Below are 47,684 nucleotides of genomic sequence, written 5' to 3'. Positions count from 1 at the left end.
CGTCCGGGCTCCGCGGCGTTCACGCCGGCGCCCGCACGACCGCACGCCGACGACGGCAGGAGGACGTGGAAGACCGGCCACCGTGTCGGGAAGCCGGCCCCGGGCGCTCACGACTGTCGGCGCCCAGCACGTCCTGGCCGCCACCCGCTGTTCAGCGGCCCTTCGAGGCTCGGCCGTGACGGACGGCGAAGCCGCCCAGGAGCGTGACCTTCAGCACGACGGCGGCCAGAAGGCCGCCGACGGCCCAGCCGGTCCACCGCCAGTTGGACAGGAGGACACCGCCGAGTCCCACGTGGACGGCGAGGACGAGGACGACGACGGCCACGAGGCCCGTCACCTTGAGGTGCCCTCGGCTCGCCACGGCGCCTCGTTCCGGCGCCGTGGCGCGACCGAGGGCAGCTGCGGCTCGGGGAGCTTCGGCGGGAGGTTCGGCCTGTTGCCAGTTCACCCGCAGTCCGTCGCGCCGGCCGAACCGCTCGACGTGCCCGGCGACCAGATCCTGCNCGCGCCGCCCCCGGGCGGGTCGGCCCGGGCCGGGCCCGCGACCGAGGGCAGCTGCGGCTCGGGGAGCTTCGGCGGGAGGTTCGGCCTGTTGCCAGTTCACCCGCAGTCCGTCGCGCCGGCCGAACCGCTCGACGTGCCCGGCGACCAGATCCTGCAGCCGCCGCAGGTCGTCCTCCTGGTCGGCCTCGACGCGCAGCATCAGCGCACCCGGGCCGGTCCGCAGGGCGATCTGCCCCCAGGGCAGGTCGACTTGACCCTCGGTGTCGGACCACTCGACCCGTGCCTGCTCGGCCACCGCCCGCATGTCACGGAGCGCCTGCCCGTCACCCCCCGAGTGGGAGTGGAGCCGGTGGCCGAGGTGCCGGCCCTTGGTGGAGAAGTGCTTGCAGAGCTGGATGAGGTACCGGCTGGGTCGTCCGGTCTCGACGCGGGCTTCGGCGGTTGGCATGGCGTTCCTTTTCGTTCGGCCCGGCGGGGCGGGTGTCGCCCGGTGCGTGCGCTGTCCAAGAGGGCCTGACGGCCTCAGCTTTATCGAGACACAGTGTCTCTGTCAATGCACAGTGTCGCCATGCCGCCGGACCGTATGCTGAGGCGGTGCCCAAGCTGTGGAACGAGACGATCGACGCGCACCGCGCCGCCGTGCGCACCGCGGTCCTGGAAACCACCGCGGCACTGGTCGCCGAGCACGGACTGACGGCGGTGACGATGTCCCGGATCGCCAAGGACTCCGGCATCGGCCGCGCGACGCTGTACAAGTACTTTCCGGACGTCGAGTCGATCCTGCTCGCCTGGCACGAGCGGCAGATCGGCCATCACCTCGACCACTTGGCCGAGGTCCGCGACCGAGCCGAGGGGCCCGGAGAGCGCCTGGAAGCCGTGCTGAGGGCGTTCGCCGTCATCTCCCGGGCGGCCCGCGGACACCACGACGGCGACCTGGCGGCGTTCCTGCACCGCGACCGGCAGATCACCCAGGCGCAGCAGCGGCTCCACGGCATGGTGGAAGGCCTGCTGGCCGACGCGGCGAAGACCGGCGACGTCCGCGACGACATCGCGCCCGGCGAACTCGCGAGCTACTGCCTGCACGCCCTCACCGCGGCCGGCGACCTGCCCTCCGAGGCCGCGGTGCACCGCCTCGTCACCGTCACGCTGACCGGTGTGCGGCCCAGTGCCGCCGGCCCATCGGGAGGCCCCCGACAGCCCGCCGGCGCGGCACAGCCGCCGCACCACCGTGGCCACCGCCCCGCTCACGGCCCGCACACGCCCCGGCCGTAAGCGGCGCCGGCACGCGCCGATGTGGCATCCGACGCACCTGCACGGCCACACCTTTCACCTCGGCACCACGGGCACGCGGAAGGACCACGGCGAGGCCGGGATGATGGCGCCCATGACCGACGAGGCCTGTGCCGCGGCCCCCTGTCCCCTGTCCCACGAGGCCTGAGCCGCGGTCCCCTGCCCCCTGTTCCCCTGCCCCCGGGCCCTGCTCCCGGTTCCAAGCAGGCCTCGACGCTCCCGCAGTCGTTGTTGAGGACGAGGCAGCTGCCCCTTCCCGTGCTCCGTGGCGACCGGCCTCGGCGCCCTCCGCCTCCCGTCCGGTCGGCCGGACCGGCAACCGTGCCGTCGCCGTGGCGGCACGGCGAGCACCGCCGTCGGCTCCGTACCGCGGACTCGACCGTGCGCGACGGCGGCGTGTACGCGGGACTGCCGCGCCCCGCCCCGGGACCGGTCAACACCTTCGCACTGAGGCAGCGACCGAGGCGTCACTCCCTTGAGGGAATACCCCCTGGGGGTATATGGTTGGTGACCGTAAGCCCAGAAGACGGGCCACACCGGACCGGAAATGGGGAAGAAGGTCATGGACCACACCGCTCACGAGACCGGCACCGCGCACCACCACGCCGCCCACGAGAGCCACCGCGGTCACGCCGGCCACGGTCACGCCGACCACGGCTCGCCGGGCGGAGCGTCCTGGGCAATGGCCGCAAAGGCGACCCTGCACTGCCTTACCGGCTGCGCCATCGGCGAGATCCTCGGCATGGTCATCGGCACCGCCCTGATGTGGGGCAACGTGCCCACCATGGTTCTGGCGATCGCGCTCGCGTTCCTCTTCGGCTACTCCTTCACGCTGTTCGCCGTCCGCCGGGCCGGCCTGGACCTCAGGACGGCGATCAAGGTCGCGCTCGCCGCCGACACCGTCTCCATCGCCGTGATGGAGTTGGTCGACAACGGCATCATCGCCCTCACCCCCGGCGCGATGGACGCCCACCTTTCCGACGGACTGTTCTGGTCGGCCCTGCTGGGCGGCTTCGCGGTCGCCTTCCTGATCACCACGCCGGTCAACAAGTGGATGATCGGCCGCGGCAAGGGTCACGCGGTCGTCCACGCCTACCACTGAACGCTCGTGGATCGCGCTCGGGACGCCCCTGCACCGCGGGGCGCCCCGAAAGCGCGGCCTGACGGAGTCCACTGGCTCCCGAAATGTGACCCACGCCACAACAGAAACGCCGCCGTTTCGATAGAGGTCAGGACTAGCCTTTCCATGTGAACGAAACCGTTTCGTTCAGACGTGAGAGGGGCACACCCGGCATGACTTCCGTACTCGTGGTCAACGATCAGGCGCTGCAGCGCCTCGGCTTCCGGATGCTCCTGGCGGCCCAGCCCGACCTGACGGTCGTCGGTGAGGCGTCCGGTGGTTTCGAGGCGGTCCGCATGAGCGCCGAACTGCGCCCCGACGTCGTCCTGATGGACGCCCGCGTCCCCGAGAGCGGCGGCATCGAGGCCATCCGCCGCATCACCCGGCCCCCCACCCTGGCCGGCCCGTCCGATGCCGTCGCAGCCGTGCGGAACCCGCCGCAGGTTCTGGCCCTGACCAGCGCGGGCCTCGACAGGCAGGCCCAGGCGGCCCTACGCGCGGGAGCCCGCGGGTTCCTCCTCGAGGACGCCACCCCGGACGAACTGACCGCGGCCGTCCGCATCGTCGCCACCGGGTACGCCGTCATCACCCCGGGCCTGACCCGCGCGCTCATCGACGCCGTACGTCAACAACGCCCCTCCCGTCCCACCGAGCGGGAGGCCGGACTCGACCGGCTCACCGGACGCGAACGCGACGTGCTGATCGCCGTCGCCTCCGGCTGGTCCAACACGGAGATCGCCGCGCGGCTGTCGATCGCCCCGACCACGGTGAAGTCCCACGTCAGCAACATCCTCGGCAAGATCGGCGCCCGCGCCCGGGTCCAGGCCGTGGTGTTCGCCTACGAGTCCGGCCTGGTGCGGCCGGCCTGACACCGATCCGCTTCCGGCCCAGAGCGTCCAACGGTCTCTCCCCACGGGGACGTTCGGCCTGTCGGACATTGTTCGAAACCTCTTGACGCTGCCCCACACCCCGATTGACACTCTCGCAACACGACGTCACACAGCCGAAACAGCGGGGCGCCCCTGGCCGAGGCCCCTTCGTCAACCGTGTCTCAGCAGGGGAACTCCACATGACGCACATCGCACGACTGCGCGCCCGCGCGAGACGTTGGGCGGGCCCTCTCGCCGGGCTCACCGCCGCGTCACTGCTGCTGGGACTCGCGGGTCCCGCCGGCCCCGCTCAGGCGGCACCGACCGCCGGCGCCGCCGAGATCACCGACGGCCTCGCCCTCTGGTACCCGCTCGACGCCGCCTCGGGCTCCACCGCCACCGACGCCTCCGGCCACGGCCGGACGGGCACGGTCAACGGCTCCGCCGGCTGGTCGCCCTCCGGTCAGGGACTCGCCTTCAACGGGTCCGACACCTACATCAAGGTGCCGGACGACGTCATGAAGGGCATGAACGCGATCACCGTCTCGATGGACGTGCGGATCGACTCCGCCCAGAGCACCCCGTACTTCCTCTACGGCTTCGGCAACACCAGCGGCGGCAACGGCAACGGCTACCTGTTCACCACCGGCAACTCCTTCCGCACCTCCATCGCCACCGGCAACTGGTCGACGGAGCAGACCACCAGGCCCGCCGACTCCCACAACCTGACCCGCGCCGTGTGGAAGCACGTCACCTACACGCAGACCGGCAGCACCGGCGTCCTCTACGAGGACGGCGTCGAGGTGGCCCGCAACACCTCGGTCACCATCACCCCCGGCGCCATCGGGTCCGGCAGCACCACCGCCAACTACATCGGCAAGTCCGTGTACTCCGGCGACAAACTGTTCAAGGGCCGGATCCGCGACTTCCGGATGTACGACCGGGCGCTCGCCGGTACCGAGGTCGAGCAACTCGCCCTCCCGGTGGCCACCCAGGGCGTCACCGACGACAAGGCCGCCCTCACCCTCGGCGACACCACCGCGGTCACCGCCGACCTCGACCTGCCGAAGACCGGCCCCGCCGGCGGCTCCTCGGTCAGCTGGGCGAGCGACAACACTGCAGTCGTGTCCGAGACCGGCAAGGTGACCCGCCCCGCCGCCGGCCAGCCGGACGGCCACGCCACGCTCACGGCGACCCTCAAGAAGGGCACCGTCACCGACACCAGGTCCTTCGACGTCACGGTCCTCGCCTCCTTCGACGACGAGACCGCCACCCGGCAGGCCGCCGAGGCACTGACCGTCCACAACCTCGACGACGTGCGTGGCAACCTCACCCTCCCCGCGGACGGCACCTACGGCACCCACGTCACCTGGACCTCCGCGCGGCCGGACGTGGTCGCCGCCGACGGCACGGTCCACCGCCCCGCGCACGGCGACGGCGCCACCACCGTCGACCTGACCGCGACCGTCACCAAGGGCGAGGCGAAGACCACCCGCACCCTCACCGCCAAGGTCCCCGAACTCCCCGCGAAGCAGGCCCTCAAGGGCTACATGTTCAGCTACTTCACCGGCGAAGGCACCTCCGACGGCGAGCAGCTCTACGCCGCCCTCAGCAAGGGCAACGACCCCCTGAAGTGGCGGGAGTTGAACGACGGCAAGCCGGTCCTGACCTCCACGCTCGGCGAGAAGGGCCTGCGCGACCCGTTCATCATCCGCTCCCCCGAGGGCGACAAGTTCTACCAGATCGCCACCGACCTCAGGATCTACGGCAACGGCGACTGGGACGCCTCCCAGCGCACCGGCAGCAAGTCGATCATGGTGTGGGAGTCCACCGACCTCGTGCACTGGACCGACCAGCGCCTGGTGAAGGTCTCCCCCGACAGCGCGGGCAACACCTGGGCGCCCGAGGCGTTCTACGACGCGCAGCGCGGCGAGTACGTCGTCTTCTGGGCCTCGAAGCTGTACGACAACGAGGCGCACTCCGGCGACACGTACAACCGCATGATGTACGCGACGACCCGCGACTTCCACACCTTCAGCGAGCCCAAGGTGTGGATCGACCGCGGCTACTCGGTCATCGACTCCACGGTGATCCAGCACGACGGCACGTACTTCCGTCTGTCGAAGGACGAGCGGAACAACACCTCCTCGACGCCCAACAGCAAGTTCATCTTCGAGGAGAAGAGCGACTCGCTCCTGAACACGTCCTGGACCGCGGTAGCCGAGGGCATCGGCAAGGGCGCGATGAACGCCGCCGAAGGTCCGTTGGTGTTCAAGTCCAACACCGAGGAGAAGTGGTACGCGTTCCTCGACGAGTTCGGTGGCCGCGGCTATCTGCCCTTCGAGACGACGGACCTCGCCTCCGGCGCCTGGACCCCCTCCACCGGCTACGACCTGCCCGCCAAGCCGCGCCACGGCACCGTGCTCCCGGTCACCCAGGCCGAGTACGACCGCCTGCTGCGCGCCTACCAGCCCGACCAGCTCGTCGAGAGCGTCGAGGACACCGCGGTGAAGACGCGGATCGGTGAAGCGCCGGTCCTGCCGGCCACCGTGATCGCGAAGTACGCCGACGGCGTCGAGCGTCCCGTCTCCGTGGACTGGGCGGCCGTACCGGAATCCGCGTACGCACAGGCCGGCACCTTCACGGTGACGGGCACCCTGCCCGAGGGAATCACCCTGAACGCCGAGGTCACGGTCTCCGCCGAAGGCCCCGACGTACCCGCCGACCTGCTCCTGGACTACGGCTTCGACGAGACCGGCGGGAACATCGCCCGCGACTCCAGCGGCCACGGTTACCACGGCACGTACGTGCGCACGCCCGACTTCGGGACCGGCGTGGACGGCGGCTCGTTCAAGATGTCCGGCGGTACGAGCAGCTCCACCACCTCGCCGTACGTCAGGATTCCCAACGGCGTCCTGAAGAACGCCGACAGCGTGACCGTCTCCACCCACGTCAAGTGGAAGGGCGGGGACAACTTCCAGTGGCTCTTCGGCCTGGGCCCGGACAACAACAAGTACCTCTTCGCCTCCCCCTCCAACGGCGGCGGCAAGCTCTTCTCGGCGATCACGAAGGCCACCTGGTCGGGCGAGAAGCAGATGACGGCGGGCTCACCGCTCACCGCCGGCAAGTGGCAGCACGTGACCGTCACCGTGAACAGCGCGACCGAGACGGCGGTCCTCTACGTGGACGGCATCGAGGCGGCCCGGGCCACCGGGGTCACCATCAAGCCGTCCGAGCTCTACGACTCCTCCAAGGGCTACTCCGGCTACATCGGCAAGTCCCTGTACTCCCCCGACCCCTACTTCGGCGGCGAGGTCGACGACTTCCGGATCTACAACCGGGCCCTGTCGCCGACCGAGGTCCTGGAGCTGAGCGGCAACACCACGGGCATCGCCGCGGCGACCCACCCCGCGCTGAAGACCGACGCGATCGTCGACGACGCGGACAGCAGGATCACCCTCCCGCTGGCCGAGGGCAGCGATCTCACGGCCCTGGCACCGGAGTTCGCCCTCGCCCACGGCGCGTCCATCAGCCCGGCCTCCGGCACGCTGCACGACTTCACCGAGCCGGTGACGTACGAGGTGACCGGCTCGGACGGCGCCAAGCGCACCTGGACGGTCACGGCACTGGTGATGAAGAGCCCGGTCCTGCCGGGGCTCAACGCCGACCCGAACATCGTCAGGTTCGGCGACACCTTCTACCTGTACCCGACCACCGACGGCTTCCCGGGCTGGAGCGGCACGCAGTTCAAGGCGTACTCCTCCACCGACCTGGTCCACTGGAAGGACCACGGCGTCATCCTCGACCTGGGACCTGACGTCAGCTGGGCGGACAGCCGGGCCTGGGCGCCGACGATGGCCGAGAAGAACGGGAAGTACTACTTCTACTTCAGCGCCGACGCCAACATCGGCGTCGCGGTCTCCGACTCGCCCACCGGCCCGTTCAAGGATCCGCTCGGCCGGCCGCTGCTCAAGGCGGGCCAGCTGACCGGCCAGATGATCGACCCGGCGGTCTTCACCGACGACGACGGCACGTCGTACCTCTACTTCGGCAACGGCCGCGCCTACGTGGTCCCGCTGAACGACGACATGACGTCCCTCGACGCCACGAAGATCAAGAACATCACCCCGAGCGGCTACAACGAGGGCTCCTTCGTCGTCAAGCGCAAGGGCACCTACTACTTCATGTGGTCGGAGAACGACACCCGCGACGAGAACTACCGCGTCGCCTACGCCACCGGCCCCTCCCCCACCGGCCCCTGGACCAAGCGCGGCATCATCCTGGAGAAGGACCTCTCGCTCGGCATCAAGGGCCCCGGCCATCACTCGGTGGTCCACGTCCCCGGCACCGACGACTGGTACATCGCCTACCACCGCTTCGCCATCCCCGGCGGTGACGGCACCCACCGCGAAACCACCATCGACAAGCTGGAGTTCGACGCGGACGGCCTGATCAAGAAGGTCGTCCCGACCCTGACGAGCATCGACCCGGTGACCGTCGTCCACGCGGGCCCCGACGCCGACGGCACCGAGGGCGACGCGATCCGGATCGACGGCACCGTCTCGGGTGCGGGCGGCCCGAAGTGGACGGTCCAGCAGGGCGCGCCCTGCACGTTCGCGGACGCCGGGGCGGCCCGTACCACGATCACCTGCACGGACAACGGCACCTACGAGGTCGCCCTCACCGGCGGCCGCAGCAGCGACACGGCCACCGTCACCGTCGCCAACGCGGCACCGGCGATCACCTCCGCCCAGGGCCCGAAGTCACCCGTCGCGGCGGGCAGTCGCACGGTCGTCACCACCACGTTCGGTGACCCCGGTACGGGTGACACCCACACCTGCGCGGTCGACTGGAAGGACGGCACCGAGCCGACGGCAGGCACCGTCACCGCCTCCGGTTGCACGGCCGCCCACACCTACGCCTCGGCGGGCATCCGCCGGCCCGAGGTCACGGTGACCGACGACGACGGCGGGTCGGACCGTACGACCCTGCCCGAGCTGGTCGTCTACGACCGCGGCGCCGGCCCCGCGTCCGGAGTCGGTGTCATGACCTCGCCGGCGGGCGCCTACCCGGCCGGGCCCGCGCTGACCGGCCTTGCCGCCTTCTCCTTCGCCGCCGACTACAAGAAGGGCGCCACCGTCCCGTCCGGGACGGCGACCTTCGACTTCGGCGCCGCCCGGCTGAAGTTCCGCTCCACCGGCTCCGACTGGCTGGTGGTCACCGGAACCCGAGCCGTTTACCAGGGATCCGGGACGGTGGGCGGTACGGCTGGCTACGGTTTCCGTATCACCGCCACCGACGGCCCGGACACCTTCCGGATCGAGATCTGGAAGAAGTCCACCGGTGCCGTGGTGTACGACAACACCACGGCGGCGAAGGCCATCGGCGTCGTCACCGTCGCAGGCCGCCGACTGTAAGCCGACCAGGGGAGGCCGCTCCATGACCGGACCGCAGCAGACCGGGACCGGGACCGCGCCCGGTCCCGGGGAGCGGGTGCCGGGCCCCTGCTGCGGGGCCCGGCGAGAAGGGCTGGGGAACGTACGCGTCCTCACCGCCACGGCCGCCGCGTGACCGGCCCGCACCCCCTCGGCCCCGAGAGTGCCGAGTCGGTCAACGCCGAGGCGTGGCACGCGTACGGATCCCATCACCTGCGGCGGGGCACCGTGTTGCCGGAGGTGGAGCGGATCGACTGGGGCTTTCGGGGTGCCGGTCCGGGGGACGAGATCCTCGGGGAGCTGTCGGGCCGCCGCGTCCTCGACCTCGGCTGCGGCCCCGCCCGGCACGCCGCGCATCTCGTCCGCGCCCATGGCGCCCGCGTGGACGCGGTCGACTCCTCGCCGAGTCAGTGCGAACGGGCCCGCGCCCGCTACGGTTCGCTGTCCGGCCTGCGACTCGTCGAGGCCGACGCCGTCGAGCACCTGCGTGCGGCCGAGCCGTACGACGTCATCTACTCCGTCAACGCCGTGCCATACATCGATCCCCGTCGGTTGCTGCCCGCCCTGGCCGGCGCGCTCAGGCCCGGCGGGACGCTGTGTTTCACCGTGCTGCACACCAACTCGCACGGCGACGGTCCCTCGTCCGTCGTCACGTCCCGGCCCGAGATCCTGCCGCTCGCCGGCGGCGGCGAGACGACCGTACGGATGTGGGTCCTCACCCCGGAGCTCTGGTCCGGCCTGCTCGCCGAGCACGGTCTGCGGGTCGAGCGGGTCGACGTCCTCGACTCGCCGGACGAGGGCAACCACGCCTCCTACCGGGTCTTCCGGGCGACCCGCCCCGTCCGCGTCTCCTCCCGCCCCCGCACTTCCCGCCCGCCGGTCCCCCACGCGGCGATCGGTGTCGGCGCCATCCTGTACGGCCCTCGCGGGCTGCTGCTGGGCCGGCACCGCAGGGGCACCTGGGAGCTGCCCGGCGGCACGGTGGAACCCGGCGAGTCGTTCCCGGAGACGGTCGTGCGGGAGCTTCGTGAGGAGACCGGGATCGACGCCCGCCCGGCCGACGTACGGCTCCTCGGCACGCTCCTGGACCACGTCGACGGTGTCGTACGGCTCACCGTGGCCACCCGGGTGACGGCCTGGCACGGAGAGGCGGGCGACCAGCCCGGTGAACGCGTCGGCGACTGGCGTTGGTTCCCCCTGGACCGGCTGCCGGAGAACCTGTTCGTGTGCAGCGCCCAGGGCCTCACCGCCTGGCGCCCGGACCTGCCGATCGACCACACGCCGGCGCACTTCACGCCGTACGGCGGCTGACCCGCAACCCCCTCGCAACCTTCCCCGTGCTGCACTCGGTGACCATGCCCGAAGAATCCGCACCTCCCGTCCACGACGAGGCCCCCCGCGTCCAGCTCACCCCCGCCGCGGCCGACCTGCTGCGCCGGCTGCGCGAGACGCACGGTCCGCTGATGTTCCATCAGTCCGGCGGCTGCTGCGACGGCAGCGCCCCCATGTGCTACCCGGCCGGCGAGTTCCGCACCGGCGGCTCGGACATACTGCTCGCGGAGCTGGACGTGGCCGGGGTCGAGGAGCCGGTGACGTTCTGGATGTCGCGGAGCCAGTACGAGGTGTGGAGCCACACCCGGCTGATCGTGGACGTCGTCGAGGGCCGGGGCAGCGGGTTCTCGCTGGAGGCCCCCGAGGGGGTGCGTTTCCTCACCCGTTCGCGGGTCGTCGGCGCCTAGCCACCCCGACGGCCCTCGCCGTCTGGTGCACTTCCCCTGAGTTCTGGAACAGTTGACGAGACCTCAGGGGGAACTGTGACGCATCGTCAAGGGCGGTTCGGCGCGGGCAGATCGGCACTGACGTTACTCACGGCACTCGGCACGCTGGCCGGTGCGGCCCTGGTGGGGGCGGCACCGGCCGACGCCGGGCAGACGCGCACCCGGATCGCGGCGGGCGTCGGGTACGAGCAGTTCGACATCCCGGCGGCCAAGGGGCCCGCGCACGCCCATGTGCTGACCGTCGACCTGCGCAACCCGCGCGTCCGCGTGGACCTGCTGTACCCGGGGGCGGTGGCCGGGCGGCCCCCGTCTCCGGACTGGCCGACGCGACGGGCGCGGTGGCGGGCGTCAACGGCGACTTCTTCAACATCACCGAGACCCAGCACCCGGGCGTCGAGGCCACCGGCGCGAGCGTGGGACCGGCGATCGCCAGGGGCCACACCCTCAAGGCGGCGGTGCCGGACGGCCAGCGGTTCGGTCCGGCGCTGCCGCCCGGAACGAGCACCGAGGACGTGATCGGCGTCGGCATCGACCGTCGGGCCCGGATCGGCGCGCTGGCCCTCGACGGCTCGGTCGGCACGCCGGAGGGACGGCTGCCGCTCGGCGGGCTGAACCAGTACGCGCTGCCGGTCGGGTCCGTCGGGGCGTTCACCGCGGACTGGGGCAGCGCCTCCCGGCTCCGGGCGACCTGCGGCACGGACACGGACCGTGCCGCCCCGTGCAGCACGGACACCTACGAGGTGACGGTCCGCGGCGGCCGGGTCGTGTCGACCGCGGGCCGCCCCGGCAGCGGGCCCGTCGCCGTGGGCAGCACGGTGCTCGTCGGACGCGAGGCGGGCGCGCAGCACCTGCGGAAGCTGTCCGTGGGCGAGGCGGTGACGGTACGGCACCGGCTGGTGGCGTCCTCGTCGCGGATTCCGTTCCGCTTCGCGCTCGGCGGCTACCCACTCCTCCGGTACGGCCGGCCGCTGCCGGGCCTCGACGACACCACCTCGGCGGTCCGCACGGCCGTGGGTGTCGCGGACGGCGGGCGGCGCCTGCTGCTGCTCGCGCTGGACGGGGCGCCCGAGTACCGGTCCGGACTGACGATCTCCGAAGTGGCGTACGTCCTGCGGGAGTTGGGTGCGGTACACGGCTTCAGCCTGGACGGCGGCGGCTCGACGACCCTGGTCACCCGCAAGCCGGGCGCCACCGCCGTCGCCGTACGGAACAACCCCTCCGGCGGTCAGGAACGCCCCGTCCCGAACGGCATCGGGATCTTCTCCAAACCCTAGGCCAGAGGCTGAAGGCCTCAAGGTCTCAAGGTCTCAGGCTGCTGACGATGCCCGCCGTCGCCGTGAGGCCGCTGCTGATCGTGGGGGCGATGCTCGTACTGGCCAGAGAGAAGCCGAGCAGCAGGCACACCAGCGCGTGCGAGACCTTCAGTCCGCCGTTGCGCAGGAAGATCACCGCCAGGATCAGCAGCAGCATCACCACAGAGATGGAAATCGCCATCGTCAACCTCCTCCACCACGCCCGGTTAGCGGCTTTCGGCCGCAAGTGTGGCGTAGTGGAGGCTTCGTCGGGGCAGCTGACCTGTCCGCCGAACGTGTGATGTCCGTGTCTACCGGCGGGCGTCCAGGAAGGCTTCCAGTCCGGCGAGGTCGTCGGTGTTGAGGCAGTCGACGTCGGCGGCGAGCAGTTCGGCCCACAGGGCGTCCCGGGCGGGGCCGGCCACGTCCGGGGTGGCCCAGAACCGGACCTTCTGCCCGCGTGCGTGCGCCGTGCGCACGATGGTCCGCAGCTTGTGCCGTTCGGCGTCCGGGAAGGCGCCCACTCCCAGCCAGGTGAAGTGGAGCGTCCAGTTGTCGCTGATCAGCGGGACGAAGGAGGCGGGCGCCGTGGTGCCGAGGTCGGCGAGCCGGCCGTCGTAGAAGGCGCGCCGGACGGTCTGCGCCTCCATGGGCGTCCGGGCGGCGCGGTCCCCGGAGATCACGGCGGTGACCGGGCCGGGCAGGACGCGGCCGTGGACGTACGTCGTGAACAGGTGCCGGTAGCGCCTGAGATGCCGGTCGAGTTCGAGGTACGTCGAGGAACCCTCGGTCTTGATGTCGATGAGCAGTCGCAGCGGCTTGCGGTAACCCCGGTACACGGATCCGTGGTTGGCCCTGACGCGGGCGGCGAGGGGGTCGAGGTAGAGGGATTCGAGGGTGCGGGCCGGGTCGAGGTCGACCGGGTCGTGGGCGACGAGGAGTTGGTCGCCGACGAGGTGGATGTCGGCCTCGACGCTGCCGAAGCGGTGGTCGAGGGCGTCGAGGAGGGGGCGCGGGTGCTCGTAGTCGTTGTGGGCGTGGGCGCGCCACAACGGCCGGGGGCGGTGCCTCTGTTCGCCGGCCAGCGCACTGGCGGCGGGCAGGGCGACCGTGCCCGCGAGGGCGGCGCCGAGGGTGGTGAGGGCTCTGCGGCGGGTGGTGAGGGCCATGCTCTGCCTCCCTGGTAGGCCTTACGGGACCGCAGAGAGTATGCGTTCCGGAAGGGCCCAAGGAGCAGAGCCTGGAGAGGAGTTGGCCGGACTGCCGCTGTCCGTTCACTTCGGCCGGGCGGGGCACACGGAAAAGCCCGCCCCAGGTGGGGCGGGCTTCTCGTCGGCTTCGGCCGGTGGACGTCAGGGAGCCTGGAGGCCGACGAGTTCGGCCACCGCCTCCCGGTGCGCGCCGGCCGTCCCGTACGCGATCGAGTCGGCCTTCGACCGCTTCAGGTACAGGTGGGCCGGGTGTTCCCAGGTCATGCCGATGCCGCCGTGGAGCTGGACGGCTTCCTCGGCCGCGTGCACGGCGACGGAGCCCGCGTACGCCTGGGCGACGGCGACCGCCACGTCGGTGTCCTCGCCGGTCGCGAGGGCGTCCGCCGCGTTGCGGGCGGCGGCACGCAGGTTGACGACTTCCAGCCACAGCTGGGCGAGCCGGTGCTTGAGCGCCTGGAACCCGCCGACCGGCCGGTTGAACTGCTTGCGCTCCTTGAGATACCGGACCGTCTCCGTCAACGACCAGTCGGCGAGCCCGAGTTGCTCGGAGGCGAGCAGCCCGGCTCCGGCCCGCAGCGCCCGCCGTACGGCCGGCTCGGCGTCCCCGATCCGACGGGCGGAGGCCCCGTCGAGGGTGATGGTCGCGAGCGGCCGGGTCAGGTCCAGCGAGACCTGCGGGGTGATCGTCACGGCGTCCGCGTCGACCGCGTACAGCCCGCCGTCCTCGGCGGGCACCAGCAGCACGTCGGCCGCGGCCGCGTCCGCGATGCCGGTGAGCCTGCCGTGCAGGGTTGCGTCTTCCAGCCGTACGGCCTTGTAGGCGGCGCCCGGAGCGACGTTCAGGGCGACGGCGAGGGCGCCGATCCGCCGGCCGGACGCCAGGTCGGCGAGCAGGTCACCCGCTGCACAGGCCAGCAGCGCCTCGGTGGCGACGACGGCACTGGTCAGGTAGGGCACGGGGGCGACGGCCCGCCCCAACTCCTCCAGCACGACGGCGACTTCGCGATGGCTCGCGCCCTGTCCGCCCTGCGCCTCGGGCACCAGGAGCCCGGCGAGGCCCATGCCGTCGGCGAGCGCCTTCCACAGCGAGCGGTCGTGCGGCGTGTCCGTCTCGGTGCGGGCGATCACGCCCGCCGCGTCGCAGTGGTCGGTGAGCAGGTCGCGGACGGCGGAGCGGAGTGCCTCTTCCTCCTCCGAGTACAGCAGATCGGGCTGTGCGCTCATCGGGCCAGGTCCTTCCAGGCGACGTCCTTGTCGCTGCGCGGCTCACTGGGCAGGCCCAGGACACGCTCGGCGACGATGTTCAGCAGGACCTCGTCGGTCCCGCCCTCGATGCTGTTGCCTTTGGAGCGGAGGTAGCGGTAGCCGGCGTCGCGGCCGGTGAAGTCCACGAGCTCCGGTCGCCGCATGGTCCAGTCCTCGTACAACAGGCCCTCCTCGCCGAGGAGTTCGACCTCCAGGCCGCTGATCTCCTGGTTGAGGCGGGCGAACGCGAGTTTCATGCCGGAGCCCTCGGGACCGGGCTGGCCGACGACCATCTGCTGGCGCAGCCGCTCTCCGGTGAGGCGGGCCACCTCGGCGTCGACCCACAGCTTGAGCAGCCGCTGGTGGAGGTCGTGGGTGCGCAGTTCGGGGCGCTCGCGCCAGGTCTTGGCGACCGGGCCGATCATGCCGCCCTCGCGGGGCAGCCGCATGCCGCCGATGGACACGCGCTCGTTCATCAGCGTGGTCTGCGCGACCCGCCAGCCGTCGCCGACCTCGCCGAGACGGCGGGAGTCGGGGATGCGGACGTCGGTGAGGAACACCTCGTTGAACTCGGCCTCGCCGGTGATCTGGCGCAGCGGCCGTACCTCGACACCCGGGTCGGTCATGTCGCAGATGAAGTACGTGATGCCCCGGTGCTTGGGCACGTCCGGGTCGGTGCGGGCGATGAGGATGGCCCACCGGGCGAGGTGGGCGCTGGACGTCCACACCTTCTGCCCGTTGACCACCCAGTCGTCGCCTTCCCGCACGGCCCGGGTCCCGAGCGCCGCGAGGTCGGATCCGGCGCCGGGCTCACTGAACAGCTGGCACCAGACCTCCTCCCCCACCCACAGGGGCCGCAGGTACCGCTGCTTCTGCTCCTCGGTGCCAAAGCCGAGGATGGTCGGCGCGGCCATCCCGAGGCCGATGCCGATGCGCCGCGGATCGTTGTCGGGGGCGCCCGCGGCCTCCAGTTCGGTGTCCACGACGGCCTGGAGGGAACGGGCGGCGCCGAGTCCGCCGAGGCCCTGCGGGTAGTGCACCCACGCCAGCCCCGCGTCGAAGCGGGCCTTCAGGAAGTCGGTCCGGCCGGTGGTCGCGGGCGGGTACGCGTCCAGCAACTGTGCGGTACGGCGCCTGAGTTCGGCTGCGTCGGTCATGCCGCGCCTCCTTCGGTGAGGCCGGGGACGACGACGACCCGGCCGGTGGTGACGCCGTCGGCGACCCGCTGGACCGCGGCCGCGGCCCCGCCCAGCGGCACGCGCTCGCTCACCAGCGGCTTGATCGCGCCCCGGGCGGCCAACTCGGTGAGCTGTTCGTGGCAGTGCTGGACCAGCTTGGGGTTCTTGGTGTTGTACAGGCCCCAGTGCAGGCCGAGGACCGAGTAGTTCTTCACCAGCGCGTGGTTGAGCGAGGGGCTGGGGATCGTCCCGCTCGCGAAGCCGACGACGACGATCCGGCCCTCGAAGGCGACGACCTTGGTCGACTGGGTGTAGGCCTCACCGCCGACGGGGTCGTAGATCACGTCGGCCCCCCGGCCGCCGGTCGCCTCCTTCACGGCGGCGATGACGTCCTCGCCGCGCCGGTCGATCACCACGTCCGCGCCCAGCTCCCGGGCGACGGCGGCCTTTTCGGCGCCTCCCACGACACCGATCACGGTCGCGCCGGCCGCCTTCCCGAGCTGCACGGCCGCGCTGCCGACCCCTCCGGCGGCAGCGTGGACGAGCAGCGTCTCGCCGGCTTCCAGCCGGGCCCGCCGGTGCAGACCGAACCAGCCCGTCTGGTAGCCGATGTGCAGGGCCGCGGCCTCGGCGTCGTCCAGCGAGTCGGGGGCGGCCAGCAGAGCGGCGGCGTCCGCGACGGCGTACTCGGCGAAACCGCCGTACGGCAGCGCGGGGTTGGCGATGACCCGCCGCCCGTCCTCGGTCTCGCCGCAGATCTCCACACCCGGGGAGAACGGCAGCGGCGGCCTGACCTGGTAGTGGCCCCGGACCATGAGCGCGTCCGGGAAGTTGATGTTCGCGGCGCGCACCTTCAGCAGGACCTGGCCGTCACCGGGCGTGGGTCGCGCCACGTCCGAAAGGCGCATCACCTCGCCCGGCTCGCCGTTCTCGTGCACTTGCCATGCCTGCATGCGGGGCCTCCACGGGACTCACGGGACTGTGTCTGTTTTGTTCGCCTCGGGAGCGCCTCAGCCGGTGTCGGGAGACCGACCGTGCTCAGCCCCTCGGGCCTCCGCGCGCTCGGTCTCCCGACCCCGGCGCGCCCCTTCGGCTCACGTGTCGTCTGACCGGGGTCCCCCGCATACTAAGCGGTCGCTTGCCGATCAGGGAACAGTCAGATGCGTCACGAAGGCGCGTCACGACCGCTTGGGCCGCGCCCGCACGTGCATCCGCTCGCCCTGCGGCCCGAACAGGCTGAGGAACTCGACCGGCCCCTCCCCCGTCGACCCGAACCAGTGCGGCACGCGGGTGTCGAACTCGACGGCCTCCCCCGTGGTCAGCACGATGTCGTGATCGCCCAGCACCATCCGCAGCCGCCCCGACATCACGTACAGCCACTCGTAGCCCTCATGGGTCCGCGGCTCGGGCTCGTTCTCCTGCTGCGGTACCAGCACCTTGAAGGCCTGCAGGCCGCCGGGCTGGCGGGTCAGCGGCCAGTACGTGCGTCCGTGCCGCCTGATCGGCTCGGCCCGCACCCGGGGATCGCGCACCGCGGGTGCTCCCACCAGCTCGTCCAGGGCCACCTCGTGCGCCCGCGCGATCGGCAGCAGCAGCTCCAGGCTGGGCTTGCGCAGCCCCGACTCCAGCCGGGAGAGCGTGCTCACCGAGATGCCGGTCGCCTCGGACAGCCCGGCCAGCGTGGCACCCCGTTCCTTGCGGATCCGCCGCAGCCGGGGCCCGACCTCCGCGAGAACCTCGTCCATGTCGTCGTCACTCATGAGGCCATTGCAGTTTCGGCAAACACGTTTGTCAATGCGGCAGCGTTCGCGCGACTGTCTCAGTGGAGGTGGTCACCGTGACCGAGAACATGACCGAGAACAACATCGACACGTACGAGGTGGTCGTCGTCGGCGGCGGCGCGGCCGGGCTGTCCGCCGCGCTGGTCCTGGGCCGGGCCCGGCGCCACACGCTGGTCGTCGACGCGGACGAGCCGCGCAACGCTCCCGCCGCGCACATGCAGGGCTATCTGTCCCGGGACGGGATGTCCCCGGCGGACTTCCTGGCGGTCGGCCGGGAGGAGATCGCGCGGTACGGCGTCGAGCTCGTCCGGGACCGGGTGGTGGACGTCAGGAAGGGCTTCGCCGTGGACCTGGCCGGCGGGCGCACGGTGCGCGCCCGGCGCCTCGTGATCGCGACCGGCCTGAGGGACGAGCTGCCCGAGGTCGCGGGCCTCGCAGGGCGCTTCGGACGGGACGTGCTGCACTGCCCGTACTGCCACGGCTGGGAGGTTCGCGACCAGGCGTTCGGCGTGCTCGCCACCAACCCGATGAGCGTGCACCAGGCGTTGATCGTGTCGCAGTGGTCGAAGGACGTGACCTTCTTCCTGCACAAGGTCGCCGAGGAGGAACTGTCGGACGACGACCTGCGCAGACTCGCCGCGGCCGGGGTCAAGGTGGTCCCCGGCGAGGTCTCCGCGCTGGTCACGGAGGACGACCGGCTCACCGGCATCCGCCTCACTGACGGCACGACCCACGACCGCCAGGTGCTGTTCGTGGCGCCCCGGGCCGTCCCGCAGACCGATCTGCTCCGACGCCTCGGCGCCGAGCTCCGCGAGACCCCCTTCGGTGCGTACCCCGTGGTCGACGAGACGGGTCTGACGACCGTGCCCGGTGTGTGGGCCGCGGGCAACGCGATGGGCTTCGCGGAGCAGGTCGTGAACGCGGCGGCCGGCGGCTACCGGGCGGGCGCCACGATCAACGGCGAGCTGCTGATGACAGACCTGGACGCGGCCGTCGCGGCCGTCGCGGCCGTCCGGGTGTAGAGCGCCCGTCGGCGGTGCACCATGGCTGCATGCTGCTGACCCGGCTGGCCCAGGTGTCCCAGGAGGTCGCCGCGACCTCGGCGCGCTCCCGGAAGATCGCGCTTCTCGCCGAGCTCTTCCGGGACGCCGAGGCGGCGGACGTGCCCATCGTCATCCCGTATCTGGCGGGCCGCCTGCCGCAGGGCCGGCTCGGCGTCGGCTGGAAGGTGCTGAGCCGCCCGGTCGCCCCGGCCGCCGAGCCGGCCCTGACCGTGCGCGAGGTGGACGCGCTGCTCAGCGCGCTCGGCAAGGTCTCGGGCGCCGGCTCGCAGGCCGAGCGGGCCCGGCTGGTCGGCGAACTGATGGGCGCGGCCACGGCGGACGAGCAGCGGTTCCTGCTCGGGCTGATCAGCGGAGAGGTGCGGCAGGGCGCGCTGGACGCGGTCGCGATCGAGGGCCTCGCCCAGGCGACCGGGGCACCGTCGGCGGACGTCCGGCGGGCCGTGATGCTGGCGGGCTCGCTCCAGACGGTGGCCGAAGCCCTGCTCGCGGACGGTCCCGCCGCCCTGGACCGCTTCCGGCTGACCGTCGGCCGCCCGGTCCTGCCGATGCTGGCGCACAGCGCCTCCTCGGTCGCCGAGGCGGTCGAGAAGCTGGGTTCCTGCGCGGTCGAGGAGAAGCTCGACGGCATCCGCGTCCAGATCCACCGCGACGGCGACGCCGTACGGCTGTACACCCGCACCCTGGACGACATCACCGGCCGGCTGCCCGAACTGACCGCGGCCGCCCTGGAGTTGCGGGGTGAGCGCTTCATCCTGGACGGCGAGGTCATCGCCTTCGACGCGGACGGCCGCCCCCGCTCCTTCCAGGAGACCGCCGGCCGGGTCGGCTCCCGCGTGGACGTGACGACGGCGGCCCGGTCCGTCCCCGTCTCGCCCGTCTTCTTCGACGCCCTGTCCGTCGACGACCGCGACCTGCTGGACCTGCCGTTCGCCGAACGGCACACGGAACTGGCCCGGCTGGTGCCCGAGCCGATGCGGGTGCGCCGGACGCTGGTGTCCGGGCCGCAGGACGTGCGGGCGGCCGAGGGGTTCCTCGCCGAGACCCTGGCGCGCGGTCACGAGGGCGTTGTCGTGAAGTCCCTCGACGCGCCCTACAGCGCGGGCCGGCGCGGCGCGTCCTGGCTGAAGGTCAAGCCCGTCCACACCCTGGACCTGGTCGTCCTGGCCGCCGAGTGGGGCCATGGCCGCCGCACCGGCAAGCTCTCCAACCTCCACCTCGGCGCCCGCACCGCGGACGGCTCCTTCGCGATGCTCGGCAAGACCTTCAAGGGCATGACCGACGCGATGCTGACCTGGCAGACCGAGCGGCTCCAGGAGCTGGCCGTCGACACCGACGGTTACGTGGTGACCGTACGCCCCGAACTGGTCGTCGAGATCGCCTACGACGGCCTGCAGAAGTCCACCCGCTACCCGGCCGGCGTCACCCTCCGCTTCGCCCGCGTGATCCGCTACCGCGAGGACAAGCGCCCGGCGGAGGCGGACACCGTGGACATGCTGCTGGCGGCCCACCCGGAGGTCGCACCGTGACCGGGAAGCGCAGCGCGGGCCTGCTGCTGTTCCGCCACACCGACCACGGCCCTCAGGTGTTGCTCGGCCACATGGGCGGCCCCTTCTTCGCGCGGCGCGACGCGGGAGCCTGGACCGTGCCGAAGGGCGAGTACGACGCCGACGAGCCCTCCTGGGAAGCGGCCCGCCGCGAGTTCCAGGAGGAGCTGGGGCTGCCGCCGCCGGACGGCGAGGCCGTACCGCTCGGCGAGGTCCGGCAGAGCGGCGGCAAGGTCGTCACGGTGTGGGCGATCGAGGCGGACCTCGATCCGGCGGCCGTCACCCCCGGCACCTTCCGGATGGAGTGGCCCCCGAGGTCCGGGCAGACCCGGGAGTTCCCGGAGCTGGACCGCGTGGAGTGGTTCGACCTGGAGCGCGCGCGGGCCGTGATCGTCACGGCGCAGACCGCGTTTCTCGACCGCCTGGCGGAGCACTCGGCCTGAGCGGAGGCCTACGCGTTGCGGTCCCCACCGCCGCGCGGGAAGGTCGGAAACAGGAGTTCGTCCCCAGGAAGGTCAGCCATGCCCATCGCAACGGTCAACCCGGCGAACGGCGAGACACTCAAGACGTACGAGGCCATGGGCGAGGAGGAGATCGAGCGCCGGCTCCAGCTCGCGCAGGCCACGTTCCGCACGTACCGGACGACATCCTTCGCCGAGCGCGCCCGCCTCCTGCACCGGGCAGCGGACCTCCTCGAAGAGGACCAGCAGGACATCGCCCGGGTCATGACCACCGAGATGGGCAAGCCGGTCAAGCAGGCCCGCGCCGAGGCCGGGAAGTGTGCGAAAGCGATGCGCTGGTACGCCGACCACGCGCCGGAACTGCTCGCCGACGAGGAGCCCGCCGCCTCCGACGTCAAGGACTCCGGTGCCTCCCGTGCCCTGGTCCGCTACCGGCCGATGGGCCCGGTCCTGGCGGTGATGCCCTGGAACTTCCCGCTGTGGCAGGTGGTCCGGTTCGCGGCACCCGCCCTGATGGCCGGCAACGTGGGCCTGCTCAAGCACGCCTCGAACGTGCCGCAGACCGCCCTGTACCTGGAGGATCTGTTCCACCGGGCGGGCTTCCCCGAGGGCTGCTTCCAGACCCTCCTCGTCGGCTCCGCCGCGGTCGACGAGATCCTGCGCGACGAACGGATCAGGGCGGCCACCCTCACGGGCAGCGAGCCCGCGGGCCGGGCGGTCGCGTCCACCGCCGGGGACATGGTCAAGAAGACGGTGCTGGAGCTGGGCGGCAGCGACCCGTACGTCGTGATGCCGTCCGCGGACATCGACCGCGCCGCTCGGGTCGCGGTGACCGCGCGGGTGCAGAACAACGGGCAGTCGTGCATCGCCGCGAAGCGGTTCATCGTGCACACGGACGTCTACGACGCCTTCGCCGAGCGGTTCGTCGAGGGCATGAAGGCGCTGAAGGTGGGCGACCCGCTGCAGGACGACACGGAGGTCGGACCGCTCGCGAGCGCACAGGGTCGGACCGATCTGGAGGAGCTCGTCGACGACGCCCGGCGCGGTGGCGCGAACGTGCTCTGCGGCGGTGAGCGGCCCGACGGGACCGGCTGGTACTACCCGCCGACCGTCCTGGCCGGTATCACCCGCGAGATGCGCATCCATCGCGAGGAGGCGTTCGGGCCGGTCGCCACGCTGTACCGGGCCGCCGACCTGGACGAGGCCGTGCTGATCGCCAACGACTCGCCGTTCGGGCTCAGTTCCAACGTCTGGACGCGGGACGACACCGAGGTCGACCGTTTCGTACGGGATCTGGAGGCGGGCGGCGTGTATGTGAACGGGATGACGGCCTCCCATCCGGCGTTCCCGTTCGGCGGGGTCAAGCGGTCCGGATACGGGCGTGAGCTGTCCGGGCACGGAATCCGGGAGTTCTGCAACATCACGACCGTATGGCACGGAGCGTGAGGCTTCCGCAGCTACGATCCCCTTTGTGAACCGCGAAGTGACTCTGCCTCTGATCGTCGACGACCGCGGGACCTTGCAGGTGGCTGCCGCCGACGTCAGCAAGTTGTTGCGGACGGTGGGCGGCCGGTGGCTGCATCTCGTCGAAGCCGGGGAGGACGGGCTCGACGAGGACACGGTGGCGGCGTTGACCATCGAGCTGGCCAAGCTGGCCGACCGGATCGACGTGGCGTGCATCGCGCACAGCAGCGGGCAGACCGGATAGCGATCGCCTCCCGCGGCGTCTCGAATCCCCGGCGCCTCAAGTCCCCGGCGTCTCAGGTCCCCGATACGGAGCAGTTCCGCGCGAGATCGTCGCCCCCTCGGGGGATCGTGGACAGGAGACCGCACTGGGCCGCTGGCAGCGCCCCGACGAGAGGGCGTGAGATGACCGAAGAGACGATCACCGAGATCCTGCCCCCCATCCGGCACTGGCCCGCGCTCGACCTGCCCGGCGTGGACTTCGATCCCGTTCTGACCGAGCTGATGCGCGAGGGCCCGATCACCCGCATCCAGCTGCCCGACGGCGAGGGCTGGGCCTGGCTGGTCACCCGCTACGAGGACGTACGCATGGTGGCCGACGACCCCCGGTTCAGCCGCGAGGCCGTCGTGGACCGGCCGGTCACCCGACTCGCCCCGCACTTCGTCCCGGCCCATGGCGCGGTGGGCTTCCTGGACCCGCCCGACCACACCCGGCTGCGTCGCTCGGTCGCCCCCGCGTTCACCGCGAACGGCGTGGAGCGCCTGCGTGAGAAGTCCCGCCGGATGCTGGACGAGCTGGTCGACGAGCTGCTCCAGGACGGCCCGCCGACCGACCTCTCGGCGAGCGTGCTCACCCCCTTCCCCACCGCCGTGACCTGCGAGTTGATGGGTGTCCCGGCGACCGACCGGCACGGCATGCACACCTGGACCCGGCTGATCCTGGCCTCCTCGCACGGCGCCCAGGCCGGCGAGAGGGCGAAGACCGAGATGGGCGCCTATTTCTCGGACCTCATCGCCCTGCGGGAAGGCAGCCTGGGCGAGGACGTCACCTCGCTGCTGGGCGCCGCCGTGGGCCGTGGCGAGGTGACGCTGGAGGAGGCCGTGGGACTCGCGGTGCTGCTCCAGACCGGCGGCGAGACGGTCACCGACAACAGCGGCCAGATGTTCTACATCCTGCTGACCCGCCCGGACCTGGCCGACAGGCTGCGCCGCGAGCCGGAGATCCGCCCGCAGGCCATCGACGAGCTGCTGCGCTACATCCCGCACCGCAACGCCGTCGGGCTGTCCCGGATCGCCCTGGAGGACGTGGGGATCCGGGGCGTGCGGATCCGGGCGGGCGACGCGATCTACGTGTCGTACCTTTCCGCGAACCGGGATCCGGACGTCTTCCCCTACCCGGAGACGATCGACTTCTCCCGCAGCCCGAATCCCCACGTGTCCTTCGGCTTCGGCCCGCACTCCTGCCCCGGCGCCATGCTCGCCCGGCTGGAGTCCGAGCTGCTGGTCGACGCGCTGCTGGACCGCGTGCCGGGGCTGAAGCTGGCCGTACCGCCGAACGAAGTGCCCTTCAAGAAGGGCACGTTGATCCGAGGCCCCGAGGCGCTTCCCGTCACGTGGTGAGCGGCCTCAGGGGCGCGCGGCTGCATCAATCCGCGGCTCCGCCGCGTGGGCGTGACCAGCCACAGTCGGCCGCGAGACCGCTACGGACCCACGCCTCTGCGGCGCTACCGGATCGGCATCCCCGACAAGGTCCGGGCGATCACCAACCGCTGGATCTCACTCGTCCCCTCGAAGATGGTGTAGATCGCGGCGTCCCGGTGCATCCGCTCCACCGGGTACTCCCGTGTGTAGCCGTTCCCGCCCAGGATCTGCACCGCCTGAGCCGTCACCGTCTTCGCCGTCTCGCTCGCGAACAGCTTCGACATCGACCCCTCGGCCGCCGTGAACTGCTTGCCGTTGACCGCCATCCAGGACGCCCGCCAGACCAGCAGCCGCGCCGCGTCGATGGACGTGCGCATGTCGGCGAGCTGGAACGCCACGCCCTGGTTGTCGATGATCGGGCGGCCGAACTGCTCACGCGTCTTGGCGTAGTCGAGTGCCACCTCGTACGCGGCGCGGGCGGTCCCGACGGCCATCGCGCCAACGGCCGGACGTGAGGCCTCGAACGTGGCCATCGCCGCGTTCTTCACGCGCTCCCCGCCCGCCTTGGCCCGCTCACGGGCGCGGGCCAGCCGCTCGTCCAGCTTCTGCTTGCCACCGAGGAGGCAGGAGCCGGGCACCCGGACGTCCTCCAGGACGACCTCGGCGGTGTGCGAGGCACGGATGCCGTGCTTCTTGAACTTCTGGCCCTGGGACAGGCCGGGGGTGGCCGGCGGGACGATGAAGGAGGCGTGTCCCTTGGAGCCGAGCTCCGCGTCGACGACGGCGACGACCACGTGGACGTTGGCGATACCGCCGTTGGTCGCCCAGGTCTTGGTGCCGTTGAGCACCCACTCGTCCTTGGCCTGGTCGTACACCGCACGGGTGCGCATCGAGGCGACGTCGGAGCCGGCGTCGGGCTCGGAGGAGCAGAACGCGGCGACCTTGACATCGTTGGCGTCGCCGTACATCTGGGGGATCCAGGTACCGATCTGCTCCTCGGTGCCGTTGGCGAGGACGCCGACGGCGGCGAGACCGGTGCCGACGATGGAGAGGGCGATGCCCGCGTCGCCCCAGAACAGTTCCTCCATGGCCATCGGTATGCCGAGGCCGGTGGGGTCGAAGTACTGCTGGGCGTAGAAGTCGAGGGAGTAGATGCCGACCTTGGCGGCCTCCTGGATGACCGGCCAGGGAGTCTCTTCACGCTCGTCCCATTCGGCGGCCGCGGGGCGGATGACGTCGGCGGCGAAGCCGTGCAGCCAGTCCCGCACCTCCTTCTGTTCGTCGTTGAGCTCCATGGTGAACTCGGCCATGTCCCCTCCAGCGGCGTTGCACGTGCGTGTTACTTACGGTAACCCGAGTCTGTTACCCACGGGTAGGAAAAGTCAACTCCCGACGACCGCTCGGCAGCCCGTTCGATGCCCCAGGCATGCTGGGTGTTAGTTTGCGCAGGCGTTACCTAATCAGCACGGGTGGGGAGAGCTCATGGACACCACGCAGCGGACCGATCAGCAACGATCCGCCGACCGCCGCCGGCGTGAGCTGCTGGAGGCCGCGGACAGAGTGGTGCTGCGCGACGGCCCGCAGGCCTCTATGAACGCCATCGCCGCGGAGGCAGGCATCACGAAGCCGATCCTTTATCGCCACTTCGGCGACAAGGGGGGACTTTACGCGGCCTTGGCCAAGCGGCACACGGACGCACTGCTCGATTCGCTCCGCGCGGCCGTGGACGCTCCGGCGGACCGGCGGGAGCGGGTGGAGGCGACGCTGGACACGTATCTGGCGGCGATCGAGGCGCGGCCCCAGGTGTACCGCTTCCTGATGCATCCGGCCGAGGGCGGTCAGGTCGGCGACACGGGGTTCGACGTCAACAAGCACAGTGCGCCGCTGCTCCGCAGGATGGGCGAGGAGTTGGCGCAGGTCATCGAGGAGCGCGTGGATCTGGGGCCGGGCAGTCAGCAGCTGGCCCGGGTCTGGGGGCACGGGATCGTCGGGATGATGCACGCGGCGGGCGACTGGTGGCTGGTGGAACGGCCCTGCTCGCGGGCCGAGTTGGTGCGGAGTCTGGCCGACCTGTTGTGGGGGCGGCTCGCCGCGGCGGGAGACAAGGTGGGCGGTCCGGGGTTCTGACGGTCGTGTGTCGTGTGCGGGCCGCTGGGGGCTCGTCGCGCAGTTCCCCGCGCCCCTGGGGGAATACACTCACCGGCGCCAAGAGGCTCGGGACGCCTGTCGCATCAGGCGTCTGTGTCGCCAGCCGCTCAGCCTGTCCGCGTAGACGCGGCCCTCCAGGTGGTCGTACTCGTGCTGCAGGCATCTCGCGAAGAAACCCGTGCCGTGGACCGTGAGCGGCTCGCCCGCCGCCGTGTACCCCTCGATCACCGCGTGGTCGTGGCGTTCCGTTCCCGCCTCCAGGCCCGGAAGGGACAGGCAGCCCTCCGGGCCGCGCAGGACGACGCCGTCCCGCTCGACGAGCGTGGGATTCACCACGTGGCCAAGGTGGCGCACCTCCTCGTCGTCCGGGCAGTCGTATACGAACACCCGCAGCGGCACGCCGACCTGGTTCGCGGCCAGGCCCACGCCCCGCGCGGCGTACATGGTCGCGAACAAGTCCTCGACAAGTGCCGCGAGTTCAGGACCGAAGTCAGTGACTTCCTCGCAGGGGGCGTGCAGAACGTCGTCGCCGAGCAGCGTGAGGGGCCGGACGCGCCCGTGGGCGCCCGGGATCGGGCCGTGTCGCATGGCGGCAAGGGTACGGTCCTCCCAGTCACGCGAATGTCGCGCGGGTGCCGCGATTCGGGAGTGCGAATGGATCTCGATAGGCTGAGGCCCACACCACGTTGCCGAAGGCAGGGGCGCGGCGCGTACGCAAGGAGGATCGAGAACTGATGGCAGGCAACTCGGACCCGCTCTCGCCGCGGGCCAAGATCGCCGTGACCGCGGGCAAGGCGGTCGCGGCGGCATCGCGCGCCGCGGGGCGCGGCAGCGGCTCGGTGATCGGCGGCCGGGTGGCACTCAAACTCGACCCCGACCTCCTCGCCCGGCTCGCCCAGAACCTGGACGTCGTCCTGGTGTCGGCGACCAACGGCAAGACCACGACCACGCGGTTGATCGCCGAGGCACTGCGTGCCGCGGGTCCGGTCGTCTCCAACGCGCTCGGCGCCAACATGCCGGCCGGCATCACCTCCGCGCTGGCGGGCAGGTCGGAGGCCCGGTACGGCGTCATCGAGGTCGACGAGAAGTACCTCGCCGGGGTCGCCCGGGACACCGACCCCAAGTGCATCGCCCTGCTCAACCTCTCCCGCGACCAGCTCGACCGCGCCGCCGAGACCCGGATGCTCGCCGAGAACTGGCGGGAGGGGCTGGCCGGTTCCAAGGCCGTCATCGTGGCCAACGCGGACGACCCGCTGATCGTGTGGGCCGCGTCCTCCTCCCCCAACGTGGTGTGGGTCGCCGCCGGGCAGATGTGGAAGGACGACGCCTGGTCCTGCCCGTCCTGCGGTGGCGTGATGCAGCGCCCGGGCGACGACTGGTTCTGCGGCGAGTGCGGCTTCCGCCGGCCGACGCCGAGCTGGGCGCTGTCCGGTGATCACGTTCTGGACCCGCACGGCTCCGCCTGGCCGATCCACCTCCAGCTGCCGGGCCGCGCCAACAAGGCGAACGCCGCCTCCTCGGCCGCCGTCGCCGCCGTCTTCGGCGTACCGCCGCAGGTCGCTCTGGAGCGCATGTACCAGGTGCAGGCGGTGGCCGGCCGCTACGACGTCGTGCAGTTCATGGAGCGCGACCTCAGACTGCTGCTCGCGAAGAACCCCGCCGGCTGGCTCGAAACGTTCAGCCTGATCGATCCGCCGCCGACCCCGGTGATCCTCTCGGTGAACGCGCGCGGCGCCGACGGCACCGACACCTCCTGGCTGTGGGACGTCGACTACACGCGGCTGACCGGCCACCCGATCTGCGTGGTCGGCGACCGCAAGCTGGACCTCGCGGTCCGCCTGGAGGTGGCCAACCAGCAGTTCCAGGTGTGCGAGAACCTCGACCATGCGGTGCAGCTGTCCCCGCCCGGTCGTATCGAGGTCATCGCCAACTACACCGCCTTCCAGGACCTGCGCCGCCGCGTCGGCAACTGAGCTACGGACTTCAGGGGACTTTTGTGAGCGACAACCAGCTGCGGATCGTCTGGATCTATCCCGACCTGCTCAGCACGTACGGCGACCAGGGCAACGTCCTCGTCGTGGAACGCCGGGCCCGGCAGCGCGGCCTCGACGTGGCCCGTCTCGACGTGCGCAGCGACCAGCCGATCCCGACCTCCGGCGACATCTACCTGATCGGCGGCGGCGAGGACCGGCCGCAGCGGCTCGCGGCCGAGCGGCTGCGCCGGGACGGCGGTCTGCACCGGGCCGTCGGGAACGGCGCGATCGTCTTCTCGGTGTGTGCCGGCTACCAGATCCTCGGCCACGAGTTCATCAACGACCTCGGCCAGCGCGAGCCCGGCCTCGGCCTGCTCGACGTGGTCTCCACGCGGGGCGAGGGCGACCGGTGCGTCGGCGACGTGCTCGCCGACATCGACCCGCGCCTCGGCATGCCCCCGCTGACCGGCTTCGAGAACCACCAGGGCGTCACCCACCTCGGGCCCACCGCCCGCCCGTTCGCCAAGGTCCGCCTCGGCAACGGCAACGGCACGGGGGACGGCACGGAGGGGGCGTACAACGACACGGTCTTCGGGACGTACATGCACGGGCCCGTGCTCGCGCGGAACCCGCTGATCGCCGACCTGCTGCTGAAGCTGGCGCTCGACGTCAACGCGCTGCCGCCGACCGACGACCGGTGGTACGAGGCGCTCCGCAACGAGCGCATCGCGGCCGCGCAGCAGCCGGCTTGACCTGCCCGGCCGTGTGACCGCTTGACCTGCGCGTACACCTTCTCTTAAGCCTGCCTTCAGCAGCCCGTCTGACCATGGGTCCGCACAGGTGAGCGGGGTCGTCCAGCAGGCGGACGCACGGTACGGCCCCGCCCCCTCCTCCCGTTAGGGTGGCGGGGATCGAGCCGGACAACGTGGTCCGGATCCAGCCCACGTCGAGAAGGTTTCGGGCTATGCGCATTGGTGTCCTCACGTCCGGCGGCGACTGCCCCGGCCTGAACGCCGTCATCCGGTCCGTCGTGCACCGTGCCGTCGCCGACCACGGCGATGAGGTCATCGGTTTCCGGGACGGCTGGAAAGGCCTCCTGGAGTGCGACTACCTCAAGCTCGACCTCGACTCGGTGAGCGGCATCCTGGCGCGCGGCGGCACGATCCTCGGTTCCTCCCGGGTCCAGCCCTCCCACCTGCGGGACGGTGTGGAACGGGCCCGGGGCCACGTCGAGGAGCTCGGCCTCGACGCGATCATCCCCATCGGCGGCGAGGGCACGCTCAAGGCTGCCCGGCTGATGTCGGACAACGGTCTGCCCATCGTGGGCGTGCCGAAGACGATCGACAACGACATCGCCGTCACGGACGTCACGTTCGGTTTCGACACGGCCGTCGGTGTCGCGACGGAGGCGCTGGACCGGCTGAAGACCACCGCCGAGTCCCACCAGCGGGTGCTCGTCGTCGAGGTCATGGGCCGCCACACCGGGTGGATAGCGCTGCACTCCGGCATGGCGGCCGGCGCGCACGCCATCGTCGTACCGGAACGGCCCTTCGACATCGAGGAGTTGACCGCGAAGGTCGGCGAGCGGTTCGAGGCGGGCAAGCGGTTCGCGATCGTCGTCGCCGCGGAGGGGGCCAAGCCGCGGCCCGGCAGCATGAGCTTCGACGAGGGCGTCAAGGACGTCTACGGCCACGAACGGTTCGCCGGGATCGCGCGGCAGCTGTCGATCGAGCTGGAGCAGCGGCTGGGGAAGGAAGCCCGGCCGGTGATCCTCGGGCACGTGCAGCGGGGCGGGACACCCACCGCGTACGACCGGGTGCTGGCCACCCGGTTCGGGTGGCATGCGGTGGAGGCCGTGCACCGTGGTGAGTTCGGGAAGATGACGGCTCTGCGCGGGACCGACATCGTGATGGTGTCGCTGGCTGAGGCCGTTAAGACGCTGAAGACGGTTCCGGTGGAGCGGTACGACGAGGCCGAGTGCGTTCTCTGACGCGCGGGTGAGCGCACTGCCCCCGGTGACCGTGGTCGCCGGGGGCAGTTCTAGTCTGTCTGCGGACAGACATGCACAACCCCCACGAATCAGGAGCCGTTGGATGGATCACAGCGGGCACGGCATGACCATGGATCTGCCGCCGTTCACGCTGGGGCAGGGTCTTCAGTGGTCGGCGGACCCGTTCTTCCTGGCGGCCTGCGTAGTGGGGCTCGCCCTGTACGGGTGGGGGGTCGTGCGGCTGCGGCGGCGCGGGGACGCCTGGCCGGTGGGGCGGACGATCGCGTACGTCGTGGGTGTGCTGTCCATAGGGCTCGTGATGTGCACCCGGCTGAACGACTACGGGATGGTCATGTTCAGCGTGCACATGGTGCAGCACATGGTGATCAGCATGCTGTCGCCGATCCTGCTGCTGCTCGGCGCCCCCGTCACGCTGGCGCTGCGTGCGCTGCCGCCCGCGGCCAGGGGCCGCAAGGGGCCGCGCGAGCTGCTGCTGATGTTCCTGCACAGCCGGTACATGCGGATCATCACGCACCCGGCGTTCACCATCCCGTTGTTCATCGCGAGCCTGTACGCGCTGTACTTCACGCCGATCTTCGACTTCCTGATGGGCTCCAAGACCGGGCACATCGCGATGATGGTGCACTTCCTCGCCGTCGGCGTCGTGTTCTTCTGGCCGATCATGGGCGTGGACCCGGGCCCCAACCGGCCGGGCTACCTGATGCGGATGCTGGAGCTGTTCGCGGGCATGCCGTTCCACGCGTTCTTCGGCATCGCGCTGATGATGGCGTCCGAGCCCATGGTCGAGACGTTCAAGAACCCGCCCGCCTCGCTCGGCATCGACGCGCTCTCCGACCAGAACGCGGCCGGCGGCATCGCGTGGGCCTTCAGCGAGATCCCCTCCGTGCTGGTGCTGATCGCGCTGCTCTTCCAGTGGTACGGCTCCGAGCAGCGGCAGGCCAAACGTCAGGACCGGGCCGCCGACCGGGACGGCGACAAGGAACTCGAGGCATACAACGCCTATTTGGCCTCATTGGACGCACGCGGGCGTTGAAAGGCCTCTCGTTCAGTAGCATGAAGCGCGTTGGGGGAACCGCCGGGGGGAGCGGTGATGACACTTCGCGCATTTATGCAAGGGGCCGGGAAAAGGATTGCGTGCTTCCTGGTTCTCGTTCTCACGTCGAGCGGCTGCGACAGAGAGGCGCCCTTGGCCGCGGTGAAGGCGGTCGCCGCGGGCGTGCCCTCACTGGCGCCGTTCTTCGACGAGAACAGCGGACTCGGCACGGACGCCCAGGTCCGGTCGCAGGCCGTGCACGGCGGTTTGCAGCAGGGGGACACACCAGGCCTGTACGGGGGTTCCAAGCAGCCGACGATCTGTGACGTCGACCGGCTCGAACAGTTCCTGACCGATCCCGCCAATGGCCGGAAGGCCGAGGCGTGGGCGCGCGCCCAGAAGATATCGAAGAACGGTATTCCGGATTATCTGGAACGGCTCACACCCGTTCTCCTGCGTCACGACACTCTCGTGAAGAACCACGACTACAAAAAGGGAAAGGCCGTCCCCTACGACTCGCTGCTCCAGGCGGGAATCGCGATTCTGGTGGATCGGCAGGGACAGCCGGCCGTGAAATGTTCGTGCGGAAATCCGCTGCGGCCTTTCGAGGGTGACACGAGCCGGATCTCGGTCGAGTTCGAGGACGGCAACAAGAAGTGGCGGGGCTACGAGCGGTCCCGGGTGGTGGCCGTGCGGCCCGCGCCCCGGGCACTTGAGCGGATCGCCCTCGTCGACGTCGGGGAACCCGAGCGGGGCATCAACCGGCCGGTCGGCACGACGGGCGAGGACGACTCCACGTTCGACACCCGGAAGCGGCGCGCGGTGCCGAAGCTCGCCGGGACGACGTTCGGACAGGCGAGCCGGCGGCTGACCGACTCGGGCCTGGCGGTCGGGTACGCCGGGGCGGGGCTGCCGCCCAACGGCGCCAAGGTCACGGCGTCCGATCCGCCGGCGGGGAGCGAGCTGCGGTTCGGGGAGTACGTGACGCTGAGCGTGGCCGGGGGCGAGTCCGGCGGGGGCGGGCCAGGGGGTACGTCGGCGGGCACGTCCGGTGGCACGTCCGGCAGCGAACCCGGTGGCACGTCCGGTGGCGCGTCCAGTGGGTCGTCCACTCCCCCGGCACCGCCCGGGTCCTCCCAGTCGACCAGCACACCACCGCAGTCGAGCGGCGGGACCTCGGGGTCGCCCGGGTCGAGTCCGCCATCGAGCCCGGCGTCGAGGCCATCATCGGGTCCGCCGTCGAGCTCCGCGCCGCCCCCGTCGAGCCCGCCGGGCAGCTCCGCGCCGGACACGGCCACCCCGTCCAGCCGGCCGCCCGGTTCCGCGCCGCCCTCGACGAGCTCGTCCCCTCCCCCGCCGCCTCCGACCAGTTCGCCACCGCAGGTGAGCAGTTCGCCACCGGCCGGCGGCCCGGTCACCAGCAGCGCGCCGCCTCCGAGCAGCGCGCCCGTCACCAGCGCACCGGCGAGCAGCGAACCGGCCACGAGCGCCCCGGCGGGCAGCGGATCCGCCGGTGCGACCGCGTAGCCGGAGAACCCGGGAGTCACCGGATGCCTTCAGGATCACCGACATCGGGAGCGGGCCGGGTCGTCGCCGGCCGTTATCTGCTGCTGCACCAGCTCGGCAGCGGCGGCATGGGCCATGTGTGGCTCGCCCACGACCAGAGACTCGCCTGCGAGGTCGCGCTCAAGGAGATCGTGTTCCGCGACCCGGTCGAGGCCGGGCACGAGCGGGAGGCGCGGGTCGCCCGGGCACGTGCCGAGGCACGGTACGCGGCCGGGTTGCGCGGCCATCCACATGTGGTGACCGTGCACGACGTGCTGGAGCACGAGGGGCTGCCGTGGATCGTCATGGAGTACGTGGCGGGCGCGGTCGACCTGCGGGAGCTGGTCCGCACGAGGGGGCCGCTCGCCCCGGCCGAGTGCGCCCGGGTCGGCCTCGCGGTGCTCGACGCGCTGACGGCCGGACACCAGCGGGGCGTCATGCACCGGGACGTGAAGCCGGCGAACATCCTGCTCGCGCCGGACCGCACCGGGGCGCCGTACGGTCGTGTCCTGCTCACCGACTACGGCATCTCCGTGCAGCCGGACGCGGGAGAGACGCGCTACACGCTGGCGTCCGTGCTCGTGGGGACCGCCGGGTACCTGGCGCCGGAGCGGGCCACGGGCGGGGCGCCCACGGCGGCCGCCGACCTGTTCTCGCTGGGCTGCACGCTCTACCACGCCGTCGAGGGCCAAGGGCCCTTCGAGCGGGAGTCGCATCTCGCCGAGGTGACCGCGGTGGTCATGGAGGAACCGCGTCCGGCCTTGCGCGCCGGGGCGCTGGAGCCCGTCCTGGCCGCGCTGCTCGCGAAGGATCCCGGGCAGCGGTTGTCGGCGGCGGAGGCCGAGGCGGCGTTGTCGCGGATCGTCACGCCGCAGGCCGAGGCGTACTCCCGCACCCAGACCGACCTGGGCTCGCAGCCGCCCTGGGCGGGAGTGGCCGCGCCGCCGAAGGGGCCGCACGGGCCAGGGTTCGGGCCGGCGGCGGACTCGCGAGGGTTCGGGTCGCCGACCTCTGATCCGCACGGGCCAGGGCCGACCGCTGATGCGCAGGGCCTCGGCCGCACCTTGGATCCGCATGGGCGGGGTCTCTCCCCGGATCCGCAACGGTTCGGGCCGGCCTCCGACCCCCACGGCCGGCCCGAGGCTGTGGGGAGCCATGGTCGGCCCGAGGCCGTGGATCCGCACGGGTTCGGGCCGCCCTTCGCGCCCTCGCCGCCGTCCGCGCCCGGAAGGCGGCGGCGGGAGCGCTCGCACGCACTGCGGGCGGTCATCGCCTGCGGTCTCGGTATGGTCCTCGCCCTGGGCGGGGTCTGGTACGCCCTGGCGGACCGGACCACCACCCCCGGCGGCGGGAGCGGACCGCCGTACGGGGAGAGTGTCGGGCTGGCGAAGCCACTGCGGGACGGTGACTGTGTGCTCGCCGACTGGGCCGGCGCGCGGCCCTTCCAGGGCACGCCCCGGCTGGTCCTGGACCCGGGCTGCGGGACCGGGGCGGCGCCGGACGGACAGGTGCTGGCGTTCGTCGCGGCCGCGTCGGTGGACGAGGCGCGGCGGTCGGGGCCCGCCCGGTGCGAGGAGCGCACCCAGGAGGTCCGGGACCGGCTCGCGGACGTGCGGAGCTTCGCGGTCGTGCCGACCGCGGGCGGTTTCGAGGCGGCCGGGCGGCGCACCGCCTGTCTGGTGCTGGGCGCGCACGGGCCGATGTACGGGCCGATCGGCCGGCACCGCGAGGTGGGATCGGCCTTCGCGGACACGGCGACCATGCAGAAGCGGGACTGTCTCGACGTCCGCTCCAACCGGGACGCCCGGCTGGTGTCCTGCGAGGGGGCGCATGACGAGGTGGTGCTCGGGTTCACCCGGTTGGACGCGGACGTCACGCTTCCCGAGGCGCGCACCGAATCGGACGTGGCGTGCGGGCGTGCGGTGCCTGCGGGGGACTACGGCTTCGATCCGTCGGTGTACACGGCGGGCTCCTGGACGAGCGAGGGTCCCTGGAAGAACGGCACACATTTCGTCGTATGCACCGTGCGGAAGCAGAACGGGGGCACCATGGAGGAGGACGAATCATGAGGAGGGTGTTGCGATGCCCGGTTCCACGGACGGCTCGACCAGAACGATGGGGGTGCTCACCGTCGGCGGTCTCGTCGCGGTGACCGCCTACACGGTGGCGCTCGGAAGCAACGGCTGGCTGTGGTTCGGCTGGGTCGTGCTGGGACTGATCACCCTCGGGATGGTGGCCACCCGCAGCACCTGATTCCTAGCCGCCGCTGAGGCGGCCCGCCGAGTGCACCCCCGGCTGGTACTTGGGCAGCCGGGCGGTGATTTTCATGCCCGCGCCGACAGCGGTCTCGATGACGAGGCCGTAGTCGTCTCCGTAGACCTGGCGGAGCCGGTCGTCGACGTTGGACAGCCCGATGCCGCCCGACGGGCTGACCTCGCCCGCGAGGATGCGGCGCAGCAGGCCGGGGTTCATGCCCGCGCCGTCGTCCTCGATGACGACCAGGGCCTCCGCGCCGGTGTCCTGCGCGGTGATGCTGATGTGGCTCTTGCCGGCTGCCGCCTTGCCCTCCAGGCCGTGCTTGACGGCGTTCTCGACGAGCGGCTGCAGGCAGAGGAAGGGCAGGGCGACCGGCAGCACCTCGGGGGCGATCTGCAGGGTGACGGAGAGGCGGTCGCCGAAGCGTGCCCGGACGAGTGCCAAGTAGTGGTCGATGGCGTGCAGTTCGTCGGCGAGGGTGGTGAAGTCGCCGTGCCTGCGGAACGAGTAGCGGGTGAAGTCGGCGAACTCCAGGAGCAGTTCGCGGGCTCGCTCGGGGTCGGTGCGGACGAACGAGGCGATCACCGCGAGCGAGTTGAAGATGAAGTGTGGGGAGATCTGGGCGCGCAGGGCCTTGATCTCGGCCTCGATGAGGCGGGTGCGGGACTGGTCGAGATCGGCGAGTTCGAGTTGTACGGAGACCCAGCGGGCGACCTCCTGGGCCGCGCGGACGAGGACGGCGGACTCGCGGGGCGCGCAGGCGACGAGGGCTCCGTGGACCCGGTCGTCGACGGTGAGGGGGGCGACGACCGCCCAGCGGACCGGGCAGTCGGGGACGTCGCACTTCAGGCGGAAGGCCTCGCCGCGGCCGGTGTCCAGGGGGCCGGCGAGGAGTTCCATGATCTCGGTGCGGTGGTGGTCGCCGACGCCGTCCCAGACCAGCACCTGCTCCTGGTCCGTGAGGCACAGCGCGTCCGTTCCGAGCAGGGTGCGCAGTCGGCGGGCGGACTTGCGCGCGGTCTCCTCTGTGAGGCCGGCCCGCAGCGGGGGTGCGGCGAGGGAGGCGGTGTGCAGGGTCTGGAAGGTGGCGTGTTCGACGGGGGTGCCGAGTCCGCCGAGGTTCTGGGGGCGTGCGGTGCGCCTGCCGAGCCAGAAGCCGGCGGCCAGCAGGGGCAGGATCGCCACGCACAGCCCGGCGAGGAATCCGCTCATGCCCGCACCTCCTCGCGCAGTTCCTCCCGCAGTTCCTCCGGCAGGTGGAAGCGGGCCAGGATCGCCGCCGTCCCCGCCGGTACGCGCCCCGGCGTCGCCAGGGACACCAGGACCATGGTGAGGAAGCCCAGCGGCACCGACCAGAGGGCGGGCCAGGCGAGCAGGGCGTGCAGCGGGCCGGTGCCCGGGAAGCCCGCCATGGTCGCGGCCACGGCCAGGAACGCGGAGCCGCCGCCCACCAGCATCCCGGCGGCCGCGCCCGGCGGGGTCAGCCGCCGCCACCAGATGCCGAGGACGAGCAGCGGGCAGAAGGACGACGCCGACACGGCGAAGGCCAGTCCCACCGCGTCGGCGACCGGCAGTCCGCCGACCAGCATGCTCGCCGCGAGCGGCACGGCCATGGCGAGGACCGTGCCGAGTCTGAAGTGCCGTACGCCGCGCGTGGGAAGGACGTCCTGGGTGAGGACGCCCGCCACGGCCATGGTCAGCCCCGAGGCGGTGGACAGGAACGCGGCGAAGGCGCCGCCCGCCACCAGCGCGCCGAGCAGGTCGCCGCCGAGGCCGCCGATCATGCGTTCGGGCAGCAGCAGGACGGCCGCGTCCGCGTCTCCGCTGATGGTGAGTTCGGGGGCGTAGAGGCGGCCCAGGGCGCCGTAGACGGGCGGCAGCAGGTAGAAGGCGCCGATCAGGCCGAGCACGGCGACCGTGGTGCGGCGGGCGGCGACCCCGTGCGGGCTGGTGTAGAAGCGGACGACGACGTGCGGCAGGCCCATGGTGCCGAGGAAGGTGGCGAGGATCAGTCCGTAGGTGGCGTACAGCGGGCGTTCCTCGCGGCTCGCGGCCAGGGAGGTCGACATGCCGCCGTTGCTGCCGCGGTCGGCGGCCGGGACGGTGGCGCCCTTGGCGAAGGTCAGCCGGGTGCCCTGTTCGATGCGGTGGGTGCCGATGGAGAGGTGGAGCCGCTGGTCGTCGTACGGGCGGCCGTCGACCGTGCCGCTCACCGTGACCGTCAGGGGTGCCTGAAGCTTGAGGTCGAGTCCGGCGTCGACGCGGACGACCCGCTGTTCGCGGAAGGTGGCCGGTTCCTCGAAGGCGCGCCGGGGGGATCCGTCGCCCTGCCAGGCGAGGACCAGGAAGAGGGCGGGGACGAGCAGGGCGGTGAGCTTGAGCCAGTACTGGAAGGCCTGCACGAAGGTGATGCTGCGCATGCCGCCGGCGGCGACGGTGGCGACGACGACGACCGCGACGATCACTCCCCCGAGCCACTCGGGCGCGCGCGTCAGCACGGTCAGCGTGAGCCCGGCGCCCTGGAGTTGGGGCAGCAGGTACAGCCAGCCGACGCCCACGACGAAGGCGCCCGCGAGCCGCCGTACCGCCTGGGAGGCGAGCCGGGCCTCGGCGAAGTCGGGGAGCGTGTAGGCGCCGGAGCGGCGCAGCGGGGCGGCGACGAACAGGAGCAGGACCAGGTAGCCGGCGGTGTAGCCGACCGGGTACCAGAGCATGTCCGGGCCCTGGACCAGGACCAGGCCGGCGATGCCGAGGAAGGAGGCGGCGGAGAGGTACTCGCCGCTGATGGCGGCCGCGTTGAGGCGGGGGCCGACGGTGCGGGAGGCGACGTAGAAGTCCGAGGTCGTACGGGATATGCGCAGGCCGAAGGCGCCGACGAGGATGGTGGCCACCACGACGAGGGCGACCGCGGGGACGGCGTAGCTGGAGTTCATCGGTCCTCTACGAGGCGCACGAAGTCCCGTTCGTTGCGCTCGGCGCGCCGTACGTACCAGCGGGCGAGCAGGACCAGGGGGACGTAGAGGCCGAAGCCCAGGACCGCCCATTCGAGACGGCGGGCGTCCGGCATCGCCGCGAAGAGCAGGGGCAGTGGGCCGATGAGCAGGCCGAGGAACGCGAACACGGCGAGGCCCGCGCGCAGTTGGCTGCGCATCAGGGAGCGGACGTAGGTGTGGCCGAGAGTGGTCTGCTCGTCGATCTCGGTGCGCGGGCGGTAGTAGCCGGAGGCATGGGGGTACCGCCCGCGCGAGCGAAGCCGAGCGTGGGGGAGAGTGCGCCGGGGCGGGCCGGTGACGACGACGCGGCGGTCGGCGGGGTCCTGGGGCACGTCATGGCCTCCTCATCAGCAGGTCCCGCAGCTCACGGGCGTGGCGGCGGCTGACCTGGAGTTCCTCGGACCCGACCATGACGCTCACCGTGCCGGCGTCGAGGCGGAGTTCGCCGACGTGGCGCAGGGCGACCAGGTGGCGGCGGTGGATGCGGACGAAGCCGCGGGAGCGCCAGCGCTCCTCCAGGGTGGACAGCGGGATCCGTACCAGGTGACTGCCCTTGTCGGTGTGCAGCCGCGCGTAGTCGCCCTGCGCCTCGACGTGGGTGATGTCGTCGACGGAGACGAAGCGGGTCACGCCGCCGAGTTCGACGGGTATGTGGTCGGGGTCGGGTTCGTGCACGGGGATGCGGGGGCCCAGGTCGCTGCGCTCGGCGGCGCGGCGGACGGCTTCCGCGAGGCGTTCCTTGCGGACGGGCTTGAGCACGTAGTCGACGGCCTTGAGGTCGAAGGCCTGCACGGCGAAGTCCTCGTGGGCGGTGACGAACACGACGAGCGGCGGCTTGGCGAAGCCGGTCAGCAGCCGGGCGAGGTCCAGTCCGTCGAGGCCGGGCATGTTGATGTCGAGGAAGACGACGTCGATCGCCTCCGGCCCGCCGGGTCCGGACTCCAGGGCGCGGTTGATGCGGCGCAGCGCCTCGGTCGCGTCACCGGCGCCCTCCGCGCTGTCGATGCGGGGATCGGCGTTCAGGAGGTAGAGCAGTTCCTCCAGCGAGGGGCGTTCGTCGTCGACAGCCAGGGCGCGCAGCATGAACCCGGAGTGTAGGAGTTATTCGTACGCGTGCACACGTGGAGGGGTCAGGACCTTTCCGCTGGATACAGTGCCCGCATGAACAGCAGGCCCGCGCCGTTCGACGAGCTCGACCGGAAGATCGTCACCGCTTTGATGGCGAACGCCAGGACCAGTTTCGCCGAGATCGGCGCGGCCGTCGGGCTGTCCGCGACGGCGGTCAAGCGGCGTGTGGACCGGATGCGGGACACCGGCGTGATCACCGGGTTCACGGCGACGGTGAAGCCGTCGGCGCTGGGCTGGCGTACGGAGGCGTACGTCGAGGTGTACTGCGAGGGCGCGGCCCCGCCCCGGCGGCTGGCGGAGGTGATGCGCAACCACCCGGAGATCACCGCGGCCATGACGGTGACCGGCGGGGCGGACGCGTTGCTGCACGTGCGGGCGCGGGACGTGGAGCACTTCGAGGAGGTGCTGGAGCGCATCCGCGTCGAGCCGTTCATCCGCAAGACGATCAGCGTGATGGTGCTGTCGCACCTGCTGCCGGAGAGCCCGGAGGCGGGCGCCAGCCAGCCCGCGCCGGAGCATACGCCGGAGCGCGCACAAGACGAGCGTTGAACCGGCCGAAGACGCAGCGTTCCTGCGTGGACACGCAATTCTCGTTTCTTGTCGGCCGTCTCGGTCAGTTCCTACCGTGGTGTCAACCCTCAGTCGACACCGCAGGAAGCGGAGGCACCCCTCTGTGACCGATTCCCGTGTGCCGCGCCGGCGGCGCTTCCTCGTCTGCGAACCCAGACACTTCGCCGTGCAGTACGCGATCAACCCCTGGATGCATCCCGACACCCGGGTCGACGTCGATCTGGCCCACGAGCAGTGGCGGGCGCTGATCAGTGCCTACCGCACGCACGGCCACGACGTCGACACCCTGGAACCCGTCCCCGGGCTCCCCGACATGGTCTTCGCCGCGAACTCGGCGGTCGTCGTCGACGGCCGCGTCTTCGGCTCCCTCTTCCACGCCCCCGAGCGCCGCCCCGAGTCCACGCACTACGACACGTGGTTCGCGATGGCGGGCTACGACGTCCACCGGCCGCGGTCCGTCTGCGAGGGCGAGGGCGACCTGGTGTGGACCGGCCGGTACATGCTGGCCGGCACCGGCTTCCGGACGACGAGGGAGGCGCACCGCGAGGTGCAGGAGTTCTTCGGCCATCCGGTGATCAGCCTGACGCTGGTGGACCCGTACTTCTACCACCTCGACACGGCGTTGTTCGTCCTCGACGGCGGGGACGAAGGAAACATCGTGTACTACCCCGAGGCGTTCTCGCCGGGCAGCCGCGAGGTGCTGGCCCGCCTCTATCCGGACGCGGTGCTCGCCACCCGTGACGACGCGATGGCCTTCGGCCTCAACTCCGTGTCCGACGGCCGCAACGTCTTCATCGCGCCACGGGCCGAGGCGCTCGCCTCCCGCCTCTGTGACCACGGCTATGTCCCCGTCCCCGTCGACCTCTCCGAGTTCCAGAAGGCCGGCGGCGGCATCAAGTGCTGCACCCAGGAGATCCGCTCATGACAGCTCCCGCCCGTGTTCCTGTCCGTACGCGTACCTCCGCCGACCTGATCCGCGCCGAGGAGCCGGTCCTCGCGCACAACTATCACCCGCTGCCCGTGGTCGTCGCCCGCGCCGAGGGCACCTGGGTGGAGGACGTCGAGGGCCGCCGCTACCTCGACATGCTGGCCGGCTACTCGGCCCTCAACTTCGGCCACCGCCACCCGGCGCTGGTCGAGGCGGCCCACGCGCAGCTCGACCGCCTCACCCTCACCTCACGCGCCTTCCACAACGACCGGCTCGCGGAGTTCGCCGAACGGCTGGCGGAGTTGACGGGGCTGGACATGGTGCTGCCGATGAACACGGGCGCGGAGGCGGTCGAGAGCGGCATCAAGGTGGCCCGCAAGTGGGCGTACGAGGTGAAGGGCGTCCCGGCCGACCGCGCGACGATCGTGGTCGCCGCGGACAACTTCCACGGCCGTACGACGACGATCGTGTCGTTCTCCACGGACGAGACGGCAAGGGCGGGCTTCGGTCCGTTCACACCGGGTTTCCGTGTCGTCCCGTACAACGACCTGGCCGCGCTGGAGGCGGCCGTCGACGAGACCACGGCGGCGGTGCTCATCGAGCCGATCCAGGGCGAGGCGGGAGTCGTCATCCCCGACGAGGGCTACCTGACCGGCGTACGCGAACTGACCCGGCGCGCGGGCTGCCTCTTCATCGCCGACGAGATCCAGTCGGGGCTGGGCCGCACGGGCCGCACCCTCGCCCTCGATCACGAGGGGGTCGTCCCGGACCTGCTCCTGCTGGGCAAGGCGCTGGGGGGCGGGATCGTGCCGGTGTCGGCGGTGGTGGGCCGCCGGGACGTCCTCGGAGTACTGCGGCCGGGCGAGCACGGCTCGACGTTCGGCGGCAACCCGCTCGCCGCGGCGGTCGGCACGGCGGTCGTGGAATTGCTGGAGACGGGTGACTTCCAGCGCCGGGCGGCGGAACTGGGCGAGGTGCTCCGCGACGGCCTCGCCGGACTGGTCGGCCAGGGCGTGGTCGGCTTCCGCTCCCGCGGCCTGTGGGCGGGCGTCGACATCGACCCGGCCATCGGCACCGGCCGCGAGATCGGCCAGGGACTGCTGCGGGAAGGCGTCCTGGCCAAGGACACGCACGGCTCGACCATCCGGCTGGCACCGCCGCTGACGATCACGGAGGCGGAGCTGATCTCGGCGCTCGGGGCGCTGCGCAGGGTGCTCGGGCGGGACTGAGCAGGGCGGGTGGGTGCCGGCCGCCCGTGCGGGCGGAGTGCCGCCGCACCCACCCAACTCCCTGGCCGCGGCGCGGTGCGGTCCCGTCGTAGCGGGGCAAGATTGAGTCAGGAGGTGGTAGACCACTCTCAGCGACAGAGAGGTCGGCAGTGGGCACATTTGAGGAGTACGAGGTGTCCCGCCGGCGGTTCGACGTGGCGGACGCGGCGCCACTGCTGCTCGACGCGGCGGGAGTGGTGACGAGCTGGAGCGCCGACGCGCAGCGGCTGCTGGCGTACCCGGCCGCCGAGGCGGTCGGCACGAACCTGGCCGACCTGCTGACCGCCGAGGACGCCGGGCGGGTGCCGCACCTGGTCGAGCAGTGGCGCACGAACGGCGGCTGGGCGGGGCTGCTGTCGGTGCGCCGCGGTGACGGGCGGCCGGTCAGGGTCATGGTCAAGATCGCCTCCGCCGAGGAGTCCCGCGGACCCTCACGGTGGCTGATGCTGATGTCGGAGATGGCCGAGGCCACCGGCTGGGACATGCCGCGCACCGTGCTGGAGCAGATGGTCGCCCGGTCGCCCATCGGCATCGCCATCGTCGACACCGACCTGCGGTACGTGTGGTCGAACACGGCTCTGGCCCAGTTCGGCGGCGGACCGCCCGAGCGGCGGCTCGGGCTGCGGCTGGCGGACATACAGCCGGGCCTGGACTCCGATGCCATCGAGGCGCAGATGCGGCACGCGCTGACGACCGGGGAGCCGGTCATCGGGTACGAGCACGTCGGCAGCGTGCGCTCCGCGCCGCACCGGGAGACCGCGCACGTCATGTCGTTCACCCGGCTCGACGACGAGCGGGGCCATCCGATGGGCGTGTACTACACCGTCGTCGACATCAGCGAGCACCACCGCGCCCGGCAGCGGCTGGCCCTCCTCGACCGGGCCGGCGAGTACATCGGCCGCAGCCTGGACATCGTGCGGACGGCACAGGAGCTGGCCGACGTGGCCGTACCGGCGCTCGCCGACCTGGTCGTCGTGGACCTGCTGGAGTCGGTGCTGCGGGGAGCGGAGCCGGCGCCCGGGCCGCTGGACGGGACGGATCCGGTACGGCTGCGGCGGGCGGGATGGACGTCGGCCGACGAGATCGCGGACGGCGAGGAGGGCTCCGCGCACGCCGCCGGCATCGGCGATCCGGCCGCCTACCCGCCCGGCTCCCCCCAGCTCCGGTGCCTCACCACCGGTCTGTCCCGGAGCGAGGAGCGGATGGACCCGCTCCCCCGGCAGTGGGGTACGGACAGCTCCGGCGGCCCCGGGGGCACGTCCTCGGATCCCGGGCTGCACAGCGTGATGGTCGTGCCGGTCCGGGCGCGGGGCGTCACGCTGGGCGTCACCACCTTCTTCCGGCGTCACCGGCAGGAACCCTTCGACGAGGAGGACCTGAGCCTGGCCGAGGACCTGGTCTCGCGGGCCGCGGTGTGCGTGGACAACGCGTGGCGCTACACCCGCGAGCGGGATGCGGCGCTCGCGCTGCAGCGCAACCTGCTCCCGCACCGGCTGCCCGACCAGGACGCGGTGGAGGTGGCCGCCTGCTACCGCCCGGCGAACGAGCTGACCGGCCTCGGCGGCGACTGGTACGACGTGATCCCGCTCTCCGGCGCCCGGGTGGCCCTCGTCGTGGGCGAGGTGCCCGGTCACGGCATCGAGGCCGCGGCGGCCATGGGACGGCTGCGGACCGCCGTACGGACCCTCGCGGCGCTGGATCTGCCCCCGGACGAGGTGCTGGCCCACCTCGACGACCTGGTGGCGCGCACGGCGCAGGAGGAGAGCGGGGCGCCGGGCGCCGGCACGCAGGAGGTGGGCTCCGGGTGTCTGTACGTCGTCCACGACCCGGTCGACGGGCGGTGTTCGATGGCCGCCGCCGGCCATCCCGCGCCCGCGGTCGTCCGGCCCGACGGGACGATCATGTTCGTCGAGCTGCCGCAGGGGTCGCCGCTGGGCGCGGGCGGCCGGCCGTTCGAGTCGGTCGAGGTGACCCTGCCGGAGGGCAGCACGCTCGCGCTGTACACCGACGGTCTGCTGGCCCGCGGCGAGCAGTGGGCCATGGACACGGACCAGGAGCGGCTGCGGCGGGCGCTGGAGCGGTCGGCGTCCTCCCTCGACCAGCGCTGCCGGGCCGTCGTGAACGACCTGGTCCCCGCCCGCCCGCACGACGACGTGGCGCTGCTGATGGCCCGTACCAGGCGTCTGGGCGCCGATCAGGTCGCGTCCTGGGAGCTGCCCGCCGACCCGGCCGTCGTCGCCGACGCCCGCAAGGCGGCCAGCCGGCGGCTGACGGACTGGGGGCTGGACGAGCTGGCCTTCACCACGGAGCTCGTGGTCAGCGAACTGGTCACCAACGCCATCCGGTACGCCACCGGTCCCATCCGGCTCCGGCTGATCAAGGACCGGACGCTGATCTGCGAGGCCTTCGACGGCGGTGCCACGGCACCCCACCTGCGCCATCCGCGCACCATGGACGAGGGCGGGCGCGGGCTGCTGCTGGTCTCCCAGTTCACCCAGCGGTGGGGCACCCGTTTCCTTCCCGAGGGAAAGGTCATCTGGGCGGAGCAGTCGCTCACGGATCCGCCGGCGTGAGAACGGACCGACCGGTGGAGCCCGAACGTGCATATCATGCGAAACTGGGACGATTCCCGGCGTGAGAGCGGGAGCGATGAACGATTCGGCGATCGACTACGCGGCGCTGTTCCAGTCCCTGCCCGGAATGGTGGCCGTGCTCACGCCCGAACTGGAGTACGCGGACGTCAACGAGGAGTTCCTCCGGGTCACCGGCCGCAAGCGCGAGCAGATGGTGGGGCGCCATCTGTTCGAGGTCTTCCCGGACAACCCCAACGACCCCAACGCGACGGGCATGCGCAACCTGGAGGCCTCGCTGCAGCGCGTGCTGGCCACCGGCGAACGCGACGCGATGGCGTTGCAGAGGTACGACGTCGAGGATCCCGAGCGGCCCGGGCACTGGCAGGAGCGGTACTGGAGCCCGTGCAACGCGCCGGTGTTCGGGCCGGGCGGGGAGGTGGTGCTGCTGGTGCACCGGGTGGAGGAGGTCACCGAGCTGATCCGGGCCCGCGGCGGCCGGAGCACCGGCCGCACCCGGGTGCTGGAGGCCGAGCTGTACACCCGCGCCCGCGAGCTGCAGGACCTCAACGAGCGGCTGCGGCGGGCCCACGCCCGCGAGCGCGAGGTGGCCCTGGCCCTGCAGGAGGCGATGCTGCCCGCCCGCCGGCAGGTGGGCGACCATCGCACCGCCGTCCGCTACCGGCCCGCGGTCGGCGCGCTGAACGTGTGCGGCGACTGGTACGACCTGGTCGACCTGGTGGGCGGCCACCGTCTCGGCGTGTCCGTGGGCGACGTCGTCGGTCACGGGCTCGCGGCGGCCGGTGTCATGGGCCAGCTGCGCAGCGCGCTGAGCGCCACCTCCCGGGTAGCCGTGGGGCCCGCTCAAGCACTGGACGTCCTCGGGCGGTACGCCAACGTGGTCGACGGCGCCGAATCGGCCACCGTGGTCACCACGTTCATCGACTTCGACCGGCACACGATCACCTACAGCAGCGCCGGCCACCCGCCGCCCGTCCTGGTCCATCCCGACGGCCGGGTGGAGTTCCTCGACCGCGCCACCGATCCCCCGCTGGACGCCCGTCCCGACCCGGTCCCCAGACCCCAGGCGGGCACCTCCTTCACGGACGGCGCCACCCTCGCCCTGTACACCGACGGTCTGGTGGAGCGGCGCCGCGAGGACATCGACACCGGTCTGGCCCGCCTGGCCGACTCCCTGCGCCGCCACCGGGCCACGGACCCCGAGAGCCTCGCCGACGCCGTCCTGCTGGAGTTGCTGCCTCCCGGCGGCGCCACGGACGACACGGCCCTGATCATCGTCAGGCTGTGAGTACGGCGATGAGCGCGGCCATGCGTGCGGCTGTGACGACGGCCGTCCGGGCGACGGTGGCAGGCCGCCGACGACCCGTCGGTGATCGGCCAAACCTTTGCCGGAGCCCGCGCGCTCCGGTTCCGGAGGCCGCGGCCTGGGCCTACACTGGCACCCCCACTACGTGCCGGTTGACCTGCTTTAACGCGGCGGTTGAGCCGACCGCCGGAGTGAGGAGCGACCCCCCTTGTTCTACTACCTGCTCAAATACGTGTTCCTGGGGCCGTTGCTGAGACTGGTCTTCCGCCCTCGAATAGAAGGTCTCGAACACGTTCCGGCATCGGGCGCGGCCATCATCGCGGGCAACCACCTTTCTTTCTCGGACCACTTCCTGATGCCCGCGGTACTGAAGCGGCGCATCACCTTCCTGGCGAAGGCCGAGTACTTCACGGGGCCCGGCATCAGGGGCCGGCTGGTCGCGACCTTCTTCCGCAGCGCCGGGCAGATCCCGGTGGACCGCTCGGGCAAGGAGGCGGGCCAGGCAGCGATCCGCGAGGGGCTCGGCGTCCTCAGCAAGGACGAACTGCTCGGCATCTACCCGGAGGGCACCCGCTCCCACGACGGCCGGCTCTACAAGGGCAAGGTCGGCGTCGCGGTGATGGCGCTCAGGGCCCAAGTCCCGGTCATCCCCTGCGCGATGATCGGCACCTTCGAGGCCCAGCCCCCGGGCAAGCTCGTCCCCAACATCCACCCCGTGGTGATCCGCTTCGGCAAGCCGCTCGACTTCTCCCGGTACGCCGGCATGGAGAACGAGAAGGCGATCCTGCGCGCGATCACCGACGAGATCATGTACGCGATCCTGACGCTGTCCGAGCAGGAGTACGTCGACCAGTACGCGGCCGTCGCCAAGGCCGAGGAGGCCGCGGCGCGCTCCGAGAAGGAGCGCAGGTTCCCCCGGCTGCCGCTGAGTTGACCTCTGCTGTCGGCAGAGCACCTGGCAGCCGCGGCGGGCCGGGTCGTACGGTCGCCGCATGAGACGTGCTGTGGTGGTCGGAGCGACGGGGCAGATCGGGCGGGCGGCCGTGGGCGTGCTGGCCCGGGACGGCTGGGAGGTGACGGCCCTGTCGCGCGGCGGCGGCCGGGACGAGGGCTGGCCCGAGGACGTGCGTGCGATGCGGGCGGACCGGGAGGACGCCGCGGCCCTGGCCGCGGCGGTCGGCGACGGCTGTGACGTCCTGGTCGACATGGTGGCCTACGGGCCGGACCACGCACGGCAGTTGATCTCGCTGCGTGATCGCGTGGGTTCGGCGGTGGTGATCTCCAGCGTGTCGGTGTACGAGGACGACAAGGGCCGGAACTTCGACACCCAGCAGGAGCCGGACGGTTTCCCCGAGTACCCGGTGCCGATCACGGAGGGCCGGCGGACCGTCCGACCGGGCGACACCTCGTACAGCACCCGCAAGGCGGGCCTGGAGCGCGAACTCCTCGCGGCCGGGGCGCAGTTGCCGACGACGCTGCTGCGGGCCGGGGCGGTCCACGGACCGCACTGCCGCACGCCGCGCGAGCTCTACTTCGTCAAGCGCCACCTGGACGGCCGGCCCCGGCGCGTCCTCTCCTACGGCGGCCAGAGCCGGTTCCACCCGGCGAGCGTCCACACCATCGCGGAGCTGATCCGGCTGGCGGCCGCGCGGCCGGGCGCCCGGGTCCTCAACGCCGTGGACCCGGACGCTCCGACGGTCGCGGAGATCGCGCGGGCGATCGACGCCGTGATGGGTACCGAGAGCGAGAGCGTCCTCGTGGACGGGCCGCCGCCGGCGCCCACGGTGGGTGACACGCCATGGTCGGTACCGGCGCCCGTGGTGTGCGACATGTCCGCGGCGGAACGGGAGTTGGGCTACCGGCCGGTCGTGCGGTACGCGGAGACGCTGCCGGACACGGTCGCGTGGATCGAGGGGCGACTCGCGGGGCGGGACTGGCGGGAGGCGTACCCGAAGATGTTCCAGACGTACGGCGACCTCTTCGACTACGCGGCGGAGGACGCGTTTCTCGACACGCTCGACGCGCGCGACACGCTCGACATGTGAAAGGGGGGCGGG

At 71.8% G+C, this 47,684-nt stretch carries 41 protein-coding genes and 1 pseudogene; 29 read left to right on the top strand and 13 right to left on the bottom strand.

Annotation, left to right across the window (positions count from 1 at the left end; all coding sequences use genetic code 11):
* Positions 1–151: 151 nt before the first annotated feature.
* Positions 152–952: a DUF2218 domain-containing protein gene (locus ACWBNA_RS19895; RefSeq protein WP_482705767.1), complete on the bottom strand. Its 801-nt coding sequence runs from the start codon at positions 950–952 to the stop codon at positions 152–154.
* 146 nt (positions 953–1,098) lie between these two features.
* Between ACWBNA_RS19895 and ACWBNA_RS19890 the strand changes: the two genes are divergently transcribed.
* The 8 genes and pseudogenes from ACWBNA_RS19890 to ACWBNA_RS19855 all read left to right on the top strand — a co-directional run bounded on the left by ACWBNA_RS19890 (position 1,099) and on the right by ACWBNA_RS19855 (position 12,270).
* Positions 1,099–1,776 carry a TetR family transcriptional regulator gene (locus tag ACWBNA_RS19890; RefSeq protein ID WP_482705766.1) on the top strand — a complete coding sequence of 226 codons (678 nt, stop codon included), beginning with the start codon at positions 1,099–1,101 and terminating at the stop codon, positions 1,774–1,776.
* Between the two features lie 580 nt (positions 1,777–2,356).
* The gene (locus ACWBNA_RS19885; protein ID WP_482705765.1) at positions 2,357–2,896 is read left to right on the top strand and encodes a DUF4396 domain-containing protein; all 540 of its coding nucleotides are present in this window, start codon (positions 2,357–2,359) and stop codon (positions 2,894–2,896) included.
* 191 nt (positions 2,897–3,087) lie between these two features.
* Complete coding sequence (locus tag ACWBNA_RS19880; RefSeq protein WP_482705764.1) at positions 3,088–3,783, top strand: LuxR C-terminal-related transcriptional regulator; 696 nt, start codon at positions 3,088–3,090, stop codon at positions 3,781–3,783.
* Between the two features lie 200 nt (positions 3,784–3,983).
* Positions 3,984–9,200: a family 43 glycosylhydrolase gene (locus tag ACWBNA_RS19875; RefSeq protein ID WP_482705763.1), complete on the top strand. Its 5,217-nt coding sequence runs from the start codon at positions 3,984–3,986 to the stop codon at positions 9,198–9,200.
* A 22-nt stretch (positions 9,201–9,222) separates the two neighbouring features.
* Complete coding sequence (locus tag ACWBNA_RS19870) at positions 9,223–9,354, top strand: hypothetical protein (protein WP_482705762.1); 132 nt, start codon at positions 9,223–9,225, stop codon at positions 9,352–9,354.
* Positions 9,351–10,529: a bifunctional class I SAM-dependent methyltransferase/NUDIX hydrolase gene (locus tag ACWBNA_RS19865; RefSeq protein ID WP_482705761.1), complete on the top strand. Its 1,179-nt coding sequence runs from the start codon at positions 9,351–9,353 to the stop codon at positions 10,527–10,529. The genes ACWBNA_RS19870 and ACWBNA_RS19865 overlap by 4 nt, the downstream gene beginning before the upstream one ends.
* A gap of 44 nt (positions 10,530–10,573) precedes the next feature.
* On the top strand, positions 10,574–10,957 hold the full coding sequence (locus tag ACWBNA_RS19860) for a DUF779 domain-containing protein (protein WP_482705760.1): 384 nt from the start codon (positions 10,574–10,576) through the stop codon (positions 10,955–10,957).
* 75 nt (positions 10,958–11,032) lie between these two features.
* Positions 11,033–12,270: pseudogene (locus ACWBNA_RS19855) on the top strand (phosphodiester glycosidase family protein).
* A 25-nt stretch (positions 12,271–12,295) separates the two neighbouring features.
* Here ACWBNA_RS19855 and ACWBNA_RS19850 read toward each other — a convergent pair.
* From ACWBNA_RS19850 to ACWBNA_RS19825, 6 genes are all read right to left on the bottom strand, one after another.
* Entirely contained in the window at positions 12,296–12,490 is a 195-nt protein-coding gene (locus tag ACWBNA_RS19850; protein ID WP_217242001.1) for a hypothetical protein, read from the bottom strand.
* Between the two features lie 109 nt (positions 12,491–12,599).
* On the bottom strand, positions 12,600–13,457 hold the full coding sequence (locus ACWBNA_RS19845) for a phosphatidylinositol-specific phospholipase C/glycerophosphodiester phosphodiesterase family protein (RefSeq protein WP_482705759.1): 858 nt from the start codon (positions 13,455–13,457) through the stop codon (positions 12,600–12,602).
* Positions 13,458–13,640: 183 nt separating this feature from the next.
* Positions 13,641–14,723, bottom strand: a complete 1,083-nt coding sequence (locus tag ACWBNA_RS19840; protein ID WP_482705758.1) for an acyl-CoA dehydrogenase family protein — start codon at positions 14,721–14,723, stop codon at positions 13,641–13,643.
* Complete coding sequence (locus ACWBNA_RS19835) at positions 14,720–15,901, bottom strand: acyl-CoA dehydrogenase family protein (RefSeq protein ID WP_482705757.1); 1,182 nt, start codon at positions 15,899–15,901, stop codon at positions 14,720–14,722. Before ACWBNA_RS19835 ends, ACWBNA_RS19840 begins: the two co-directional genes overlap by 4 nt.
* Positions 15,898–16,875 (bottom strand): NADPH:quinone oxidoreductase family protein, encoded by a 978-nt coding sequence (locus tag ACWBNA_RS19830; RefSeq protein WP_482705756.1) that lies wholly within the window; start codon positions 16,873–16,875, stop codon positions 15,898–15,900. The genes ACWBNA_RS19835 and ACWBNA_RS19830 overlap by 4 nt, the downstream gene beginning before the upstream one ends.
* 225 nt (positions 16,876–17,100) lie before the next feature.
* Positions 17,101–17,682: a helix-turn-helix domain-containing protein gene (locus ACWBNA_RS19825; RefSeq protein WP_482705755.1), complete on the bottom strand. Its 582-nt coding sequence runs from the start codon at positions 17,680–17,682 to the stop codon at positions 17,101–17,103.
* An 89-nt stretch (positions 17,683–17,771) separates the two neighbouring features.
* On the opposite strand from ACWBNA_RS19825, the gene ACWBNA_RS19820 reads away from it, so the two are divergent.
* From ACWBNA_RS19820 to ACWBNA_RS19795, 6 genes are all read left to right on the top strand, one after another.
* Entirely contained in the window at positions 17,772–18,725 is a 954-nt protein-coding gene (locus ACWBNA_RS19820; protein ID WP_482705871.1) for an NAD(P)/FAD-dependent oxidoreductase, read from the top strand.
* A gap of 29 nt (positions 18,726–18,754) precedes the next feature.
* Positions 18,755–20,293 (top strand): ATP-dependent DNA ligase, encoded by a 1,539-nt coding sequence (locus tag ACWBNA_RS19815; RefSeq protein ID WP_482705754.1) that lies wholly within the window; start codon positions 18,755–18,757, stop codon positions 20,291–20,293.
* On the top strand, positions 20,290–20,754 hold the full coding sequence (locus ACWBNA_RS19810) for an NUDIX hydrolase (RefSeq protein WP_482705753.1): 465 nt from the start codon (positions 20,290–20,292) through the stop codon (positions 20,752–20,754). Before ACWBNA_RS19815 ends, ACWBNA_RS19810 begins: the two co-directional genes overlap by 4 nt.
* 78 nt (positions 20,755–20,832) lie before the next feature.
* On the top strand, positions 20,833–22,218 hold the full coding sequence (locus ACWBNA_RS19805; protein ID WP_482705752.1) for an NADP-dependent succinic semialdehyde dehydrogenase: 1,386 nt from the start codon (positions 20,833–20,835) through the stop codon (positions 22,216–22,218).
* Between the two features lie 25 nt (positions 22,219–22,243).
* Entirely contained in the window at positions 22,244–22,480 is a 237-nt protein-coding gene (locus tag ACWBNA_RS19800) for a DUF6213 family protein (RefSeq protein WP_053751099.1), read from the top strand.
* Positions 22,481–22,641: 161 nt separating this feature from the next.
* Entirely contained in the window at positions 22,642–23,856 is a 1,215-nt protein-coding gene (locus ACWBNA_RS19795) for a cytochrome P450 (RefSeq protein WP_482705751.1), read from the top strand.
* A 104-nt stretch (positions 23,857–23,960) separates the two neighbouring features.
* Here ACWBNA_RS19795 and ACWBNA_RS19790 read toward each other — a convergent pair whose 3' ends face one another.
* Entirely contained in the window at positions 23,961–25,187 is a 1,227-nt protein-coding gene (locus ACWBNA_RS19790; protein WP_482705750.1) for an acyl-CoA dehydrogenase family protein, read from the bottom strand.
* Positions 25,188–25,359: 172 nt separating this feature from the next.
* On the opposite strand from ACWBNA_RS19790, the gene ACWBNA_RS19785 reads away from it, so the two are divergent.
* Positions 25,360–26,004: a TetR/AcrR family transcriptional regulator gene (locus ACWBNA_RS19785; RefSeq protein WP_482705749.1), complete on the top strand. Its 645-nt coding sequence runs from the start codon at positions 25,360–25,362 to the stop codon at positions 26,002–26,004.
* A 69-nt stretch (positions 26,005–26,073) separates the two neighbouring features.
* Here the strand turns inward: ACWBNA_RS19785 and def are convergent, their stop codons facing one another.
* Complete coding sequence (gene def, locus ACWBNA_RS19780; protein ID WP_482705748.1) at positions 26,074–26,613, bottom strand: peptide deformylase; 540 nt, start codon at positions 26,611–26,613, stop codon at positions 26,074–26,076.
* A gap of 146 nt (positions 26,614–26,759) precedes the next feature.
* Between def and ACWBNA_RS19775 the strand changes: the two genes are divergently transcribed.
* The 7 genes from ACWBNA_RS19775 to ACWBNA_RS19745 all read left to right on the top strand — a co-directional run bounded on the left by ACWBNA_RS19775 (position 26,760) and on the right by ACWBNA_RS19745 (position 34,840).
* Positions 26,760–27,998 carry a MurT ligase domain-containing protein gene (locus tag ACWBNA_RS19775; RefSeq protein WP_482705747.1) on the top strand — a complete coding sequence of 413 codons (1,239 nt, stop codon included), beginning with the start codon at positions 26,760–26,762 and terminating at the stop codon, positions 27,996–27,998.
* 23 nt (positions 27,999–28,021) lie between these two features.
* The gene (locus ACWBNA_RS19770) at positions 28,022–28,750 is read left to right on the top strand and encodes a type 1 glutamine amidotransferase (RefSeq protein ID WP_482705746.1); all 729 of its coding nucleotides are present in this window, start codon (positions 28,022–28,024) and stop codon (positions 28,748–28,750) included.
* Between the two features lie 212 nt (positions 28,751–28,962).
* A complete protein-coding gene (locus ACWBNA_RS19765; protein WP_482705745.1) occupies positions 28,963–29,988 on the top strand; it encodes a 6-phosphofructokinase in 1,026 nt (341 codons plus the stop codon).
* 103 nt (positions 29,989–30,091) lie between these two features.
* On the top strand, positions 30,092–31,042 hold the full coding sequence (locus tag ACWBNA_RS19760) for a cytochrome c oxidase assembly protein (protein ID WP_482705744.1): 951 nt from the start codon (positions 30,092–30,094) through the stop codon (positions 31,040–31,042).
* Between the two features lie 57 nt (positions 31,043–31,099).
* On the top strand, positions 31,100–32,569 hold the full coding sequence (locus ACWBNA_RS19755; protein ID WP_482705743.1) for a DUF6777 domain-containing protein: 1,470 nt from the start codon (positions 31,100–31,102) through the stop codon (positions 32,567–32,569).
* A gap of 23 nt (positions 32,570–32,592) precedes the next feature.
* On the top strand, positions 32,593–34,656 hold the full coding sequence (locus ACWBNA_RS19750) for a serine/threonine-protein kinase (RefSeq protein WP_482705742.1): 2,064 nt from the start codon (positions 32,593–32,595) through the stop codon (positions 34,654–34,656).
* A 13-nt stretch (positions 34,657–34,669) separates the two neighbouring features.
* The gene (locus ACWBNA_RS19745; protein WP_030041537.1) at positions 34,670–34,840 is read left to right on the top strand and encodes a membrane protein; all 171 of its coding nucleotides are present in this window, start codon (positions 34,670–34,672) and stop codon (positions 34,838–34,840) included.
* Between the two features lie 3 nt (positions 34,841–34,843).
* Here the strand turns inward: ACWBNA_RS19745 and ACWBNA_RS19740 are convergent, their stop codons facing one another.
* From ACWBNA_RS19740 to ACWBNA_RS19725, 4 genes are read right to left on the bottom strand one after another with little or no spacing between them, the layout of a single operon-like run.
* The gene (locus ACWBNA_RS19740; RefSeq protein ID WP_482705741.1) at positions 34,844–36,055 is read right to left on the bottom strand and encodes a sensor histidine kinase; all 1,212 of its coding nucleotides are present in this window, start codon (positions 36,053–36,055) and stop codon (positions 34,844–34,846) included.
* Positions 36,052–37,776: a sodium/solute symporter gene (locus ACWBNA_RS19735; RefSeq protein ID WP_482705740.1), complete on the bottom strand. Its 1,725-nt coding sequence runs from the start codon at positions 37,774–37,776 to the stop codon at positions 36,052–36,054. Before ACWBNA_RS19735 ends, ACWBNA_RS19740 begins: the two co-directional genes overlap by 4 nt.
* Entirely contained in the window at positions 37,773–38,168 is a 396-nt protein-coding gene (locus ACWBNA_RS19730) for a hypothetical protein (RefSeq protein ID WP_482705739.1), read from the bottom strand. The genes ACWBNA_RS19735 and ACWBNA_RS19730 overlap by 4 nt, the downstream gene beginning before the upstream one ends.
* Before the next feature lies 1 nt (position 38,169).
* Positions 38,170–38,919 carry a LytR/AlgR family response regulator transcription factor gene (locus ACWBNA_RS19725; RefSeq protein WP_482705738.1) on the bottom strand — a complete coding sequence of 250 codons (750 nt, stop codon included), beginning with the start codon at positions 38,917–38,919 and terminating at the stop codon, positions 38,170–38,172.
* Between the two features lie 78 nt (positions 38,920–38,997).
* Here ACWBNA_RS19725 and ACWBNA_RS19720 point away from each other — a divergent pair, with 78 nt between their 5' ends.
* The 7 genes from ACWBNA_RS19720 (at position 38,998) to ACWBNA_RS19690 (ending at position 47,672) form a co-directional block, all read left to right on the top strand.
* A complete protein-coding gene (locus tag ACWBNA_RS19720) occupies positions 38,998–39,513 on the top strand; it encodes an Lrp/AsnC family transcriptional regulator (protein WP_383867039.1) in 516 nt (171 codons plus the stop codon).
* A 124-nt stretch (positions 39,514–39,637) separates the two neighbouring features.
* A complete protein-coding gene (gene ddaH / locus ACWBNA_RS19715) occupies positions 39,638–40,459 on the top strand; it encodes a dimethylargininase (protein ID WP_482705737.1) in 822 nt (273 codons plus the stop codon).
* Positions 40,456–41,691, top strand: a complete 1,236-nt coding sequence (gene rocD, locus ACWBNA_RS19710) for an ornithine--oxo-acid transaminase (protein WP_482705736.1) — start codon at positions 40,456–40,458, stop codon at positions 41,689–41,691. Before ddaH ends, rocD begins: the two co-directional genes overlap by 4 nt.
* Before the next feature lie 149 nt (positions 41,692–41,840).
* On the top strand, positions 41,841–44,303 hold the full coding sequence (locus tag ACWBNA_RS19705; protein WP_482705735.1) for a SpoIIE family protein phosphatase: 2,463 nt from the start codon (positions 41,841–41,843) through the stop codon (positions 44,301–44,303).
* Between the two features lie 76 nt (positions 44,304–44,379).
* Entirely contained in the window at positions 44,380–45,609 is a 1,230-nt protein-coding gene (locus ACWBNA_RS19700; protein WP_482705734.1) for a PP2C family protein-serine/threonine phosphatase, read from the top strand.
* A 226-nt stretch (positions 45,610–45,835) separates the two neighbouring features.
* The gene (locus ACWBNA_RS19695) at positions 45,836–46,561 is read left to right on the top strand and encodes a lysophospholipid acyltransferase family protein (RefSeq protein ID WP_482705733.1); all 726 of its coding nucleotides are present in this window, start codon (positions 45,836–45,838) and stop codon (positions 46,559–46,561) included.
* Positions 46,562–46,631: 70 nt separating this feature from the next.
* Complete coding sequence (locus ACWBNA_RS19690; protein WP_482705870.1) at positions 46,632–47,672, top strand: NAD-dependent epimerase/dehydratase family protein; 1,041 nt, start codon at positions 46,632–46,634, stop codon at positions 47,670–47,672.
* Positions 47,673–47,684 lie beyond the last annotated feature (12 nt).

Source organism: Streptomyces sp. Q2, from assembly GCF_056820935.1.
The sequence above is the reverse complement of the archived record's forward strand: the minus strand, read 5'-3'. Positions and strand labels throughout refer to the sequence as shown.

Coding starts and splice junctions, on each gene's coding strand:
- ACWBNA_RS19885 (WP_482705765.1), top strand. CDS start 2,357: ATGGACCACACCGCTCACGAGACCGGCACCGCGCACCACCACGCCGCC.
- ACWBNA_RS19880 (WP_482705764.1), top strand. CDS start 3,088: ATGACTTCCGTACTCGTGGTCAACGATCAGGCGCTGCAGCGCCTCGGC.
- ACWBNA_RS19875 (WP_482705763.1), top strand. CDS start 3,984: ATGACGCACATCGCACGACTGCGCGCCCGCGCGAGACGTTGGGCGGGC.
- ACWBNA_RS19870 (WP_482705762.1), top strand. CDS start 9,223: ATGACCGGACCGCAGCAGACCGGGACCGGGACCGCGCCCGGTCCCGGG.
- ACWBNA_RS19860 (WP_482705760.1), top strand. CDS start 10,574: ATGCCCGAAGAATCCGCACCTCCCGTCCACGACGAGGCCCCCCGCGTC.
- ACWBNA_RS19850 (WP_217242001.1), bottom strand. CDS start 12,490: ATGGCGATTTCCATCTCTGTGGTGATGCTGCTGCTGATCCTGGCGGTG.
- ACWBNA_RS19845 (WP_482705759.1), bottom strand. CDS start 13,457: ATGGCCCTCACCACCCGCCGCAGAGCCCTCACCACCCTCGGCGCCGCC.
- ACWBNA_RS19840 (WP_482705758.1), bottom strand. CDS start 14,723: ATGAGCGCACAGCCCGATCTGCTGTACTCGGAGGAGGAAGAGGCACTC.
- ACWBNA_RS19835 (WP_482705757.1), bottom strand. CDS start 15,901: ATGACCGACGCAGCCGAACTCAGGCGCCGTACCGCACAGTTGCTGGAC.
- ACWBNA_RS19830 (WP_482705756.1), bottom strand. CDS start 16,875: ATGCAGGCATGGCAAGTGCACGAGAACGGCGAGCCGGGCGAGGTGATG.
- ACWBNA_RS19825 (WP_482705755.1), bottom strand. CDS start 17,682: ATGAGTGACGACGACATGGACGAGGTTCTCGCGGAGGTCGGGCCCCGG.
- ACWBNA_RS19820 (WP_482705871.1), top strand. CDS start 17,772: ATGACCGAGAACAACATCGACACGTACGAGGTGGTCGTCGTCGGCGGC.
- ACWBNA_RS19815 (WP_482705754.1), top strand. CDS start 18,755: ATGCTGCTGACCCGGCTGGCCCAGGTGTCCCAGGAGGTCGCCGCGACC.
- ACWBNA_RS19805 (WP_482705752.1), top strand. CDS start 20,833: ATGCCCATCGCAACGGTCAACCCGGCGAACGGCGAGACACTCAAGACG.
- ACWBNA_RS19795 (WP_482705751.1), top strand. CDS start 22,642: ATGACCGAAGAGACGATCACCGAGATCCTGCCCCCCATCCGGCACTGG.
- ACWBNA_RS19790 (WP_482705750.1), bottom strand. CDS start 25,187: ATGGCCGAGTTCACCATGGAGCTCAACGACGAACAGAAGGAGGTGCGG.
- ACWBNA_RS19785 (WP_482705749.1), top strand. CDS start 25,360: ATGGACACCACGCAGCGGACCGATCAGCAACGATCCGCCGACCGCCGC.
- def (WP_482705748.1), bottom strand. CDS start 26,613: ATGCGACACGGCCCGATCCCGGGCGCCCACGGGCGCGTCCGGCCCCTC.
- ACWBNA_RS19775 (WP_482705747.1), top strand. CDS start 26,760: ATGGCAGGCAACTCGGACCCGCTCTCGCCGCGGGCCAAGATCGCCGTG.
- ACWBNA_RS19765 (WP_482705745.1), top strand. CDS start 28,963: ATGCGCATTGGTGTCCTCACGTCCGGCGGCGACTGCCCCGGCCTGAAC.
- ACWBNA_RS19760 (WP_482705744.1), top strand. CDS start 30,092: ATGGATCACAGCGGGCACGGCATGACCATGGATCTGCCGCCGTTCACG.
- ACWBNA_RS19755 (WP_482705743.1), top strand. CDS start 31,100: ATGACACTTCGCGCATTTATGCAAGGGGCCGGGAAAAGGATTGCGTGC.
- ACWBNA_RS19750 (WP_482705742.1), top strand. CDS start 32,593: ATGCCTTCAGGATCACCGACATCGGGAGCGGGCCGGGTCGTCGCCGGC.
- ACWBNA_RS19745 (WP_030041537.1), top strand. CDS start 34,670: ATGCCCGGTTCCACGGACGGCTCGACCAGAACGATGGGGGTGCTCACC.
- ACWBNA_RS19740 (WP_482705741.1), bottom strand. CDS start 36,055: ATGAGCGGATTCCTCGCCGGGCTGTGCGTGGCGATCCTGCCCCTGCTG.
- ACWBNA_RS19735 (WP_482705740.1), bottom strand. CDS start 37,776: ATGAACTCCAGCTACGCCGTCCCCGCGGTCGCCCTCGTCGTGGTGGCC.
- ACWBNA_RS19725 (WP_482705738.1), bottom strand. CDS start 38,919: ATGCTGCGCGCCCTGGCTGTCGACGACGAACGCCCCTCGCTGGAGGAA.
- ACWBNA_RS19720 (WP_383867039.1), top strand. CDS start 38,998: ATGAACAGCAGGCCCGCGCCGTTCGACGAGCTCGACCGGAAGATCGTC.
- rocD (WP_482705736.1), top strand. CDS start 40,456: ATGACAGCTCCCGCCCGTGTTCCTGTCCGTACGCGTACCTCCGCCGAC.
- ACWBNA_RS19700 (WP_482705734.1), top strand. CDS start 44,380: ATGAACGATTCGGCGATCGACTACGCGGCGCTGTTCCAGTCCCTGCCC.